The organism is Streptomyces sp. NPDC001153 (genome assembly GCF_053598315.1).
Genome location: NZ_JBSFJZ010000023.1, coordinates 112,297 through 163,731, shown reverse-complemented (window position 1 = coordinate 163,731; position 51,435 = coordinate 112,297). Strand labels below are relative to the sequence as shown.

At 71.1% G+C, this 51,435-nt stretch carries 51 protein-coding genes and 2 pseudogenes (1 of these 53 only partly in view); 27 read left to right on the top strand and 26 right to left on the bottom strand.

Annotated elements, in window-relative coordinates; genetic code table 11:
• Positions 1–535 precede the first annotated feature (535 nt).
• The gene (locus ACWDEN_RS26040) at positions 536–2,026 is read left to right on the top strand and encodes an alpha/beta hydrolase (RefSeq protein WP_351602869.1); all 1,491 of its coding nucleotides are present in this window, start codon (positions 536–538) and stop codon (positions 2,024–2,026) included.
• A gap of 186 nt (positions 2,027–2,212) precedes the next feature.
• Positions 2,213–2,623 (top strand): hypothetical protein, encoded by a 411-nt coding sequence (locus ACWDEN_RS26035; RefSeq protein ID WP_351602867.1) that lies wholly within the window; start codon positions 2,213–2,215, stop codon positions 2,621–2,623.
• Positions 2,624–3,150: 527 nt separating this feature from the next.
• On the opposite strand, the gene ACWDEN_RS26030 is transcribed toward ACWDEN_RS26035, so the two are convergent.
• The 3 genes from ACWDEN_RS26030 to ACWDEN_RS26020 form a co-directional block, all read right to left on the bottom strand.
• A complete protein-coding gene (locus ACWDEN_RS26030; protein ID WP_351602865.1) occupies positions 3,151–4,500 on the bottom strand; it encodes a SufS family cysteine desulfurase in 1,350 nt (449 codons plus the stop codon).
• A complete protein-coding gene (locus ACWDEN_RS26025; RefSeq protein WP_351602863.1) occupies positions 4,487–5,866 on the bottom strand; it encodes a family 2B encapsulin nanocompartment shell protein in 1,380 nt (459 codons plus the stop codon). The genes ACWDEN_RS26030 and ACWDEN_RS26025 overlap by 14 nt, the downstream gene beginning before the upstream one ends.
• A 332-nt stretch (positions 5,867–6,198) precedes the next feature.
• On the bottom strand, positions 6,199–6,603 hold the full coding sequence (locus ACWDEN_RS26020; RefSeq protein ID WP_351602862.1) for a nuclear transport factor 2 family protein: 405 nt from the start codon (positions 6,601–6,603) through the stop codon (positions 6,199–6,201).
• Positions 6,604–6,742: 139 nt separating this feature from the next.
• On the opposite strand from ACWDEN_RS26020, the gene ACWDEN_RS26015 reads away from it, so the two are divergent.
• Positions 6,743–7,579 carry a MerR family transcriptional regulator gene (locus ACWDEN_RS26015; protein ID WP_351602860.1) on the top strand — a complete coding sequence of 279 codons (837 nt, stop codon included), beginning with the start codon at positions 6,743–6,745 and terminating at the stop codon, positions 7,577–7,579.
• Positions 7,580–7,613: 34 nt separating this feature from the next.
• Here the strand turns inward: ACWDEN_RS26015 and ACWDEN_RS26010 are convergent, their stop codons facing one another.
• The gene (locus tag ACWDEN_RS26010; RefSeq protein WP_351602858.1) at positions 7,614–8,219 is read right to left on the bottom strand and encodes a DUF2867 domain-containing protein; all 606 of its coding nucleotides are present in this window, start codon (positions 8,217–8,219) and stop codon (positions 7,614–7,616) included.
• A gap of 93 nt (positions 8,220–8,312) precedes the next feature.
• Here ACWDEN_RS26010 and ACWDEN_RS26005 point away from each other — a divergent pair, with 93 nt between their 5' ends.
• Complete coding sequence (locus ACWDEN_RS26005) at positions 8,313–8,873, top strand: TetR/AcrR family transcriptional regulator (RefSeq protein WP_351602857.1); 561 nt, start codon at positions 8,313–8,315, stop codon at positions 8,871–8,873.
• 6 nt (positions 8,874–8,879) lie between these two features.
• Here ACWDEN_RS26005 and ACWDEN_RS26000 read toward each other — a convergent pair whose 3' ends face one another.
• From ACWDEN_RS26000 to ACWDEN_RS25960, 9 genes are all read right to left on the bottom strand, one after another.
• On the bottom strand, positions 8,880–9,023 hold the full coding sequence (locus ACWDEN_RS26000; RefSeq protein ID WP_351602856.1) for a hypothetical protein: 144 nt from the start codon (positions 9,021–9,023) through the stop codon (positions 8,880–8,882).
• A gap of 125 nt (positions 9,024–9,148) precedes the next feature.
• Entirely contained in the window at positions 9,149–9,760 is a 612-nt protein-coding gene (locus tag ACWDEN_RS25995) for a TetR/AcrR family transcriptional regulator (RefSeq protein ID WP_351602855.1), read from the bottom strand.
• Positions 9,761–9,807: 47 nt separating this feature from the next.
• Positions 9,808–10,710: a 3-hydroxybutyryl-CoA dehydrogenase gene (locus ACWDEN_RS25990; RefSeq protein ID WP_351602853.1), complete on the bottom strand. Its 903-nt coding sequence runs from the start codon at positions 10,708–10,710 to the stop codon at positions 9,808–9,810.
• Positions 10,711–10,745: 35 nt separating this feature from the next.
• Positions 10,746–11,918, bottom strand: coding sequence for an acyl-CoA dehydrogenase family protein (locus ACWDEN_RS25985; protein WP_351602852.1), 1,173 nt, complete (start codon positions 11,916–11,918; stop codon positions 10,746–10,748).
• Between the two features lie 35 nt (positions 11,919–11,953).
• Positions 11,954–13,126, bottom strand: coding sequence for an acyl-CoA dehydrogenase family protein (locus tag ACWDEN_RS25980; RefSeq protein ID WP_351602851.1), 1,173 nt, complete (start codon positions 13,124–13,126; stop codon positions 11,954–11,956).
• 19 nt (positions 13,127–13,145) lie between these two features.
• Positions 13,146–15,215: an acetate--CoA ligase family protein gene (locus ACWDEN_RS25975; protein WP_351602849.1), complete on the bottom strand. Its 2,070-nt coding sequence runs from the start codon at positions 15,213–15,215 to the stop codon at positions 13,146–13,148.
• Between the two features lies 1 nt (position 15,216).
• Positions 15,217–15,408 carry a ferredoxin gene (locus tag ACWDEN_RS25970; protein WP_351602847.1) on the bottom strand — a complete coding sequence of 64 codons (192 nt, stop codon included), beginning with the start codon at positions 15,406–15,408 and terminating at the stop codon, positions 15,217–15,219.
• Between the two features lie 76 nt (positions 15,409–15,484).
• The gene (locus ACWDEN_RS25965) at positions 15,485–16,741 is read right to left on the bottom strand and encodes an NADH-ubiquinone oxidoreductase-F iron-sulfur binding region domain-containing protein (protein ID WP_351602845.1); all 1,257 of its coding nucleotides are present in this window, start codon (positions 16,739–16,741) and stop codon (positions 15,485–15,487) included.
• Entirely contained in the window at positions 16,738–17,166 is a 429-nt protein-coding gene (locus ACWDEN_RS25960) for a hypothetical protein (RefSeq protein WP_351602843.1), read from the bottom strand. Before ACWDEN_RS25960 ends, ACWDEN_RS25965 begins: the two co-directional genes overlap by 4 nt.
• A gap of 393 nt (positions 17,167–17,559) precedes the next feature.
• Between ACWDEN_RS25960 and ACWDEN_RS25955 the strand changes: the two genes are divergently transcribed.
• The 7 genes from ACWDEN_RS25955 (at position 17,560) to ACWDEN_RS25925 (ending at position 25,647) form a co-directional block, all read left to right on the top strand.
• On the top strand, positions 17,560–18,735 hold the full coding sequence (locus ACWDEN_RS25955) for an aromatic ring-hydroxylating oxygenase subunit alpha (RefSeq protein WP_351602841.1): 1,176 nt from the start codon (positions 17,560–17,562) through the stop codon (positions 18,733–18,735).
• A 173-nt stretch (positions 18,736–18,908) separates the two neighbouring features.
• Positions 18,909–20,033, top strand: a complete 1,125-nt coding sequence (locus tag ACWDEN_RS25950; protein ID WP_351602839.1) for a polyamine ABC transporter substrate-binding protein — start codon at positions 18,909–18,911, stop codon at positions 20,031–20,033.
• 1 nt (position 20,034) lies between these two features.
• A complete protein-coding gene (locus ACWDEN_RS25945) occupies positions 20,035–20,928 on the top strand; it encodes an ABC transporter permease (RefSeq protein ID WP_351602837.1) in 894 nt (297 codons plus the stop codon).
• Positions 20,925–21,806: an ABC transporter permease gene (locus tag ACWDEN_RS25940; protein ID WP_351602835.1), complete on the top strand. Its 882-nt coding sequence runs from the start codon at positions 20,925–20,927 to the stop codon at positions 21,804–21,806. The genes ACWDEN_RS25945 and ACWDEN_RS25940 overlap by 4 nt, the downstream gene beginning before the upstream one ends.
• A gap of 3 nt (positions 21,807–21,809) precedes the next feature.
• The gene (locus ACWDEN_RS25935) at positions 21,810–22,880 is read left to right on the top strand and encodes an ABC transporter ATP-binding protein (protein WP_351602833.1); all 1,071 of its coding nucleotides are present in this window, start codon (positions 21,810–21,812) and stop codon (positions 22,878–22,880) included.
• A 27-nt stretch (positions 22,881–22,907) separates the two neighbouring features.
• Positions 22,908–24,221, top strand: a complete 1,314-nt coding sequence (locus ACWDEN_RS25930) for a flavin monoamine oxidase family protein (RefSeq protein WP_351602831.1) — start codon at positions 22,908–22,910, stop codon at positions 24,219–24,221.
• Positions 24,214–25,647: an aminobutyraldehyde dehydrogenase gene (locus tag ACWDEN_RS25925; protein ID WP_351602829.1), complete on the top strand. Its 1,434-nt coding sequence runs from the start codon at positions 24,214–24,216 to the stop codon at positions 25,645–25,647. Before ACWDEN_RS25930 ends, ACWDEN_RS25925 begins: the two co-directional genes overlap by 8 nt.
• On the opposite strand, the gene ACWDEN_RS25920 is transcribed toward ACWDEN_RS25925, so the two are convergent.
• The 5 genes from ACWDEN_RS25920 to ACWDEN_RS25900 all read right to left on the bottom strand — a co-directional run bounded on the left by ACWDEN_RS25920 (position 25,637) and on the right by ACWDEN_RS25900 (position 28,929).
• Positions 25,637–26,059 carry an SRPBCC family protein gene (locus ACWDEN_RS25920; protein WP_351602827.1) on the bottom strand — a complete coding sequence of 141 codons (423 nt, stop codon included), beginning with the start codon at positions 26,057–26,059 and terminating at the stop codon, positions 25,637–25,639. The two genes, ACWDEN_RS25925 and ACWDEN_RS25920, sit on opposite strands and share 11 nt — an antisense overlap.
• A gap of 12 nt (positions 26,060–26,071) precedes the next feature.
• Positions 26,072–26,524: a MarR family winged helix-turn-helix transcriptional regulator gene (locus tag ACWDEN_RS25915; RefSeq protein ID WP_351602825.1), complete on the bottom strand. Its 453-nt coding sequence runs from the start codon at positions 26,522–26,524 to the stop codon at positions 26,072–26,074.
• Positions 26,521–27,195, bottom strand: a complete 675-nt coding sequence (locus ACWDEN_RS25910) for a substrate-binding domain-containing protein (RefSeq protein ID WP_351602823.1) — start codon at positions 27,193–27,195, stop codon at positions 26,521–26,523. The genes ACWDEN_RS25915 and ACWDEN_RS25910 overlap by 4 nt, the downstream gene beginning before the upstream one ends.
• A 143-nt stretch (positions 27,196–27,338) precedes the next feature.
• On the bottom strand, positions 27,339–27,473 hold the full coding sequence (locus ACWDEN_RS25905; RefSeq protein WP_351602821.1) for a hypothetical protein: 135 nt from the start codon (positions 27,471–27,473) through the stop codon (positions 27,339–27,341).
• 244 nt (positions 27,474–27,717) lie between these two features.
• Positions 27,718–28,929: a PP2C family protein-serine/threonine phosphatase gene (locus tag ACWDEN_RS25900; RefSeq protein ID WP_351602819.1), complete on the bottom strand. Its 1,212-nt coding sequence runs from the start codon at positions 28,927–28,929 to the stop codon at positions 27,718–27,720.
• 144 nt (positions 28,930–29,073) lie between these two features.
• Between ACWDEN_RS25900 and ACWDEN_RS25895 the strand changes: the two genes are divergently transcribed.
• From ACWDEN_RS25895 to ACWDEN_RS25885, 3 genes are all read left to right on the top strand, one after another.
• Positions 29,074–29,277 carry a hypothetical protein gene (locus ACWDEN_RS25895; RefSeq protein WP_351602817.1) on the top strand — a complete coding sequence of 68 codons (204 nt, stop codon included), beginning with the start codon at positions 29,074–29,076 and terminating at the stop codon, positions 29,275–29,277.
• A 168-nt stretch (positions 29,278–29,445) separates the two neighbouring features.
• The gene (locus ACWDEN_RS25890) at positions 29,446–29,640 is read left to right on the top strand and encodes a hypothetical protein (RefSeq protein ID WP_351602815.1); all 195 of its coding nucleotides are present in this window, start codon (positions 29,446–29,448) and stop codon (positions 29,638–29,640) included.
• 161 nt (positions 29,641–29,801) lie between these two features.
• Positions 29,802–30,437, top strand: a complete 636-nt coding sequence (locus ACWDEN_RS25885; protein ID WP_351602813.1) for an isochorismatase family cysteine hydrolase — start codon at positions 29,802–29,804, stop codon at positions 30,435–30,437.
• Between the two features lie 290 nt (positions 30,438–30,727).
• On the opposite strand, the gene putP is transcribed toward ACWDEN_RS25885, so the two are convergent.
• Positions 30,728–34,321 carry a sodium/proline symporter PutP gene (gene putP / locus ACWDEN_RS25880; RefSeq protein WP_351602812.1) on the bottom strand — a complete coding sequence of 1,198 codons (3,594 nt, stop codon included), beginning with the start codon at positions 34,319–34,321 and terminating at the stop codon, positions 30,728–30,730.
• Between the two features lie 660 nt (positions 34,322–34,981).
• Between putP and ACWDEN_RS25875 the strand changes: the two are divergent.
• The 7 genes and pseudogenes from ACWDEN_RS25875 to ACWDEN_RS25845 form a co-directional block, all read left to right on the top strand.
• A pseudogene (locus ACWDEN_RS25875) lies at positions 34,982–35,461 on the top strand (carbohydrate ABC transporter permease); the annotation flags it as partial.
• Positions 35,461–36,264, top strand: a complete 804-nt coding sequence (locus ACWDEN_RS25870; protein WP_351602810.1) for a carbohydrate ABC transporter permease — start codon at positions 35,461–35,463, stop codon at positions 36,262–36,264. The pseudogene ACWDEN_RS25875 and the gene ACWDEN_RS25870, both read left to right, overlap by 1 nt.
• On the top strand, positions 36,261–36,416 hold the full coding sequence (locus tag ACWDEN_RS25865) for a hypothetical protein (RefSeq protein ID WP_351602808.1): 156 nt from the start codon (positions 36,261–36,263) through the stop codon (positions 36,414–36,416). The genes ACWDEN_RS25870 and ACWDEN_RS25865 overlap by 4 nt, the downstream gene beginning before the upstream one ends.
• Before the next feature lie 29 nt (positions 36,417–36,445).
• A complete protein-coding gene (locus tag ACWDEN_RS25860; protein ID WP_351602806.1) occupies positions 36,446–37,489 on the top strand; it encodes a zinc-dependent alcohol dehydrogenase in 1,044 nt (347 codons plus the stop codon).
• Between the two features lie 63 nt (positions 37,490–37,552).
• Positions 37,553–38,359: a DeoR/GlpR family DNA-binding transcription regulator gene (locus tag ACWDEN_RS25855; RefSeq protein ID WP_351602804.1), complete on the top strand. Its 807-nt coding sequence runs from the start codon at positions 37,553–37,555 to the stop codon at positions 38,357–38,359.
• A gap of 112 nt (positions 38,360–38,471) precedes the next feature.
• On the top strand, positions 38,472–39,101 hold the full coding sequence (locus ACWDEN_RS25850) for an HAD family hydrolase (protein WP_351602802.1): 630 nt from the start codon (positions 38,472–38,474) through the stop codon (positions 39,099–39,101).
• Between the two features lie 211 nt (positions 39,102–39,312).
• Positions 39,313–39,813: a hypothetical protein gene (locus ACWDEN_RS25845; RefSeq protein WP_351602800.1), complete on the top strand. Its 501-nt coding sequence runs from the start codon at positions 39,313–39,315 to the stop codon at positions 39,811–39,813.
• 86 nt (positions 39,814–39,899) lie between these two features.
• On the opposite strand, the gene ACWDEN_RS25840 is transcribed toward ACWDEN_RS25845, so the two are convergent.
• From ACWDEN_RS25840 to ACWDEN_RS25830, 3 genes and pseudogenes are all read right to left on the bottom strand, one after another.
• Positions 39,900–40,388 (bottom strand): hypothetical protein, encoded by a 489-nt coding sequence (locus tag ACWDEN_RS25840; protein ID WP_351602798.1) that lies wholly within the window; start codon positions 40,386–40,388, stop codon positions 39,900–39,902.
• Positions 40,389–40,674: 286 nt separating this feature from the next.
• Positions 40,675–41,835, bottom strand: a pseudogene (locus ACWDEN_RS25835) (aconitase family protein); the annotation flags it as partial.
• The gene (locus ACWDEN_RS25830; protein WP_351602796.1) at positions 41,828–42,721 is read right to left on the bottom strand and encodes an isocitrate lyase/PEP mutase family protein; all 894 of its coding nucleotides are present in this window, start codon (positions 42,719–42,721) and stop codon (positions 41,828–41,830) included. The pseudogene ACWDEN_RS25835 and the gene ACWDEN_RS25830, both read right to left, overlap by 8 nt.
• 243 nt (positions 42,722–42,964) lie before the next feature.
• On the opposite strand from ACWDEN_RS25830, the gene ACWDEN_RS25825 reads away from it, so the two are divergent.
• Together ACWDEN_RS25825 and ACWDEN_RS25820 are read left to right on the top strand one after the other, a co-directional pair.
• Positions 42,965–43,711: an SDR family NAD(P)-dependent oxidoreductase gene (locus ACWDEN_RS25825; protein ID WP_351602794.1), complete on the top strand. Its 747-nt coding sequence runs from the start codon at positions 42,965–42,967 to the stop codon at positions 43,709–43,711.
• Positions 43,712–43,836: 125 nt separating this feature from the next.
• Positions 43,837–44,256, top strand: a complete 420-nt coding sequence (locus ACWDEN_RS25820; RefSeq protein ID WP_351602792.1) for a CBS domain-containing protein — start codon at positions 43,837–43,839, stop codon at positions 44,254–44,256.
• A 182-nt stretch (positions 44,257–44,438) separates the two neighbouring features.
• On the opposite strand, the gene ACWDEN_RS25815 is transcribed toward ACWDEN_RS25820, so the two are convergent.
• The 3 genes from ACWDEN_RS25815 to ACWDEN_RS25805 all read right to left on the bottom strand — a co-directional run bounded on the left by ACWDEN_RS25815 (position 44,439) and on the right by ACWDEN_RS25805 (position 48,143).
• Positions 44,439–46,070, bottom strand: coding sequence for a sigma-70 family RNA polymerase sigma factor (locus ACWDEN_RS25815; RefSeq protein ID WP_351602790.1), 1,632 nt, complete (start codon positions 46,068–46,070; stop codon positions 44,439–44,441).
• 253 nt (positions 46,071–46,323) lie between these two features.
• On the bottom strand, positions 46,324–47,469 hold the full coding sequence (locus tag ACWDEN_RS25810) for a serine hydrolase domain-containing protein (protein ID WP_351602788.1): 1,146 nt from the start codon (positions 47,467–47,469) through the stop codon (positions 46,324–46,326).
• Between the two features lie 92 nt (positions 47,470–47,561).
• Positions 47,562–48,143: a hypothetical protein gene (locus ACWDEN_RS25805; RefSeq protein WP_351602786.1), complete on the bottom strand. Its 582-nt coding sequence runs from the start codon at positions 48,141–48,143 to the stop codon at positions 47,562–47,564.
• A 299-nt stretch (positions 48,144–48,442) separates the two neighbouring features.
• Between ACWDEN_RS25805 and ACWDEN_RS25800 the strand changes: the two genes are divergently transcribed.
• Positions 48,443–49,135: a DUF899 domain-containing protein gene (locus ACWDEN_RS25800; protein WP_351602784.1), complete on the top strand. Its 693-nt coding sequence runs from the start codon at positions 48,443–48,445 to the stop codon at positions 49,133–49,135.
• 444 nt (positions 49,136–49,579) lie between these two features.
• Here ACWDEN_RS25800 and ACWDEN_RS25795 read toward each other — a convergent pair whose 3' ends face one another.
• Complete coding sequence (locus tag ACWDEN_RS25795) at positions 49,580–50,104, bottom strand: hypothetical protein (protein WP_351602782.1); 525 nt, start codon at positions 50,102–50,104, stop codon at positions 49,580–49,582.
• Positions 50,105–50,518: 414 nt separating this feature from the next.
• Here ACWDEN_RS25795 and ACWDEN_RS25790 point away from each other — a divergent pair, with 414 nt between their 5' ends.
• The 3 genes in view from ACWDEN_RS25790 to ACWDEN_RS25780 are tightly spaced (at most 39 nt apart) and all read left to right on the top strand, a layout consistent with a single transcriptional unit that may run on beyond the window.
• Complete coding sequence (locus ACWDEN_RS25790) at positions 50,519–50,953, top strand: SRPBCC domain-containing protein (protein WP_351602780.1); 435 nt, start codon at positions 50,519–50,521, stop codon at positions 50,951–50,953.
• A complete protein-coding gene (locus ACWDEN_RS25785) occupies positions 50,940–51,290 on the top strand; it encodes an ArsR/SmtB family transcription factor (RefSeq protein ID WP_351602778.1) in 351 nt (116 codons plus the stop codon). Before ACWDEN_RS25790 ends, ACWDEN_RS25785 begins: the two co-directional genes overlap by 14 nt.
• Positions 51,291–51,329: 39 nt before the next feature.
• Positions 51,330–51,435 carry the start of a copper chaperone gene (locus ACWDEN_RS25780; RefSeq protein ID WP_450860232.1) on the top strand. 560 nt of this gene lie beyond the right edge of the window, so only the first 106 of its 666 coding nucleotides appear in the window; the start codon lies at positions 51,330–51,332; the stop codon falls past the right edge of the window.

Genomic DNA, 51,435 nt, shown 5'->3' with positions numbered 1-51,435 from the left:
GTCGCTTCGGCGGCCTGTGCGTTCGTCGGCATCAGCGTGAGGGCGGCGGCCGCGGCGCCCGTGGTGGTGATGCCGGTGAGGGCGAGGGTGCGCAGGCGGGCGATGCGGGTGCGGTTGGTCATGATCATGCGTCAGCAACTCTCCGGCAGGGGACATCGTCGGTGCCGGCCGCTGTTCGTTGCGGCGGCGTCGGGGTGTCCGCACGGATGCGGGCGGCCCCGGGGGGATGCGCTGGGTGCGTGTTCCGGCTCCCGGCGACGACAGCAATGTTTAGCGGCGGCCGGGGCGGAAGGCAATGATGTGACCTACTACCCCACTACCGATAAAACGCCCCAAATCGGAAATAATGCCTGCATCTGCCCTGTTCAGGGGCATCCCGTCCTACGATCCTGCTTAGGATGTGATCCCGCTCTCGTGGGCACCGTCACCCCTGGAAGCCCCGGGCCGAGGGCTGCCGGCCTCAAGGCCAACCTTTCGGCCCTCCTCGTCGTCTTGCTTTCCGGCAGCAGCCGAACTGACCTGAAAGCAGGAGCACTTGCCCCACACGACCTCTCCCCTCATGCGGCGCAGTGCGGCTCTGGCTGCCGCTCTCGGGCTCGTCGCCCTCGCCGAACCCCACGCGGCCGACGCGGCGCCGACCGCCGTCACGGCCAGTGGCCCCGCGGCCCTTCACTGGTCCACCTGCCCCGCGGGCTCCGACGCGCCGCGCGGCACCTACTGCGCCGCCCTCAAGGTGCCCCTCGACTACACCAGGGCGAACGGCCGGCAGATCAAGCTCACCCTGTCGATGGCCGGCGACCTGAACGCTCCCCGCACCCTCGTGGTCAACCCGGGTGGTCCGGGCGAACCGGGTATCGGCACGGCGAAGCTGGTGTGGAGCTCGCTGCCCCAGGATGTCGCCGCGCAGTACAACGTGGTCAGCTTCGACCCGCGCGGTGTCGGCGCCAGCGCCCCGGTGTCCTGCGGGGACACGGCCAAGCTGCTCAAGCATCCGGCCGCGCCGTACACGCCGGCCACGGATGCCCAGGAGCAGGCGCGGCTGACCGTGGCCCGCAAGGTCGCCGAACAGTGCGGTGCGAACTCCCGGGATCTGCTGCCGTACATCACGACCGAGAACGCGGCCCGTGACATGGACCGGATCCGTACCGCGTTCCACCGCGACAAACTCGACTACCTCGGGTATTCGTACGGCACGAGGCTGGGCGCCACCTACGCGACGCTGTTCCCCTCGCACACCGGCCGCATGATCCTCGACAGCGTCGTCGATCCGACCGTGACCACCTACGCCTCGCAGTACGAACAGGATCCGGCGCTCCAGCACCGGACCGGCCAGTTCTTCGCCTGGGCGGCCAAGAAGGACCGGACCTACCACCTGGGCACCAGTGCGGCGAAGGTGTCGGCCGCGTGGGACGCCGTCCGCGAGAAGCTGGGCGCTCACCCCGCCGGGGGCAGGGCGGGCAGCGCCGAGATCGACGATCTGCTCGCCTCCGCCATGTACACCGATCTGGACTGGGGAAATGTGGCCCAGGCCGTCGCGGACTACCGGCGCGGGGATGCGAGCACACTGCTCGGCGCGACCGACCAGCTCGCCCTCGGCGGCGTCGACCCGGCCCAGCTCGCCTACAACTGCGTGGACGACGCCTGGCCCCGTGACTGGGCGACGTGGCACCGGGACACCGCGGCGGCGGCCCCCAAGGCTCCGCTGTTCGCCTGGCTGAACACCTGGTACAGCGCGCCGTGCGCGTTCTGGAAGGTACCGACGGCCCGGCCCGTGAAGATCGGCTCGGCCAAGGTGCCGCCGATCCTGCTGCTCCAGGCCAAGGACGACCCGGCGACCCCGGTCGAGGGCGCGCGGCGCATGCACCAGGTGCTGGCCGGTTCCCGCCTCGTCGTCGCGGGCGGCGGCGACCACGGCCAGTATCTGTTCGACGGCAACACCTGCATGGACCAGCACGGCAGCCGCTACCTGCTCACCGGACGACTCCCGGCCGACAACTCCAAGTGCCCGGCGACACCGGCCCCGTGAGCGACGCCGCCACGACCGCCGGTCCAGCTCGTCGGCCGGCTCATCACGCAGGACGCCTTCCGCTTCTTGACGGCCGTTCCATGCCCTTGCCTCACCTTCACCGCCGTCGTAGACGCCGTTCCGGGACGAGCTAGGGTGACGACCATGCGATGGGGGGATCGTCCGGTCTGGATCCGGTGCACGGCGATGGCGTACGTGATCGGCTTTCTGGAAGGGACCGGAGCGCACGGGTACTTCCTGATGACGGGCGGGCTGAATGCCTACAGCTACGCACCGATGCTCGTCCAACTGCTCTTCCACCTGCTCTTGCTGCTCGATCCGCTGGTCGCACTGTTGATCATCCGTGCCCGCCCTGGCGGGGCATTGCTCGCTGCCGTGGTCATGCTCGCGGACGTGCTCGGCAACTGGAGCGTCGCTTGGAGCGCGGTCCTGACGCATCCCACCGCGTTTCTCCGTCCGGTAGGGCTCTTGCCGATCACGCTCTTCGGTGTCTTCGTCTCCATCACGGCACTTCCGCTCCGCCGGGCGCTGACACCGGGCGGCAACAACGAGATGCCGCCGCCTCGCGCAGGCAGCTGGCGAAGTCAGCCTGGGTGAGCGGTGTCAGGCCATAGTGCTCGCGGCCGGCCTTCGCATAGGCGTCGTTCGTACGGAATGGCGCTTCCGCTTCGCCGAGGACTTCGCGCTGCCACGCGGTCGTGGGCGGCGAGCAGACGCTGTGCGCGGATGGGGTCGCGCCGGCGGACCGGACCTGAGGAACCAGTGCGGGACGAGCGCCGCCTGGCCGTGCCACGCACCCTCCGCTCCCGAGTCCAGCGCGAGGGTCACGAGCCGGACGCAGGCCCGTTCCCGATGCCGGCTGCGGTCTTCGGGAGAGGCTTTTGGCGGCGGCACAGGCTCCGCACAGCGCTGAGCCATCCTCTCCAGCCGCCGGCGCCACTCCAACAGCGCGGCCACGACGCGGGCCGCGGTCTCATCAGGCGTCGTCACCGAGCTCGCCCCGGCCACCCGGCTGCCGAGGACGCCGCCGTAACGGCCGCGAAGACCGGGCCTGCCCGTATGCCTGTGGCGGCGTCATACGGGCAGGCCCGTCAGCCCCGTCGGGGGTCACCGAGCGTCCGGCTTCAGGCGGACTGCAGCTCCAGGAGCGACGCCACCAGCCGGTCCACCTCCTCCCTGGTGTTGTACAGCGCCAGCGACGCACGGGCCGCCGAGTCGAGGCCGTAGTGGGCCAGGGCCGGCTGGGCGCAGTGGTGGCCGGCCCGGATGGCTATGCCGTCGCCGTCCAGCCAGTCGGCGATCTCGGTCGGGGTGTGACCGGGCATGGTGAAGGTCAGTACACCGATCCGCTCGGCCGCCGGCCCCAGCAGCTCAAGGCCCGGGACCTTGACCAGGGCTTCCTGCGCGTAGGCCATCAGCTGCGTCTCGTAGTCGGCCACGGCTTTGCGGTCGAAGGCCGTCAGCCAGTTGAGGGCGGACAGCAGGCCGGCCACGCCGGAGATGTGGCCGGTGCCGGCTTCGAAGCGGTGTGGGACCGGTGCGTACGTGGTCCCGCCGAAGCTCACTGACTCGATCATGTTGCCGCCCGACTGCCACGGCGCCATGGTCTGGAGGATCTCCGGCCTGACGTACAGGGCGCCGATGCCGGTGGGGGCGTAGATCTTGTGGCCGGAGAAGGCGTAGAAGTCGGCGTCCAGGTCCTGTACGTCGACGGGGAGGTGCGCCACCGCCTGTGCCCCGTCCACCAGCACCTTCGCCTGATAGCGGTGCGCCAGCGCCGTCATCTCCCGCACCGGCGGCACGGTGCCGAGGACGTTCGAGGCGTGGCTGACGACCACGAGCCGGGTCCGCGCGGAGAGCAGATCGACGTACGCGTCCTGGTCGACGCGGCCGTCCGGCCGCAGGGGTACGGGCACGACGCGCGCTCGTGTCTCCTTGGCGACCAGCTGCCAGGGCACGATGTTCGCGTGGTGCTCGAGCACCGGCACCAGGACATCGTCTCCGGGGCCGAGGTTGGCGCGCCCCCAGCTCTGCGCGACCAGGTTGATGGCCTCGGTCGTTCCCCGGACGAAGACGATGCTTTCGGGCGAGGGCGCGCCCAGGAAGCGCGCTACCTCGGCCCGGCCCGCCTCGTACATCTCCGTGGCCTCGCGCGCCATGGTGTGCGCGCCCCGGTGGATGTTGGAGTTGGCGGAGGCGTAGAACGCCGCCAGCGCTTCGATCACCTGCCGGGGTTTCTGCGTGGTGGCGCCGTTGTCCAGCCAGATCAGCGGGTGGCCGTTGACCGTCCGGTGCAGGATCGGCACGTCCCGGCGGGCCATTTCGGGCGAGAAGCCCCGGGAGGTGCCGTACGGCTGGAGGGCGGCAGGAGCCATGGCCTGGCCGGTGGGCGCAGAAGACCCGGGAAGTCCGGTCAGGCGCGGCGCGGTCGGCGTCGTCAGGCCGGTGAACCCGGCAACGTCAGGAGTAGTCATGGTACTTGGACACCTCGACGTTCTGGAGCACCGCGAGCGCGTCCTCCACCAGCACCGCTGCGTTGAAGTACGCCGTCATCAGGTACGACGTGATGCCCTTCTGGTCCACACCCATGTTCTTCATCGCCAGGCCGGGCTCGACCTCGTCGGCGACGTTCGACGGCCGCAGGCCCACCACGCCCTGCTCGGCCTCACCCAGCCGCATCAGCAGGATCTCGGTCGTACCCCCGCCCGCGCCCCCGGAGAACCGCACTTTGTCCGACGGCAGCAGCGGCACTCCGCGCCAGGTCAGCAGCGGGCTTCCGAAGCGGTTCTCGATCACCGGGGGCACGCCCCGGCGCGTACATTCACGGCCGAACGCCGCGATCGCCTTGGGGTGGGCGAGGAAGTACGCGGGCTGCTTCCACACCCGCGTCAGCAGTTCATCCAGATCGTCGGGGGTCGGCGCGCCGGTGCGCGTCTGTACGCGCTGCCCGGGGGCGACGTTGTTGAAGAGCCCGAACTCCGGGTGGTACAGCATCGAGGCCTCCTGCCGCTCGCGCAGTGCGTGAACGGTGAGGTTGGCCTGGGCCCGCGTCTGGTCGATCGGCCCGTTGTAGAGGTCGGCGACGCGTGTGTGCACGCGCAGTACGGTCTGCGCGAGGGTCATGTGGTACTCGCGGGGCGTGTCCTCGTAGTCGACGAACGTCCCCGGCAGGTCCGGCTCGCCGACGTGTCCCGCGGTGAGGTCCACGGGGACCTCGGCGCCGGCCATGACGTCGGCGCCGGCGACGTACGCGTCCACCGCACCGCGTAAGGACTCGTCCCGCTCGCCGAGCCGGGCGAGTTCGGCGCGGTCCAGGCAGAGGGCGACGCCGGCGGTCAGCGCCTGCACCCGGTACGGCATGGCCTCGGCGCGGGTCCACGCGCCGAGGTCGAAGAACTGGCCGTCGCCGATGACGTCGAGGAGCGCGTCCGCGCCGTACTGCCCGGTCGCGCGCTTCTCCGCGCGCCCGTGCACGATCACGCACAGTCGGTCGGCCGGGGCGCCCTCCTGGGCCAGCACCTCGCCGGGCTCGAAACACACCTGCGTGAACGCGCCGGCCAGCTCCTCCAGCAGCAACTCGTCCGCCTCGCGCAGGTACGGCAGTTCACGGAGGTCGCCTTTGACGACGCGCGGCGTTTCGTCGTCGGTCGTGCTGATGCGGTCGTCGCCCAGGACGTACGTACGGCGCCGGTTGACCCGGTAGACGCCGGACTCGACGTCCACCCAGGGCAGCGCGCGCAGGAGATAGCGCGGCGTGATGCCGCGCATCTGGGGTGTCGTCTTGGTGGTGTTGGCGAGTTGCCGTGCGGCATCCGGGCCGAGGCTCATCCGCTCGCTCATGAAGAACTCCTCGCAGGTAGGGGGTGGGAACGAGGAGGGATCGTCTTCCTGTAGCCGGAATACCACAAGAGTGGATTTATCTGCGGATGGCAGGAATCACCTGCTTTGCCAAGCTTTCGGGAAGCACATGCGCAGCCGAGCGACGTTGGTCACCGCAGGTCGCCGCGCGCGAGGGTGGCAGGGATTGTCTATCCAGGCAGAGGCGGCCGTACCGCCGAATCGTCCATAGAGGGCCGAATTTCATCTCATATGCATCCTTTGCGAATCCCAAAGAGGCAATTATCGATGCCGCACGGCCCGGGGCTGGATCGGCACGAGGTCTGCTCCCGGCCCTATGACTCGGGCAGCGGCCGCACGGTCAGCTGGTAGTCCTGCAGGATCCGGCCGTCGTCGTCCAGCACGAGGAACACCCGGGCCGCCCAGGCCACTTCACCCGCCCGCGGGCCTGTCGCGTACGTCAACTGGGTGGTGAACATGGCGACGTCCTCGTGCACGGTGACGTGGTCGTCGTGCGTGACGTGGTACTCCCCGGAGGCAACGAAAAGCCCGTGCGCCTCCGTCACCCGCTCCACGAGCCGCTCGTGGCCGCGGAATTGGGTGCCTTCGACGAACTCGACGCCGTCCGGGGCCCACAGCTCGGTGACGGCGCGCTTGCGTGCGGCGGCGTCCGGCTCGCTCCAGACGGCCACGTAACGCCGCACGATCTGGTCGACGTCCGTGACGGTGGTCTGCGGCATGATCGGTCAACTCCCTCACTCGGCACGTGGACGGCCGGGATCCGGCCGTCGGCACCACGCTCCGGGCGCCCGCAGCGGGAGGGTCAAGGGGGGCCGCTCCGCCGGACTCTCCCCCTGGGGGAGGCCGCACAATCGAAGGGTGACGAGCTACCTGTCGATCGGCGACTTCTCGCGCGCCACCCACATGACCGTCAAGACCCTGCGCCACTACCACGAGATCCGCCTGCTGGAACCGGCCGACGTGGATCCGCACACCGGGTACCGGCGCTACTCGGCCGAGCAGATCCCCACGGCCCAGGTGGTGCGCCGGTTCCGGGACCTCGGCATGCCCTTGGAGGAGATCAGGACCGTCCTGGCAGCTTCGGACGTGGCAACCCGTAACCGGCACATCAGCGCGCACCTGCACCGGCTGGAGCAACAGCTCGACCGGACCCAGCGCGCGGTCGCGGCGCTGCACGACCTGCTGGCCCCGCCTGCGGCGGGCGACGCTCCCCGGATCGAACTGCGCAGCGTCGACGCGGTCCCCGCCGCGGCCATCACCGCCACGGTCGAGGCCCAAGACGTCGGGACCTGGTTCCAGGGCGCCCTCGGCGAACTGTTCGCGACCCTGGCCGGCCAGGGGCTGCGCGAGACCGGCCCTGCCGGCGGCCTGTACGCCGACGAGCTGTTCACCCTGCACCGAGGGAAGGCCACCGTGTTCGTGCCCTGCGACGGCCCCCTCCGACCGCTCGGCCGGGTCGAGCCGTTGCACGTGCCGTCTGCGGAACTCGCCGTGATCGAGCACTGCGGCCCGCCCTCCGAGGTCGACCGCGCCTACGGCGCGCTGGCCACCTACGTCTCACGGCGCGCACTCGTCATCGACGGCCCCGTCCGCGAGTACTACCTGGTCGGCCAGCGCCAGACCCCGGACAGCGCGCTCTGGCGGACCGAAGTCTGCTGGCCGGTCTTCCGCACCGGAGGGCCCGACCGCCCCTGAAACTCCCCGCCCCGCGCCCGGGGCACAGCCCGCATCACCCGAGCGCGCTTCTTTCGCCCGCGCCTGCCTCCCACTTGCGCCCCATCGCCCGGAACATGGCCGGATACACCCCCAGGTACCGAAACGGCTTGATGGCAGCCATGTAGAGGACGCCGAACAGCCCGTTCGGCTTCACCAGGACGGCCATCTGTCCGCGATAGCCGCCGGTCTCGTCCGGGACCCAGCCGATGTGCATCACCGCGTGCACGGTCCGGTTGGCCGTCTCGGCCGCCCACTCGTCGTGCAGTTGGTAGACGGAGGTGAACGGAAGCGAACGGGAGTCGGGGCCCCGGGGACTCTCTCGGAGGTCCGCCGGCAACCGGTCGCGCAGGCTCGGCACGCGGGCGCCGACGCCGGTGGCGGGCGCGTCCCAGCCGAGCAGCCTCCCGAGCTTCCAGCGGATCGCGAAGAGCCCGCGGTACACGGGGGAAGAGACCGTTGTCCTGTCGCCTCCCTCACCCGCGATCTGGCGCACGAGGTGCGGAAGATCGTCGGGGCCGCCTGGTGTCGGAAGGGCCCACACGTCCTCCAGGTGGAAGTCGCCGGTGACCTCGTGGATCCGCCAGGGGCGGGACGTGTGCGCGGTACTGGGGAGTCTCATGAGCTGGCCCCTATCTATACGATGCCGTATAGACAAGACTAGGCCCCTTTATACGGCACCGTATAGATAGGGGGGCGTGAGGGGAGCCACATCATGGTCAAGGCCCGTACGCCTCGCGGCAGATGGATCGAGGAGGGCTTGCGCGTGCTCGCCGTCGGCGGCCCGGAGGCCGTACGGATCGAGTCGCTGGCGCAGTCGCTCGGCGTCAGCAAGGGCGGCTTCTACGGCTACTTCCGCAACCGGGACGCCTTGCTCACCGAGATGCTCGACACGTGGGAGCGCGAGGTCACCGAGGCGGTGATCGAGGAGGTCGAGAGCGGAGGAGGAGACGCCCGCGCCAAGCTGGAGCGGCTCTTCACGCTCGTCACCTCGTTCGCCGACGGGCCAGTGACCGGCACCGCGACCGACCTCGCGATCCGCGACTGGGCCCGGCGTGACGAGGCCGTCGCGCACCGGCTCCGGCGCGTCGACAACCGGCGCATGGACTATCTGCGCTCGCTCTTCGGCTCCTTCTGCGACGACGAGGACGACGTCGAAGTCCGCAGCCTGATCACCTACTCGGTGCGGATCGGCAGCCACTTCATCGCCGCCGACCACGGCGGTCGCAGCCGCGCGGAAATGATGGAGCTGACCCGGAGGTGGCTCCTGAGGTAGCACCTGTCACCGGCCCTCGCCGAACTCGCCGTCGGCAGTGTCAGGGAGCCCCGCCTCGTCGTCCTGGCCGGCAACGCCGGCATGGCGGACCACACCCTCGGCGCCGACGGCGTCACCGCCAAGTCCGCGGCCGCCGTGTTCGGCACCCACGCCGTCCGCGTCGTCCGTGTCACCCAGGCCGCGACTCCGTTGCTGCGCAAGTCCGACAACCCGGTGGTGGTGAGTCACCAACCCCGAGCGCCGAGGACCGCCGCGCAGTCACGCTCGGCCGGAATTCACTCCGTCGGCAGCGTGCCCGGCAGGCCGAGCGCGGCGGAGACCTGGCGCCAGATGGCGGTGAGGGCCGTGTCCAGGGTGACCGTCGGGTCGCGCAGCATGAGCCGGATGCCGTAGCCGTCGCTCAGAGACAGGACCAGCGTGCTCAGTTCGTCCACGTCGGTCGGCGTGAACTCGCCGGACGCGATGCCGCGCCGTACCGCTCCGGCCACCCAGGCGTGCAGCTGCGCGTACAGGTCCACGGCGAAGGCCCGGGTGGTCTCGTCGCGCAGGGCCCGGGCCCACAGTTCCTGCCACAGCCGCCAGTCCTGGTGCAGTTCGGGATCACTGGGCAGCAGGCTGCGCAGGATCCTGGCCAGGACGACCGCCGCCGGCGCCGTCTCCGCGTCGCGTTCGACGTCGACCGCGGTGTGGGCGAAGGAGTGGGTCATCGCCTCGGTGAACAGCTTCTCGCGCGTGTCGAAGTGGTAGTGGAGCAGCGCGGTCGACACGCCGGCGCGCTCCGCGACCATGCGCATGCGGATCTTCTCGAAGCCGATCTCGGCGATGACCTCGCACGCGGCGGTCAGGATGCGCTCGCGCGTGTCTGCCGTGCGCACCTTGGTGGACACCCTGGCGCTCCCCTCGTCCGGTGGTCGTACGCCGTGGCCATTTTCCCTCACCGTGGTCTCCCCGGTGCCGCCGCCCCGCGCTGCGGCTCTCCGTCGTAGGTGTGGAAGCCGCGCCCGGACTTGCGGCCCAGCAGTCCGGCCTCCACCATCCGGGACAGCAGCGGGGGCGGCGAGAACTGCGGCTCGCGGAACTCGGCGTACAGCGACTCCGCGATGGCCCGCGTGGTGTCCAGGCCGATGAGGTCCGTCAGGGCCAGCGGGCCGAGCGGGTGCGCGCAGCCGAGGACCATGCCGCGGTCGATGTCCTCGACGCTCGCGCCGCCCGACTCCACCATGCGGATGGCCGCCAGCAGGTAGGGGACGAGCAGCGCGTTGACGACGAAGCCGGCCCGGTCCCGGGTCCGTACGACCTCCTTGCCGAGCCTGCCCGTCACGAAGGTCTCGGCCCGGGTCACGGTGGCGCCCGAGGTGAGCAGGGAGGGTACGACTTCGACCAGCCGCAGTACCGGTACGGGGTTGAAGAAGTGCACGCCCACGACGTGTTCGGGGCGGCCGGTCGCGGCGGCGAGCCGGATGACCGGGATGGAGGAGGTGTTCGTCGCGAGGATGGCCCCCTCGCCCGTGACCACGGCGTCGAGGCGGGTGAAGACGTCGGTCTTGAGGCGCTCGTCCTCCGCCACGGCCTCGATCACCAGGTCGCGGTCGTGCAGTGCCTCGACCTCGGCGACGACGGTGATCAGGTCGGCGGCGGCCGCACGCCGTTCCGCGGTGAGTCTGCCGTGCGCGGTGGCCCGGTCGAGCGAGCGGGTGACGCGCAGGCGGCCCGACCGGGCGGCCTGCGCGTCGCGTTCCACCACGGTCACCGGCAGGCCGGCCCGCGCACAGACCTCGGCGATGCCCGCGCCCATCAGGCCGCAGCCGACGACTCCGACGCTTTCGATGCCGGTCATGCAGGGCTCCCTCTGGTCCGTGTCGGCCATGGTCGTCAGGCGGTGGGCAGGTCCAGGACGCCCGGGCCGCGCTTGATCAGCTCGCCCGCGATGATCAGCCGCTGGATCTCGGAGGTGCCCTCCCAGATCCGGTCGACCCGCAGCTCCCGGTAGAGCCGCTCGACGGCGTAGGTGCGGTCGTAGCCCCGGCCGCCGTGGATCTGCAGGCACCGGTCGATCACCCGGCCGGCGGCCTCGCTGGCCGCGAGCTTGGCGATGGCCGCCTTGGCGTGCAGTGTCTTGCGGTCGCCGGCCGAGGCCTGGTCGACCTCCCAGGCGACCTGGTGGGTGTAGGCGCGGTTGACCGCGATGTCCACCGCGCAGTCCGCGAGCATGCCCTGGATCAGCTGGTACGAGGCGATCGGCGCCCCGAACTGCTCCCGCTCCACCGCCCAGTCACGGGCCAGTTCCAGGGCGCGTTCGGCGGCGCCGGTGGTGCGCGCGGCGATCATGAGGCGTTCCTCGGTGAACCACGAGCGCGTGATGTCGTACCCCTCGCCGACGCCGCCGAGCACGGCGTCCTCTCCCACCTGTACGTCGGTGAAGGTGAACTCGGGGTGCTCGTAGACGAAGGTGTGCATGAAGCGCGGGACGCGTGTCATCTCGATACCCGGGGTGTCCTTGTCCACGAGGAACAGCGTCGGCGCGCGTTCCGGTCCGGCGGCGGCGAGCACGATCATGAAGTCGGCGTGGTCGCCGACCGTCACGAACCACTTCTCGCCGTTGAGCACCCAGCCCCGGTCGTTCTTCGTCGCCGTGGTGGCCAGGTTCTGCGGGTCCGAGCCGGCGCCGGGCTCGGTGACGGCGTAGCAGTCGCGCCGCTCCCCCCTGATCACCGGGACGAGGAAGCGCTCGCGCTGCTCCGGGGTGCACAGGCGCAGGGCGTTGGCGGGGCGCCACACCATGTCCCACAGGGCGCCGGTCAGCCGTCCCAGCTCCTCCTGCACGGTGGCCTGCTCGGCGATGGTGAGGCCGGCTCCGCCCCACTCGGCCGGCATGTTGACGGCCTGGAGCCCGGCGTCGAGGACCGCGTCACGGATCTTGGCGTGCGCCTCGGCGGGCAGGCCGTTGTTCTCCTCGCACGTGAGCTCGTAGGCGGCGATGAAGTCGGTGAGGGCGCGCGCGTCGGCCTTGAGCTGTGCCTGGCGCGGGGTGAGGCGGAAGTCCATGGATGTCCTCGCTGTGGGGTGATGAAGGGGCGGGTTCAGTGCGTGGGCAGGGCCAGGGCGCGGGTGCCGCGCTTGATCAGTTCGTTGGCGATGATCAGCCGCTGGATCTCGGAGGTGCCCTCCCAGATCCGGTCGACGCGCAGTTCGCGATACAGGCGCTCGACGGGGTAGCTGCGGTCGTAGCCCCGGCCGCCGAAGATCTGCAGACAGCGGTCGGCGACCCGGCCGGCGGCCTCGCTTGCGGCGAGCTTGGCGGTGGAGGCCTTGGCGTGCAGCGTTTTGCGGTCGGTGTCCGGCTGGTCGGCCTCCCAGGCGACCTGGTGGGTGTAGGCGCGGTTGACCGCGATGTCCACGGCGCAGTCCGCGAGCATGCCCTGGATCAGCTGGTACGAGGCGATCGGTGCCCCGAACTGCTCCCGCTCCACCGCCCAGTCACGGGCGAGCCGCAGGGCGCGTTCGGCGGCGCCGACGGTGCGTGCCGCGATCATCAGGCGTTCGTCGGTGAACCATTCCTTGGTCAGCTCGTAGCCGTCGCCGACGCCGCCGAGTACGTCCTCGTCGGCCACGAAGACGTCGGTGAAGGTGAACTCGGGGTGCCCGTTGACCGCGGAGTGCATGAAGCGCGGGACGCGCGTCATCTCGACGCCGGGCGCGGCCTTGTCGACGAAGAAGAGGGTGGGCAGCCGCTCGGGGCCGGCGTCCGCCTGCACCAGCAGGAAGTCGGCGATGTCGCCGCAGGTGACGAACCACTTCTCGCCGTTGAGCAGCCAGCCGCCGTCGGTGCGGGTGGCGGTGGAGGTGCCGGAGGCCGGGTCGGAACCGGCGCCCGGTTCGGTGACGGCGAACGCGTCGAACCTCTCGCCCCGGATCACGGGCAGCAGGTACGTCTCGCGCTGCCGCTCGTCGCCGTACGCCAGCACGTTGGCGGGCCGCCAGGGGATGTCCCACAGGCAGTTGGTGACCTTGCCGAACTCCTCCTCCACGATGACCTGGTCGAGGAGGCCGAGGCCGGCTCCGCCCCATTCGGCGGGCATGTTGATGGCGTAGACGCCGGCGTCCATGGCGGCCCGGGTCAGTTCGCTGACGAGCTGCTGCGGCAGCGGGCCGCCGGCCTGCTCGGACTGGTCCTCGTACCGCATCAGCAGGCGTGCGTAGTCGGCGGCGCGGCGCTTGAGGTCGGCCTGCTCGGGGGTGTAGCGCATGTCCATGGGGGCCTCTTCGGTGGTGTCACACAGGGGTGGGTCGGGCGAGTACGGCGCGGGAGTCGAGGGCGAGGACTCCGTGGGGGCTCACGAGCAGGGGGTTGACCTCGATCTCGGCGATCTCCGGGTGGGCGGCGGCGAACGCCGTGACCGTCTCCACCGCCGCGGCGGCCGCGGTGATGTCCACGGCGGGCCTGCCGCGCACCCCGTCGAGCAGGGCGGCGGTGCGCAGTCCGCGCAGCAGGCGCAGGGCACGCTCGGCGGGTACCGGGGCCAGGGCGAAGGCGACGTCGCGCAGGGCCTCGGCCAGCACCCCGCCCAGCCCCACCATGGCGACCGGGCCGAATCGGGGGTCGCGATGGACGCCGACGATCAGCTCGACGCCGTCGGTCAGGTCCGCCATGGCCTCGACGGAGTAGGAGGGGGCGCCGAGCCGGGCGTGCATCTCGCGGAAGGCGGCGAGGAGTTCACCGGGTCCGGCCAGGCCCAGTGCCACACCGCCCGCATCGGACTTGTGCAGCAGGTGGAGGGCTTTGAGCACGTAGGGCCCGCAGAACTCCCCGGTGGCGGCGAGCAGTTCGCTCTCGTCGTGGATCTCCCGGGCGGCGGGGAACGGGAGACCTGCGGCTTCGAGGGCGCTGCGGGTCTGCAGGTAGCCGCTTTCGCGCAGGGGGGCCGCGGGCGGGGGAAGGGGTGCGACGCCGGTGCGCGGTGCGCCGGGTGCCGTGGTGGTGAGGGCGCGCGCGGCGTCCTCGGTGGCGGCGAAGACCGGGATGCCGGCTGCGGCGAGGGTGCGGCAGCTGGGCGACTCGGGATACATCGACTGCACCACGAGGGGTTTCGCGGTGGCCCGGTGCCGGGCCGCGATCAGGCGCGCGGCCTCCTGTTCGCCGTCCGCGAGCGCCGTACCTCCTCCCCCGAGCCCGCCGCCTGCGGCCGCGTAGCCGCCGAAGTAGCCGGTCATCAGGACGGCGTCGACCTCCTCGGCCGCCAGCAGGGCGTCGACGGTCTGCGCGTACGAACCGGGGTTCTGCTCGCCCATCCCGGCGAGGTCGACCGGGTTGGCGACGGCCGACTGTTCCCACAGGTCCGCGCGAAGGCGTGCGCGGGTGGGCGCGTGGAGTTCGGGCACGGTCAGCCCGGCCGCCTCGACGGCGTCGGCGGCGATGACGCCGTGGCCGCCGCCGTCCGTGAGTACGGCGACCCGGCGGCCGGCCGCCCTGCGTCCACTGTTCGACGCGGCCAGGGTGACGGTGAGTTCGCGCGGGGTGGCGACCAGTTCCACACCGGCGTCCCGGCACGCCGCGGTCACCACGTCCACCGGGGTGGTCAGCGCCCCGGTGTGCGACTGGGCGCTGCGTGCGGAGGCGTCGCCGCGTCCGCCGGTGAGGAGCACCACGGGTTTCCCGGCCTCCGCGGCGGTCTCGGCGAAGGCGCGTCCGTCGGTGAAGTCCTCGGCGTAGACGGCGATGGCCCGGGTGCCCTCGTGCCGGGCGCAGTCGGCGAGCAGGTCGACGAGCGTGACGTCGGCCTGGTTCCCCAGGGAGACGAAGCGGGAGAAGCCGAGGCCGTGCGGCCGGAAGCGGAGCTGGAGTTCCAGGGCCAGGTTGCCGCTCTGGCTGAGGAGGGCCACGCCGCCCGGGGTGAAGGTGTCGGAGGCCAGGAAGAGGTCCGTGGTGTTGTCGGCCAGTCCGAGGCAGTTGGGCCCGACCATCACGGCACCCGCGGCCCGTACGCGTTCGGCGACGGCGTGCTGGCGGGTGCGTCCCGCGTCGCCGGTCTCCGCGAACCCCGCGGTGATCGCGACGATCGCCCGGGCCCCGCAGTACAGGGCCTCCTCCACGGCGTCCTCGAATCCGGCGGCGGGCACGGAGACCACCGCCAGGTCCACGGGTTCGCCGATCGCGCTCAGGCTGGGGGCGGCGGTCCGGCCGAGCACCGTGCCACCGCGGCGGTTGACCAGGTGGACGGGGCGGCGGCCGTCCGCACGGAGGGCCTGGGCGGCGATGGCGTGGCCGTACTTGGCCGGGTCGTCGCTGGCTCCTACGACGGCGACGGACACGGGGTCGAAGAGTGCGGAGAGGTCGCGTCCCATCTCACCTCACCAGCCGCAGAGCCGAGTTGGGGCAGGCGGTGACTGCGGCCTGGGCGCTGTCCTCGGTGCCCGGCGGCACGTCGTGCTCCCGCACCTGCGCATAGCCCCACTCGTCGAGGCCGATCAGTTCCGGGGCGGGTTCCTGGCAGAGGCCGTAGCCCTGGCAGCGGGTGGAGTCCAGCAGGAGTTTCATGGTGCGGTCCTACCTTTCAAGTCCTTTCAGGGCGCCGGTTCGGGCGACCCGGCGGGGGTGGCGTCGGAGTTGCGGGTCAGGGCACCGGCACCGTGAACCGGCGGCCGTCCTCGGGCCGCTCGCCGTCGCACGCGGGGCAGCCGGCACCGCGATGGGTGTCGATCCGGCCGGGGAAGTGGGTGAGCAGGGTGGCGACGATGCGGGCGGCGGCATCGAGCAGCCCGCAGGCCCCGCGGCCGGGCAGTTGCCCCGACCAGCGGCGCAGTTTGTCGGTGGTGTCGTGGGCCGCCTTGCCGTGTGCGGCGGCGGTGAGGGTCCGGGCCAGCGCGCCGGTGCCGGAGACGCACACCCCGCACTGCCGGGCGCTCTGTGCCGCGAGGTAGGCGGTGGCCTCGGCGGCCACGGCGACCGGGCACTCCTCGGGGTGCAGGAAGTGCAGCGCTCCGCAGCCGAGCGCGCCGCCGGCCGCCTTCAGACGGTCGTGGTCGAGCCGGAGGTCCGTCCACCCGGCGCCGTACAGCCCGCCGAACAGGCCGCCCAGCAGGACCGCCGCGGCCCTGCCGTGTCCGACCAGGTCGGCGAGGACCTTCAGGTGTGTGCCGGCGGGCACCTCGACCAGCGCGGCCGCAGCGCCGGCCGGCCCCGCGAGCGTCACCAGATGGGCACGGGCGACGTCGGCGGCCGCGTCGGGGCAGGAGTGGATCACCGCGATCCGCGCCAGCGTCTCGACGTTGCTGACGAGGGTGGGCGCACCGCCGACTCCCGCCTCGAAGGGGCGCGGGGGTTTGGCCGTGGGCAGGGCCGGACCGCCGTCTATGCGTCGTACGACGGCGGTCTCCTCCCCCGCCACGTAGGTGTGCTCGGTGCGTACGACGTCGACGGGCAGGCCGGCGGAACGCTCGGTGAGGGCCCGGCGGACGGCCTGCTCGGCGAGGGGGTCCGAGAGGTAGACGACTCCGCGTGCCGCGCCGGTCATGGCCGCCGTCAGGCGCAGGCCGTCCAGGATCAGGTGCGGTCGGTGACGCAGCAGCCAGCGGTCCTTGACGGAGCCGGGCTCGCCCTCCTCGCCGTTCGCGACGACGACGGGCCTGCCGGGGGCTTCGCGGACGGCGTGCAGCTTCAGGGCCGCGGGGAACCCGGCGCCGCCACGGCCGCGCAGTCCGACGGCGGCGATCCGGTCGGGCAGCCGGTCGCGCGGGGTCAGCGGCGCGTACCCGCCTGCGGCGAGGTACCGGGCGTGGTCCTCGACCCCGTGGCACGGCTGGGCACCGAACACCGGCGACACGAGCAGGCCGGGCTGTCCGCCGGGGAGGAGGGAGTGGACGCCAGTCATACGGTGCTCCTGGGCTCGGAGTGGCCGGAGGGGGCGGGGCGGCGGCGGTGCCGCAGGCGCGCCAACGCCCGTTCCAGGTCACGGCGTTGCGTGGCGGTGCGCGCGTAGGCGGCGCCGGGCAGGCCGATCAGCATGCGGTGGTGGTCGAGGACGACCTCACCGGCCACCAGCGCCGGACCGGGGTCGGGGGCCGGCGAGCGCGCCGCGGCCTCGACGACCAGGCCGGTGACTTCGCTCAGGTAGCGGAGCCAGCGGCGCTGGGTGCCGCGCAGTACCAGCCGCTGGACGCGGCGTCGCTCGGCGGCGACCAGGACCGCCGGCGGGCGGCCCGCCGCCTGGGCCCGCAGGGCGGCCACCGCGGCGGGCAGTTCCTGTTCGGGCTCCGGTGTGAGGCCGAGCCATACCAGACTTCGGCGAGCGCTCATGCGTGCCTCCGGGGTCGCGCCGTTCCCGGACGGGCCCGGAAACGGGTGTGGCGCGGCGATGGCGTGGACGGGAGGGGCTCCGGCGCCGAACGAGACGGGCGGGGAGCGTGTGGGGTGCAGGCCCTGGGCCGTGCACAGGGGGACAAGCGTTGTCCGGATCGGTGCGAGGCATGTGGCCGGGCCGTATGCCCTGGCCATCCGCCTACCACGACACTAACTAACTAATTAGTCAGCCCACAAGTCTTGACTTGCTGGACGACCGGTCGCACTCTGACTAACCAATTAGTCAGCCGGAAGGGGCTGGCCGGCGCGACAGTGCGCCGCCCCGCCCGCCCCCTTGCATGGCTCAGCCTCACCGCCCATCGCCGCCGCCGCGGCGCGGAGGAGGACCCGATGAACCCCTCGACCACGCGGGAAGCCGCTCTCCCTGCCGCCCCACCGGGGCCGCCGGCCGAGCATCCCGGGGAAGCGCTGCCCGCCCGCTACTACACGGATCCGGCCGTCGCCCAGGCCGAGACCGAACGCATCTTCGCCAAGTCCTGGCAGCTCGTCTGCCACGAATTCGACCTCCCGGGCCCCGGCGCCCGTCTCACCGCGACCGCGGCCGGCCGGGAGGTACTGGTCGTCCGGACCGAGGACGGCGGCCTCGCCGCCCACCTCAACGTCTGCCGGCACCGCGGTACCCGCCTGGTCACCGCGCCCGAGGCCGCGGGGAAGGCGATCCGCTGCCCGTACCACGGCTGGACCTACAAGCTGGACGGGCGCCTCGTCGGTGCCCCCGAGGCGCGCCGGATCCCCTGCCTGGACAAGCCCCGTCTCGGCCTGCACCCGGTCAATGTGGAGTCCTTCCTCGGCTTCGTCTTCGTCAACCTCGACATGGAGGCGACCCCGCTCGCCGAGACCTGTGCCGGGCTCGCCGAGGCCGTCGGCCGCTACGCCGGGCCCGGCCTCGTACCCGTGGGCAGGCACCGCATCCACGACCTCGCGGGCGGTGAGGAGCAGAACGCCAACTGGAAGGTGATCGTCGACAACTATCTGGAGGGCTACCACGTCCCCGTCGCGCACCCCGCGCTCATGCGGCTGCTGGACTACCAGGCGTACACGGTGGACGTACAGGAGAACTACGTCCTGTTCGAGTCACCGCTGCGCGACAAGCCCTCCTCGAACTGGACCGAGCGGCTCTACCAGCGGCTGGCCACCCCCATGCCGGGACTCGCCGAGGGCGACCGGCGGGTGTGGCGGTACGCCGTGATCTACCCGAACACCCTCATCGACTTCTACCCTGACCACGTGCTGGCCTGGACCGCCCTGCCCACCGCCCAGGACCGGGCGGCGATCCCCGGCGCCTTCTACACGAAGCACGGGGAGAGCGTCCGCACCCGGCTGGCCCGCCGGCTGAACATCCACATCGGCTGGGTCACCAACGACGAGGACGCCGAGCTGGTGGAGCGGGTGCAGGCCGGGCTGAGCACGCCCGGTTTCGAGCCGGGTCCGCTCTCGCAGCGCGAGGCCGCCGTCGGCTGGTTCGCCCGCCGGGTCCGGGACGACCTGGAGGGGGATCCGCAGTGACGTCCTCCCGCGCACCCCGCACCGTACGCCTCCGCACGGGCTTACCCCTCCCCCGCTGACGCACGCTCGCACCCTCCCCAGACCGGTCTTCCCTACGGAGTCAGGGCCTCCGTGAGCCGACCCGCCGGTCCAGCCCTGGAGTTGTGCCGTTCCTCGACGAAAGAGGACGTCCCGTGTCCCCCGAGGTAATTCCACCGACCCGGCGCGCCGTGCTGCGGGCAGGCGCCTGCGGCCTGCTCGGCGCCGCGGCCGGCGGCTGCGGGTTCATGCCCGCCCACACGCCCAGCGCCCAGCAGCTCGCCCCGGTCAAGGCGCGCGTCGACGGCGATCTCGTCTACTTCAACTGGGCCGACTATGTCGACCCGTCCGTGTTCAGGGGCTTCGAGAAGGAGTACGGCGTCAAGGTCGTCCAGTCGAACTTCGACTCGATGGAAGGCATGGTCGCCAAGCTCAACGCGGGCAACCGCTACGACATCATCTTCCCGAGCGCCAAATGGGCCCAGCGCCTGGTGCGCGGAGGCCGGCTGCGCCGCATCGACCACGCCCAGCTCCCCAACGCACACGCGATCTTCGGCACGTACACCTACTTCGCCAGCCCCTGGTACGACCCCGGCTCCGCGCACACCGTGCCCTTCACCGCGTACAAGACCGGCATCGGCTGGCGCCGCGACAGGATCGGCGAACTCACCGGCTCCTGGCGGGACCTGTGGAGCGACAAGGTCGCGGGCAAGGTGTTCCTGCTGGACGACCGCGACGAGGTCCTCGGCATGGGCGCCCTCGAACTGGGTCTGGGCGTGAGCACCGGCGAGCGCCACGACCTCGACCGCATCACCTCCCTGCTGAGCACCCTGCGCCCCCGGCTGCGCGGCTTCTCAAGCGACAGCTACAACAACCTCCTCAACGGCAACGCGGTCATGACCCAGGCCTGGAGCGGCGACATGGCCGCCATGCTCAACCAGGCCAAGGATCCCTCCGTGTTCGGCTTCGAGGCCCCGAAAGAGGGCACGCCGATCAACTCCGACTGCTACGCCATTCCCTGGAACGCCCCGCACCCCGGCACCGCGATGCTGTTCATCGACTACATGCTGCGGCCCGAGAACGTGAAGAAGAACATCGAGTACATCGGCTACCCGATGCCGGTGGCCGGCACCGAGAAGACATACGCCGAGCTGGTCAAACCCTTCCCCGAGTGCCTCGTCACCGAGGACGACCTGAAGGCGGGCCTGTTCTTCCGCAACGGCAGCCGCGCGGCGGAGGACGCCCGGGACACCGCCTGGACCCATGTGAAGGCGGGCTGACATGGCACTGCTCCGCTCCTCCTCCCGCACCCGCCGGCGCGGCGCCGGCGAGGGCCGCATCTGGGCCTGGCTCATGCTGCCCGGCACCCTGTGGATGACCGGCTTCATGATCGCCTCGCTGGTCCTGGTCGCCGTCCTCGCCGTGGGCACCACCGACGACCTCGGCAACCCGCGCTTCGGCTTCGACCTGTCCGCCGTACGCGCCCTCGCCGACCCCGCCTACACCGAGGTCCTCACCCGCTCCCTCGGCTACGCCGTGCTGACCTGCCTGATCTGCCTGGTGATCGCCTACCCGGTGGCGTACACCATCGCCCTGCACGGCGGGCGCTACAAGCACGCGCTGATCGCCGCGATCGTGGTGCCGTTCTTCGCCAACTACCTGGTCCGCATGTACGGCTGGTCGGTGGTCCTGTCCGACGACGGCCCCGTGCTGCGCGTCCTGCGCGCGGTGGGACTCGCCGACGGCAGCACGAAGATCCTCAACACCGGTGCCGGAGTGGTCGCGGGACTCGTCTACGGCTTCGTCGTCTTCATGATCATCCCGCTGTACGCGGCCCTGGAACGGCTCGACGTCTCCCTCATCGAGGCCGGCCGCGACCTGTACGGCGGCCCCGTCCGCACCTTCTTCTTCGTCACCCTGCCCGCCACCCGGCAGGGCGCGGCGGCCGGGCTCGTCCTGGTGTTCCTGCCCGCCATGGGCGACTTCGTCAGCGCACAGCTCATGGGAGGACCGGACCAGATCATGATCGGCAACCTCATCCAGGACAAGTTCTTCCAGGGCCAGAACTGGCCGCTGGGCTCCGCACTCACGATGCTGCTGATGCTGGTCCTGCTGATCGGGATGTTCGGCTATCTGCGCCGCACCCGCAAGGACGAGGCGGAGGCCCACCGATGACCCTGCTGCGCCTGCCCTCCGCCACCGCACCCGCCCGGCCGGCCGCCCGCAGCCGCGCGCGACGCGGCCGCGCCGACCGCAAGCCCCGGTTGCTCATCGCCGTCACCGCGCTCTTCTTCGCGCTCCTCTACCTGCCCATCGCGGTCGTGGCCCTGTTCTCCTTCAACGCCAAGAAGTCCCTGACCGTGTTCGGCGGGTTCAGCCTGCGCTGGTACCGCGCCTTCGTCCAGGACGACGTCCTGATCTCCTCACTCGGCACCAGCCTGCGCATCTCCCTGGTGGCGATGGCCGGTTCGGTCGTACTCGGCGTGGCGCTCGCGCTCGGTCTGGTCCGCTGCCGCACCCGGCTCGGCTCGCTGGCCGGTCTGATCATGCTGGTGCCGCTGATCACACCGGAGATCGTCACCGGCGTCGCCTCGATGCTGCTCTTCAAGGGCCTGGGCGTGGCGCTGTCCACCGGCACGGTGATGCTCGCCGAGATCACCTTCTCCATCTCCTACGTCACCGTCATCCTCCGCTCCCGGGTCGCCGCACTGAACCCGGAGGTGGAGGAGGCCGCCATGGACCTCGGCGCCAGCCGCTGGCAGGCGGTGCGCCTGGTGACCCTGCCCGCCCTGCTGCCCGCCGTACTGGCCAGCGCGGTACTGATCTTCGCGCTCGTCTTCGACGACTTCGTCCTCGCCTACTTCACCACCGGCGTGGACCCCCAGCCGCTGTCGGTGCGGATCTACTCGGCGATCCGCTTCGGGGTGAAGCCCACCATCAACGCCGTCGGCACCCTGATGCTCGCGGGCTCCATCGTCCTGATCGCCCTGGCCCTGTTCATCCCGCGCCTCTTCGGCCGCCGCGGCGGCCTCGACATCCTCTCCGGAGAGTGACCCATGGACGCGATCCCGGCCGTCCGGCTCGACGGCGTCTCCAAGCAGTTCGCGGACTCCTACGCCGTCCACCGTCTCGACCTCGACATCGAGGCCGGCCACTTCTTCTCCTTGCTGGGCCCCTCCGGCTGCGGCAAGACCACCACGCTGCGCATGATCGGCGGGTTCAGCGACCCGACCGAGGGTTCGGTGCTGCTCTCCGGCGAGGACGTGACCGCGCTGCCGCCGAACCGGCGCAACGTCAACACGGTCTTCCAGAGCTACGCGCTCTTCGACCATCTGAGCGTCGCCGACAACGTGGCCTTCGGCCTCAAGCGCAAGGGCGTCGGCAAGAGCGAGATGCGGCAGCGCGTCGGCGAGATGCTGGAGCTGGTCCAGCTCGCCGGCCTCGCCGACCGCAGGCCCCGCACCCTCTCGGGCGGTCAGCGCCAGCGCGTCGCCCTGGCCCGTGCGCTGGTCAACCGTCCGGCCGTGCTGCTCCTCGACGAGCCGCTGGCCGCCCTCGACCTGAAGCTGCGCCGGCAGATGCAGGTGGAGCTGAAGCAGATCCAGCGCGAGGTCGGCATCACCTTCGTCTTCGTCACCCACGACCAGGACGAGGCGCTGACCATGTCCGACCGGATCGCCGTGATGAACGAGGGCCGCATCGAGCAGTGCGGCACCCCCGAGGACGTCTACGAGCATCCCACGAGCCGGTTCGTGGCCTCCTTCATGGGCACGTCCAACCTGATGACCGGCACCTACCGGGGCGGTGAGGTCGCCCTGGACCAGGGCCCCGCCCTGGCGGTGGGCCCCCGCGGCGGCCTCGCGGACGGCACCGCCGTCAGCGTGTCCGTGCGCCCCGAGAAGATCTGGCTGTCCGACTTCGAACCGGGCATGTCCGTGCTCTCCGGAGTGATCCGCGAGACGGTCTACAGCGGCCCGACGACCACCTACCTGATCGAACTCGCCCCGGGCGTCACGCTGTCCGTGCTGGAGCAGAACACGGCCCGCGCCCGCATGGAGGACCGCTGGAGCGGCGGCGAGACGGTGGAGTTCGGCTGGCGGCCCGAACACTGCCTGGTCCTGGCCTGACCCGATCCCCTGACGAAAGCGACTGCGATGCATCACGACGTGATCGTGCTGGGCGCGGGCCTTGCCGGACTCGCCGCCGCCCGTGACCTGGCCACCGCCGGCACCGACGTGCTCGTCCTGGAGGCCCGGGACCGCGTCGGCGGCCGGGTCGAGCAGACCCGCACACCCGACGGCCGCACCGTCCAGCTGGGCGGCGAGGTGGTCGGCCGTGCCCACACCGCGTACCTGCAACTCGCCAAGGAACTCGGCCTGGAGCTGGTTCCCAGCTACGTGGCCGAACCCGGCCGCATGACCCGTTCCACGCCCGAGGGCCTCTCGGCCGGCGATCCACCGCACTGGTTCGGCCCCGGAGACACGGCCCGACACGAGCACCTCGGCAGGGAGTTCAGCAAGCTCGCCGCCACGGTCGATCCCGACGCCCCCTGGTCGCACCCGGAGGCGGCCGCTCTGGACCGGCTGTCCGTGGCCGACTGGCTGCGTTCCCGCCACGCCACGCCCGCCGTGGTACGGCTGTGGGACATCGGCCAACTGGCCCTGGCGGGCGGGTCGTACGAGCGGATCTCGCTGCTCGCCGCGTTGCGCAAGAGCGCGGCGGTGCCCGGTACGGGCGACTACGACTACGACGACTGGGAGGGACTGCGCCTGGCGGAGGGCTCGGCGACCCTGGCCGAGGTCATGGGCCGCGAGCTGGGCCCGCGCATCCGCCTCGGCGCACCCGTCGCCGCGCTGGACGTACGCCCCGGCCACTGCACCGTCCGCCTGCTCACCGGCGAGGTCCTCACCGCGGCGGCCGTGGTGAGCGCCCTGCCGGTGGGACCCCTGCGGTCCGTCCACGTCACCGGGGTGAGCGACGCCCGCCTGGCCTCGCTGCACCGCCAGCGCCAGGCAATCGCGGCGAAGTTCGCCGCCGTCCACGACCGTCCCTTCTGGCGCGCCGACGGCCTCAGCGGCCTGTCCGAGGCGGAGGGGGTCCTGGGCAGCACGTGGCCGCAGAACGAGGGTGTGCTGTCGGCGCTGGTTCCCCCCGAGCGCTACGGCGTCCTGCTGGGCATCCCGCCGCACCTGCGCATACCGGAGCTGCTCGCCGAGACGGCCGCCATGTTCGGCGACCAGGCGCTGCGGCCGACCGCCTGTCACCTGCGGCTGTGGGGCACCGACCCGTGGACGCAGGGCTACGTCACCCAGTGGCCACCGGGTGAGGTGATGGCGGTCGGTCCGCTGCACGGCACCCATGAACCGCCCTTCTACGTCTGCGGCTCGGACCAGTGGGTCGCCGGATACATGGAGGGCGCCGTCCGCACCGGCCGCGCCGCCGCCGAGGAGGCACTGCGCCGTGGCTGACACAGCTCCCCTCACGGCCGTCCTGAACCACGTGGGCGGCACGGACGTACCGGCCGCCTCCGGAGCCACGCTGCGACTGATCGACCCCGCGACCGCACTCCCCCACGGACTGGCCCCGCTGTCCGGCCCCGAGGACGTGGACCGGGCCTGCCGGGCGGCGCAGGACGCCTTCGACGGCTGGTCGGCCACCACACCGGCGTACCGGCAGGCCGCGCTGCTGCGCATCGCCGACGCCCTGGAACGGGAGGCCGACGCCCTGGCGAGCGCCGAGGTGGCCGACACGGGCAAGCCGCGCGCCCTCTTCCTGGCGGACGAGCTGCCCGCGATCGTGGACGTGCTGCGGTACTTCGCCGGGGCCGCCCGGAACCTGCCGGGCGCCGCGGCCGCCGAGTACACACCGGGGCGCACCTCCGTCCTGCGCCGCGAGCCGGTGGGCGTCTGCGCCCAGATCACGCCGTGGAACTACCCGCTGATGATGGCCGTGTGGAAGATCGCTCCGGCGCTGGCCGCCGGCAACACCGTCGTGCTGAAACCTTCGGACTCCACGCCCTCCACGGCCACGCTCCTCGCCCGGCTGGCCGCCGAGCACCTGCCGCCCGGCGTGCTGAACGTCGTGTGCGGCGACCGGGACACCGGGCGCCTGCTCGTCGCCCATCCCCACGTCCGGATGGTCGCCGTCACCGGGAGCGTCCGCGCCGGACAGGAGATCGCGGCCGCGGCGGCGGCCGACCTGAAGCGGCTCCATCTCGAACTCGGTGGCAACGCACCGGTGTTGATCCACGAGGACGCCGATCTCGACGAGGCGGTCGAGCAGCTGTCGTACCTGTCCTTCTACAACGCGGGGCAGGACTGCACGGCCGCCGGCCGGATCCTGGTCCACCGGCGCGTCCACGACAGCTTCCTGGAGGCCTTCGCCCAGTGGGCCGCGCAGCGCGTGCCCGGCGCGTCCGCCGACGCCCGCGCCGACTTCGGTCCGCTCGCCAACGCCGCCCAACTCACCTCTGTGTGCGGGCTGCTGGAGCGCCTGCCGCCGCACGCCGAGGTCGTCACCGGGGGCACCCGCGTGCCCCGCCCCGGCTACTTCCACGAGGCCACGGTGGTGGCCGGGGCCCGGCAGGAGGACGAGATCGTACGCAACGAGGTGTTCGGGCCGGTCGTCACCGTCCAGCCCTTCGCCGACGAGGCCGAGGCCCTGCGCATGGCGAACGACGTGCCGCAGGGGCTGGCCGCGAGTGTCTGGACCCGCGACCACGACCGCGCGATGCGCGCGAGCCGGGCACTGCACACCGGCATCGTCTGGGTCAACACCCACGGCACGACCGTCTCGGAGATGCCGCACGGCGGTGTACGGCACTCCGGTTACGGCAGTGACCTCTCCCTCGCGGGCCTGCTCGACTACACCCAGGTCAAGCACGTCATGCTGTGACGCCTGCCCGCCGGGTCTCCAGAACCTTCTTCAGGGTGGCCAGTTCGGTGTCGACCAGGTCGGTCTGCTCCTTGAAGAAGGAGTCGGTGAAGCCCGGCGGCCGATAGAAGGTGATCATGAACTCGGCCCCGTCGCCGTTGGGGACCACGCGGGCCGGTACACACCAGGCGGCGGTGTCGTCGACGTAGTCGTGGTCGAGGATCCCGAACTCGGCGTTGGCGCGCAGGCGCAGCCTGGCCGGGCCCAGCGGGGTCGACATGCGCCACCAGTCGGGGTCGTCGGTGGGCTCGATCGACCGGACGTTGACCACGGCCCAGGTGGGCCAGTTCGCGGGGTCGGCGAGGAAGGCGTAGACCTGCTCGTACGGGCAGTCGATGCCGACGGTCTTGGTGACGGAGGTTTGGACGCTCATCGCGCGCTTCTTTCAAGGGTTGCCGGGAGGCTGGGCGGGGTGGGCCGCGCCCACCAGACGCCGGATCCATTCCTCCAGCTGCCGCCGCTGACCGGCGTCGAGCGAGCCGAAGTAGTGGGCGTCGTTGTGGTCGGCGATCTCGGCCAGTTCGGGGACGAGAGCCTGTCCCCGGTCGGTCAGGACGAGCCGGACCGAGCGCCGGGAGGCGGGGTCGGGCTCGCGCCGGATCAGGCCCTTGGCCGCCAGCCGGTCGACCAGGCGGGAGACGGCTCCCGGATCGATGTCCATGTGGGCCGCCACCGCCTTGGTGGTGTCGTGGCCGTGGAAGACACTGACCATCACGCCCCACTGGGAGACGGTGACGTCGTGCCTGCCGAGCTCGGCCTCGAACCGGCCGTGGACCTCGTCGGACAGACGGCGAAGCCAGTAGCCGAGGTGGTCGTGGAGTCCACTGGTGTTGCTCACGCGTCCATCATTGTTGTCATGACAATTCTTGTCAAGGCAATAAAGGGCTCGCAGACTGCCCGACCCACCGGAGGGGTCAGGCTCAGCGGGGCGGGGCGGGGCCGTGGTGCCGATGACGAGGCGGGGGGCCATGACGTCCGACTGTCGTCGACGGCCGACCACGGACATGTCGCCGGGACCGCGATGCCGGAGCGCAGGAAGACATCGAGAACGCCGGTCGCGCAGCGGTCGTTGAAGGCCAGTACGGCGGTGGGGCGTCGCCGGTCGGCCGACAGGGCGCGGGCGGCCCCGGCACCTTCTTCCTCGGTCAGCCCGCCGGGGAGGATGCGGATGTGTCCGGCCAGGCCGTGGCGGTTCATGGCGGTGCGACAGCCCCGGCGCCGGTCGGCCGCGCCCGGCGCCCGACCCGCGTCGATATGGGCGATGGCGCGGTGACCGAGGGCGACGAGGTGATCCACCGCCTGGCGTGCGCCCGCGTCATCGGCGGTCCGTACGACCTCCAGGCCAGGGACCGGTGGCCGTAGCCGGCGGGCCACGGAGACGACCGGCAGCTGCGCGGCGAGTTCCGCCAGCCGTGCGGCAGGGGCCTGCGGGCCGAGGAGGATCAGTGCCTCACAGCGGTCGGCGAGCAGCGCGTCCACGGCGCGCCGCTCGCCGCGCCCGGCGGTCACGGCGCTCAGCGCGATCTGGTAGCCGCCGGTTCGGCCGCGGCGTAGACACCCTCCACCAGGTCCGCGTGGAAGGGATGCTGGAGGCCGAACGCCACCCGGAGCAGCCGGGATCGCCGGCTGCGCAGCAGTCGCGCTCGGCTCGGTCACGTGGACCTGACCGGGCGGTAGCGCACACTGACCGCGGCCGAGGGATCGTTGCCGTCCAGCAGTTCGAGCCGGACCGGGGTGCCACCAGGGCTGGTGAACAAGCGGATCCCGTCGCCGGGCAGTACGGGCACAACAGCGGTCCTCGCCACGCACCGCCGTGATCATGCCCGGGTCGGGGCAGGCGTCCCAGCCGTCCCGGCCTCCCAGAGCGGCACCGGTCGTCCGCGTGTACTCCTCGATGAGTCCGGGTCGGACCGAGAACCCCGTCATTTTTGTAGCGCCCGGGTGAGTTCCAGCCCTCGCGCGGGACGAACCGGAACCACACCTTGAGGGGTCGGAAGGGGGCCGCGCAGCCAGACTCGGGGCAATGCCGCCTCACCGGCACTGCGGACTCCACTCGAAGAGGAGGATGGTCACGTCGTCCCGGAGTTGGTTGCGCTGATGGTCGAGGAGGTCGTGGATGAGCAGCCGCAGCACCTCGGCCGGGCGCTGCCCGGCGGCTGAGGAACGGATGATGAAGTCGGTGAACCGGTCGAGGCCGAACTCCGCTCCGTTCGCGTCGCGTGCCTCCACGACCCCGTCGGTGTAGAGCAGGACGTGGTCGCCCGGTACCAGTGTCGTCTCGTGGACCTGCCGGGCCGCCGGGACGAATTCGCCGACCAGGCCGATCGGGGGCTGCGGGGAGCTGTCCAGCGCCCCGTCGACCACCCGCTCGGAACGGATCAACAGCGGCGGAGGGTGACCGCAGTTGACCCAGCGCAGCACTCCCGTCTCCGCATCGAGCCGGCACAGCACGCCGGTGCAGAAATGGTCGGGGAGCCAATGGGAGAGCGCCTCGTCGACGGAGGCGACCACGTCAGCCAGGTCGCCACCGCCACGGCGGGTGTTCCGCGCCGCCGCCATGGCGACCGACGTGGTCAGGCCGGAGACAAGATCGTGACCCATGGAGTCGAGGATCATGGTGTGCAGCATGTTCTTGACCACCGAGTGGTCGAAGGCGTCCCCGGCGACGTCGTAGGCCGGTTCCAGGACCGCGGTCGAGATGCATCTCCTGCTGCCGACGGTGTGGGGCGGCAGGAACGCCCGCAGCATCTCGGCCGGCAAGCCCATGGCCGTGGTGCGGGTGCGGGCGGCGAGCCAGTCGCTGTAGGTGCGCTTGGAGGTGATCAGCATGGCGAACAGATGGGCCAGCATCCTGGTGCGGCGCATCCGTACCGCGTCGGGCGTGGCGGTCCGCACCGCCAGCACGCCCAGCCGCTCCGCTCCGTCGACAAGAGGCATCCAGATGATCACGCCGTCGTCGGCGTCGACCACCTGTGTCGTGATGGTGCGGTACGCCCAGCCGGCCGACGAGTCGACCACCGACAGCGGCTCCAGGGTCTCGTCGAGTGGGATGAGCAGCCGTTGTTGCAGGTCGACGAGGTAGATCAGCGCGGTGTCCAGGCCGAGAGCCGAAGCGCACCGGTTCGCCAGGTCGGACAGTTCGAACGGCAGGGCCGTCTGTGCCTCGACGAGCAGCTCCTCCATCCGGCTCTCGTCGACGGCGGCTGCGTCGGAGCCGGCGGGCGCGCGCGGTGGGTCCGACACGGGATCACCCCTTCTGCGCCCAGTCTCACACCGATCCCGCCCCCTCTCACGTCAGGCCCGGTCGCACCACTGGATGACGTTCGCCGGCAACGATCACTCTTCACTGACTGGCCCATAAAATCGAACACATGATTGAATCCGGCCATGAGGCCGATTCCCGACGACCTGGCTCGCGCACAAGCGGAGTGGCACGCCACCTACCGGCAACTCGCCGCCCGCCCGCGCACGGCGCTCCGGCGGCGACTGATCCACCTGTCGTCGGAGGTGCTCTTCCACCCGTACTGGCACGGCCGGCGGTCGGCGGGCTGGGCAGCGCTGCACGCCGGGGAGCGGACCGGAAGGAACTGACGGCGCGCGGCCTGTCCAGTGCGCACTCCCCCGCCGACCGTGACACTCCGCCTCCGGCAAGCCCCTCACCATCCACGTCACCGTCTTGACAGGTGACGCCTGTTGGGGGAATCTGGTATCCACCGAGCCACATGGCTCGACCCGCCACCGATTCAGCGGAGGCTGACTATGGAGAGCCAGAGCACCCCGGACAGCACCGCGGCCGCACGCCGCGCGCGCTTTGGCACGCTGCCCGGGCGCATCCGGTACGAGGACATGGTCGAGGAGAAGGCGGCCGCGCCCCGCGACGCGGCGAGGGACGCCTACGACCCGGAAGGATCATGGATGTCCTTCTCCTGCCTGGCCGCCGACCTGGGCCTGTAAAACAAGCGGGACCGGTTCGTCACCTATTTGACAAGTGACGAACAGGAGTGAGGCCCGTCATTCTTTCGGCGCCCCCTTCGAGCGTGGTGAGGGAGGTCGCGCGAGGATGGAGACAATCCATGATCCGCACGACGTCTGGCATCAGGATCGGAGGAGTACCCATGGCCGACACCAAGACCTACGACCCTCGCCATACTGCGGTTCTGCTGGTCGACCCGTACAACGACTTCCTTTCCGAGGGCGGCAAGATCTGGCCGCGCCTGGAGCCCGTGGCGCAGGAGGTCGGCCTGCTGGACAACCTGCGTTCCGTGGTCGGCTCCGCCCGCGACGCCGGCATCCAAGTGGTGTTCGTCCCGCACCGCCGCTGGGAGCCGGGCGACTACGAGACCTGGGCGCACCCGAACCCCACCCAGCGGAGCATCCAGGAGCGGCACTCGTTCGCCCGTGGTACCTGGGGCGGGGAGTTCCACCCCGACTTCCAGCCGCAGGAGGGCGACATCATCGCCCGGGAGCACTGGGCGCAGAGCGGGTTCGCCAACACCGACCTGGACTTGCAGCTCAAGCAGCACGGAATCACCCACGTGGTGGTCGTCGGCCTCCTGGCGAACACCTGCATCGAATCCACCAGCCGCTTCGCCATGGAGCTCGGCTACCACGTGACGCTGGTCCGCGACGCCACCGCGGCCTTTCATCCCGAGATGATGCACGCCGCACATGAGCTGAACGGCCCCACCTTCGCCCATGCCATCGTCGCCACGGAAGAGCTCGTCACCGCGCTCAAGGTAGCCCGGTCCTGATCCCGACATCCGTCGCACGCCGGGACCACCTCACCGCTTGCTCGCCACCGAACTGCCCGTGTTCGCCGCCCGGGTGGATGCCTTCCGCTCGCACGCTGCCCCCGGCGTTGACGGATCTCACGGCCCGCAGAAAGCAGACCTCGTATCAAGGACCATCGACGCCGTGGCGTGCGGTCCCGCCTCGTCGCCGAGCGCGGCTCGGAGGTCGCATCCGAGCAGCGTGCAGCGTGCAGCGGTCGGCACCCGGGTGCCGGACGAGCACGGCGTCGTACACGGCACGGTCGGGGCCGTCACCCGCGACCGCGGGTCGGGGGGTCCGTCGGAACGGGCTGTTCCGTCCAGATGATCTTCCCGGTCGTCGTGTAGCGGGTGCCCCATCGGCCGGCGAGCTGGGCGACGATCAGCAGGCCCCGTCCGCCTTCGTCGGTGGTCCGGGCATGGCGCAGCCGTGGCGAGGTGCTGCTGGTGTCGGAGACCTCGCAGATCAGGCCGCGGTCTCTGATCAGGCGTAGACAGACCGGCCCGGTCGCATGACGGATGGCGTTCGTGACCAGTTCGCTGACGATGAGCTCCGTGGTGAACGTCAGATCGGGCAGGCCCCACTCCGTCAGCTGCTGGGCGGCGACGGTACGGGCGTGCGCGACGACGGCTGGATCGCTGGGCAGGTTCCAGGAGACGACGCGGTCCTGTGCCAGGACGTGAGTCCGCGCGAGGAGCAGGGCCGCGTCGTCGGACGCCGGACCGGCCAGCAGTTCGTCGATCACCCTGCGGCCGGTCTCCTCCAGTGTCGGCCGGGGCTCAGCGAGGATGTCGCTCAGCCGGGTGAGCCCGACGTCGAGGTCCCGGTCGTAGGACTCGATGAGGCCGTCGGTGTAGAGCGCGATGAGGCTGCCCTCGGCCAGCTCCAGGTCGACGGACTGGAAGGGCAGGTACCCGAGGCCCAGCGGCGGGCCGGCGGGCAGGTCCAGGATCTCGGCGCTGTCGTCGGGACCGACGATCACCGGCGGGAGGTGACCGGCACGGGCCAGTGTGCAGCGCCTGCTGACCGGGTCGTAGACGGCGTACAGGCAGGTGGCTCCCATGAACGCGGTACCCGGGGCCTCGTTCTCGGCCGCCGTCGCGGCTTCGTCGCCGTGTGCCCCCATCAGACCGATGACCAGGTCGTCCAGATGGGCCAGCAGTTCGTCCGGGGAGAGATCGAGGTTGGCGAGCGTGCGTACCGCGGTGCGCAGGCGCCCCATGGTCGCCGCCGCGTTGATGCCGTGCCCGACCACGTCCCCGATGACCAGCGCGACCCGGGCCCCGGAGAGCGGGATCACGTCGAACCAGTCACCGCCCACGCCGCTCGGGGCATCGGCCGGGAGATACCACGAGGCGACGTCCAGAGCGGATCCTCCCGTCAGTTCCTGCGGCAGCAGGAAACGCTGCATGGAACGGGCCGCGGTGCGCTCGCGGGTGAACCGGCGCGCGTTGTCGATGCACACCGCCGCGCGAGAGACGAGTTCCTCGGCGAGGCGGACGTCGTCGTCCTCGAAGGGGCCGAGCCGCCGGGACCGGGCGAACGTCGCCGCGCCCAGGGTGACGCCGCGTGCGCGCACCGGGATCACCATCACCGAGCGGAAGTCGTAGTCGAGGAGGGAGGCGCCCAGCGTCTCGTCCTCGGTGACCCACGGGCTATTGGCGCGGTCCAGGATCCGTTCCACGAGCGTCCTGCTCTCCAGCAGGCAGCGGGTCACGGGGGACGCGGGGGCACGCCGTACCGTTTCCCCCACGGCCAGCGCCGCCTCGGGGCAGCCCTCACGCACCGACTGCTGCCCCGCGCGCCGGATGACGGGCGAGATGCCGACCGGCCCGGGTGCCGGTTCCTCGCCCCGCATGACCGAGTCCAGCAGGTCCACGGCGACGAAGTCGGCGACGGACGGTACGGCGTCGTCGGCGAGTTCCTGCGCGGTCCGCGTCACGTCCAGGGTGCTGCCGATGCGGGCAGCGGCGTTGTTGAGCAGGGCCAGGCGCTCCTGGGCCCGCCAGCGCTCGGTGACGTCGATGACCATGTACCAGACGCCCACGTTCTGACCGTGCCGGTCCTTCATGGCGAAGAAGGAGGCGGAGATCGCCCGGCTGCGGTCGGGGTCGGGGTAGTTGGAGCCTCGGTACTCGTAGTCCATCACCGGAGCGCCGGTCTCCAGGACCTGGCGCATCTTCTCCTCGAAGGCATCGGCCTCCGCCTTCGGCAGCACGTCCGCCATCCGTCGTCCCAGCCGTCGTTCGTGCGGGATGCGGCGGGCCAAGGGCTCGTTCACCCAGACGTACCGCAGATCCGTGTCGAGCACGGCGATGCCGACCGGCGCGTGCGTGAGGAAGGGAGTGAGCATCAGCTGGCTCACCCCGCCGCCCGGCATCCGCCAGAAGGCCCGTTTCGGGGGCCGGCCGACGAATCTGCCGAAGACCAGTGCGGCGACCGTGGCCACCAGGACGCCCGGGACCATCGCGTAGATGCCCGACTGGAAGGGACCGAGCAGCGGATCGATCTTCTTCCACAGCAGCACTGTGGCCGCACCCGAGACGATTCCGGCCATGGCCCCGGCCCAGGTCATGCGTGGCCAGTACAACGAGAGGACGACGACCGGCCCGAAGGCGGCTCCGAAGCCCGCCCAGGCGTAGGCGACGATGCCCAGCAGTCCCCCGCCCCTGAGCGCGATCACGAAGGCCACCAGGGTCACGACGACGACGGCCGCGCGCCCGACCCACACCAGTGCCCTGTCCGGGGCGCGCCGGTTGAGGAAGGCGCGGTAGAAGTCCTCCGTGAGAGCGACGGACGACACCAGCAGCTGGCTGTCCGCGGTGGAGATGATCGCGGCGAGTACGGCGATCAGCATCACCCCGGCGCTCCAGGGATTGAGCAGGGCCCGGCACAGGCTGATGTACACCGACTGCGGGTCGTGCAGCGGCGCTCCGGGCTGCGCGATGCCCACCAGGCCGACGAGCGTGGCGCCCGCGAGCACGACCACGACCCAGCCCGTTTCGATACGGCGGGCCGTGGGGACGGCGGCGGTGCTGCAGATGCCCATGAAGCGGGCCAGGATGTGCGGCTGACCGAAATAGCCGAGGCCCCAGGCGAGCAGCGAGATGATGGCGACGGCGCCGAGCGACCCCTCTGCCGACCAATGTCCGTTCGTGAAGCCGACCCTGGCGCCCATGTCCAGCAGGGTGGGGGTCTTGCTGTTGAGGGTGTTGCGCAGTTCCCCCAAGCCGCCCAGCACGCCGATCCCGACGACCGGGACCACGAGCAGGGCCAGGAACATCAGCGTGGCCTGCATCACGTGCGTCAGGCTCACGGCCAGGAAGCCGCCCAGGCACGAGTAGATGACGATCACCAGGGCGGTCAGGGTCACCCCGAGACCGAACCTGAGACCGAACACGTCTTCGAACAGCAGACCCCCGGCCACGAGCCCGCTGGCCACGTAGACCGTGAAGAACACAAGCGTGACCGCCGCCGAGACCATCCGGAGCATCCGGGTGCGGTCCTCGAAGCGCTCCTCCAGATAGGCCGCCAGGCTTACGGCATTGCCCGCGCGCTCGGTGTAGGTGCGCAGCCTCGGCGCGACGAACAGCCAGTTGAGATAAGTGCCGACCACCAGACCGGCCGCGATCCAGCTGGCGCCGACGCCGGCCGCGTACACCGCTCCGGGAAACGCGAGGAACAGCCAGCCGGACATGTCGCTCGCCCCTGCGGACAGGGCGGCCACGAATGCGCTGAGCCTGCGGCCCCCCAGGGCGAAGTCGGCCAACGTACGAGTGCGGCCGTAGGCCCAGACTCCTGTTCCGATCATCACGGCCACGTACACGAGGAACGTGGCCACGATCGGCGCGCTCAAGTGGAACATGTTGTCCTCGCCTGCGAGGTTCGCGAGCGTGGGTGCGACCGTCGCACAGCTGACAGTCAAGGCGCTGTCAGGTAAATGTACAGATTTCAGTCACCATCGGTCGACAGCAACGCGCACGCCGCTGCCGGGCGCGGCGGCGGGCCACGGGGGGCGCCGCATACCCGCTCCCCTGCGCCTCGGTGGATCCGACCCAGTTCCCGTCCTCCCCAGGTGCCGCGGCCGCCGTTCGACGTCATGCAGTGATGACTATTGATGTACACAGTTTTTCTCGCAATATGTGTTAACAACTGGCCCACTCCTGATAATAATTCCGCGAGCCACGCTGAGCGGCTGCCCCCGGCAGGTGGAGCCGCCGCGGGGGTCCCCTACGCCGTTCCACGAACCACCCGCACGAGAGGTCCCCGTCATGCGGCACGACCAGATACGCCCGCATCCGCACGGCCAGATCGGCCCTCATCGTCGGCGCCGCCGCGACCGCCCTGCTCGCCACCGCCTGTTCCGGGGCCGGAGCCGGATCGTCGTCGGGCGGCGGCAGGAGCATCAACGTCCTGATGGTCGGCAATCCGCAGATGGAGGACATCGCGCAGCTGACGAAGAGCACCTTCACCAACGGCCTTCGCGGCGATGCCGGCGGTCTGCTGCCAGGTCGGGTGCTCAGCCGTGTACCGGCTCTTCGGAGCCGCCAACGGCCCCACCGTCGACTGGGTGTCCGCCTACCCCATGCCGGCTGTCGTGGTCTCGTTGGTCTGGCAGTGGACGCCGTTCATGATGCTGATCCTGCTGGCCGGTCTGCAGGCCCAGCCCGGGGACGTCCTGGAGGCGGCGAAGGTCGACGGCGCGTCGGCCCTGGCGACCTTCCGCCACATCACCCTGCCGCACCTGCGCCAGTACATCGAACTGGGCGTCCTGCTCGGCACGATCTACGTCGTGCAGACCTTCGACGCGGTCTACTCCATCACCGAGGGCGGGCCCGGCTCCCAGACGACCAACCTGCCCTACGGGATCTACCTGACCATGTTCCACAAGTACGAGTACGGCCAGGCGGCCGCCGCCGGTGTGGTCGTCGTCCTCGGCTCGATCCTGATCGCGACCCTCGCGCTGCGCACCATCGCGTCGCTGTTCCGCGAGGAGGTGCCCTGATGACCGCTCACGCGCCGGTCGCCGCGCCCGGCGCGAAGCTGAAGAAGCTCGTCCGCCGCCACGACGACCACAGTGGTACGCCGAAGCTGTCGCCCTTGTGGACCTGCCTCGCCTGGCTCACCACCCTGGCGTTCTTCGCGCCGGTGGCGTGGATGGTGCTCACCTCCTTCCACCAGGAGGCGGACGCTGCGACCAACCCGCCGAGCCTCATCGCCCCGCTCACCCTCCACCAGTACTCCCTGCTGGTCGGCCGGGACATCACCCCCTATCTGCTCAACTCGGCCATGGCCGACGTGACTTCCACGGTGCTGGTGCGCGCCCTGGCCGTGCCGGCGGCCTACGCGCTGTCCATCAAGCCGGTCGAGAAATGGACCGACGTGATGTTCTTCTTCCTGTCCACGAAGTTCCTGCCGACCATCGCGGCCCTGCTGCCGGTCTACCTGATCGTCAAGGACATCGGCATGCTGGACAACGTATGGACGCTGATCGTCCTCTACACCGCCATGAACCTGCCGATCGCGGTGTGGATGATGCGCTCGTTCCTCGCCGAGGTGCCCAAGGAGATCCTGGAGGCCTCGGAGGTCGACGGGGCCAATCTGTTCACCGTGCTGTGGCGGATCGTCGCGCCGGTCGCCATGCCCGGACTCGCCGCCACCTCGCTGATCTGCTTCATCACCAACGAGGGCTTGTTCCTGGCCCGGCTCTGCGCCGCGGCCACCCTGGTGTCACTCCCCGTCCTGATCGCCGGTTTCGCCGCGCAGGACAAGCTCGTGCGCGGCCTGTCCCTGGGAGCCGTCAAGTGAGTGCCGCCGCAACGGCACGGCAGTCGGCTTACCCGGCCGGCGCCATGTCCTCCGACGAACTCCAGCGGCCACGGCATGGCCGTACGATCGCCCGCTTCCAGGCGGGCACCGGCCGCAAGATCCAGATCCGCCCCGGCCTCACCACCGCGTGAACGCCCGACCCGAACGGAACCCCGTCACCATGCCCCGGCACAACCACCAGATCCGTCGCGTCCTCGTCCGTTCCCTCCACGACATCACCATCGAGCAGGTACCCGCCCCCGTACCCGGGGACGACGAACTCCTGGTGCGCACTGCGGTCGTCGGCGTGTGCGGCTCCGACACACACGCTGCGGCCGGTCACCATCCCTTCATCGACCTGCCCTACCGCGCCGGTCATGAGGCGGTGGGCGTCGTCGCCCAGGCGGGGCAGGGGGCCGGGGGCTTCACGCCCGGTGACCGGGTGGTCATCGAGCCCAACCTCTGCTGCGGCCGGTGCCCCCAGTGCCGCTCGGGCCGCTACAACATCTGCCAGGAGCTGAAGGTCTTCGGCTGCCAGACGCCCGGCGCCATGACCGACCAGTTCACCATCCCGGCCGACCGCGTGCACCGCGTCCCCGACGGCATGACCGACATCGAGGCCGCGCTCATCGAACCCCTGGCCACCCCGGTGCACGCCGTGGCGAAGGCCGGTGACCTCACCGGCCGCACGGTCGCCGTGCTCGGCGCCGGCCCCATCGGCCTGCTCACCCTCCTCGCCGCCCGGCACGCCGGCGCCGCCCGGATCGCCGTCACCGACCTCCTCGACGGCAAGCGGGCGAGGGCGCTGCGCCTCGGCGCCGACGCGGCCCTGCCCGCCGACTCCCCCGACCTCGTCGGACAGGTCCACGCGGCGCTCGGCGGCCCGGTCGACGTCGTCTTCGACTGCGTCTCCCGCGCGCGGTCCATGGCCCAGGCCACCGACCTGGTGACCAAGGGCGGCCAGATCGTCGTGGTGGGCGTGGGCACCCCCGGCACGACCCCGGTCCGGCTGGACCTGATCCAGGACCGGGAGATCCGCGTCGAAGGCACCCTGATGTACACCGGCGAGGACTACCGCACCGCGATGTCCCTGATCGCCTCGGGCGCCGTGGACACCACCGAGCTCGTCACCGCCACCTATCCGCTGGCGGATGCCGCCAAGGCCTTCGCCGCGTCCGCCGACCCTGAGCAGGTCAAGGTGCTGGTCACGGTGGAGGGTCCGTAACAGGCCGCCACCTGCCCGTGTGGGAAACTGCGAGACCGGAAGCGAACGGGAAGGAGGGACGCTGTGACCGCCCGTACGCGACTGTCACAGGCGGCTGTCGAGGAGCGGCGCCAGGCCGTGCTGCAGTACGTCGCCGAGCACGGCGAGACCCGGATCGACGACCTTGCCGGGCACTTCGGCGTCAGCCTGATGACGATGCACCGGGACCTGGACGACCTGGCCGGGCGGCATCTGCTGCACAAGGAGCGGGGCCGGGCCGTCGCCTTCCCCGCCCTCACCATGGAGACGGCCACCCGCTTCCGGGAGAACAGCGCCCTGGCGGCCAAGATCGCGCTGTGCGCGGCCGTCGCCGGCCGGATCCGACCGGGCAGCACCCTGCTCATGGACGACTCGACCACTCTCTTCCCGCTGGCTCCCGCACTGGCCCGGCTGGACCAGCTCCACGTCGTCACCAACTCGGTCGGCCTCGCCCAGCGTCTCGAGCCCGCCCCCGGCGTGAAGGTCACCCTCCTGGGTGGCGACTACCGCAGCGACTTCAACTCCTGCACCGGGCCCGCCGTCACCCGTACCCTGTCCGCGATCCGGGCCGACCTGGCTCTGATGTCGGCCACCGCCGTCCTCGAAGGCCGCCTCTTCCACCCGTTGAGCGACTACGTCGAGGTGAAGCTGGCCATGCTCGCCTCCGCCGACCAGGCGCTGCTTCTGGCGGACCACTCGAAGTTCGGCAAGACCGCCACATACGCGTACGGCACCGTGGCCGACTATCACGCCGTCATCACCGACACCGGCACCCCCGAGGCGGAACTCGCGGCCATACGCGGCCTCGGAGTCCCCGTCGAGACGATCGAACCCGAAGAACCCTCCCCGTGATACACACCCTGTTCGAGACACCCAGCCTCTACCGCCCGAGCGAGGCCGAGACGGCCGCGCCCGTCCCCACGGTTCAGGGTGCGCTGTTCGACTTCAGCAACACCTCTTCCAGATGATCGATCTGGAGACATGGCTGCGCCGGATCGGCGCCGCCTCCGGTCGTCTTGCCATGCTGGACGAGCCGAGTGCGGTGGCCGAGATCGCCGGCCAGTTGCGCGCCGCCTTCCGGCTGCCGTACGTCGTCGCCCTCCAGGAAGGCCGGGACCTGTCCTCGGAACTGCACCGCCGGGCCATGTGGGGATGGTGGGAGCGGGTGGAGTTCCTGCGCGGCGTGGAGGAGGCGGCCTACCGCGAACTCACCGCACCGGACGCCTGGGTCCCCTATCCCGACACCGGACCGGTCCTGCATGCCCTGCGCGCACGCGGGCTGCCCATCGCCATCGTCAGCGACTTCGCCGGGGACCTGCGCACCCACCTCGCCCACCACGGCCTGGACGCCCTGATCGACAGCTGCGTCATCTCCTACGAGCAGGGCCGCGAAAAGCCCGACCCGCAGCTCTTCCTCAAGGCCTGCGCCGACCTCGGCACCGCTCCCCGCGCCACCCTCATGGTCGGCGACAACCCGGGCCGCGACGGCGGCGCGACCGCCTGCGGCCTGCGCACCCTCATCCTGCCGGCGGAGCACCGCACCGCAGAGCGCGGCCTGACCGACGTCCTGCGGCTCGTGAACCGACACGGCTGACGCCGTACGCGCCGAGCGCCTCGGGAACCGGCTGGAAGAACGCCGGCGTTGTCCGAAACGCGCGCCAGGCGGGCGCGTCCCCGGGCTCGAGGAGGTTCCCTGGACCGTTCGGGGTCCTGTGACACCCGTGCCACTCACTCGATGTGCGAGCCACCGCCATGCACTCTTCACTGAGAGGAACAGATCGTTCCGAGGGCACGGGAGCCGCGCTATGAATGGGCACGGGAAAGGGGGCGCGGCGGTCGCAGCGCTGGCCGTGGTGACGGTCGCGGTCGCGGTGACCGGGTGCTCCAACCACTCCGGGAACCCGTCCGGCGGCGCCGGCAAGGCGGCTTCGGCAGCCTCCTCCGCCGCCGCCTCCCTTGCCTCCCGGGGAGCCGACGCGCTGGCCTCGGCCTCGGCGGAGGCCAGGCACAAGCTCGAAGAGGCCAAGGGCGGGGTGAACGCCAAGAACGAGGTGACACTCGGTGCTGTCACTATCGGCAGCGACGGCCGCGCCACGGCCAAGGTGACCGCCAAGAACACAGCCGGCTCGGCCAAGTCCTTCGCCGTCCAGGTCAACTTCACCGACAAGAGCGGCAATCTGCTGGACGTCGTCGTGGTGACGCTCAAGGACGTGGCGGCCGGTGCCTCGGGCGAGGGCACGGCCCGCAGCAACCGCAAGCTGAACGGCGAAGTGCACACGGTCGTTGGCACGGCACTGCGTTACTGAGCATGGGCTGCAGTCCTCGTCCTCGGCGTTGAACACCGATGTGAGCACCCCATCGGATGTGCCTGGCGCAGCCCGGGCGCCGGAGGTCAGTCGCCGCCGCTCAGCCGGCGTCGCATCCAGGGAATCGCGCCCCCGGCCATCAGCACGTCCACCTGGCGCGGCGACAGGTCGTGGCGGGCGGTGAAGGAGTCGCCGTCGCATTCCACGGTGACCTCGGCGGAGCCGTCGCGCAGCGACTCGTACAGGCCTGACAGGTGCAGTACGGAGTCCTGGTGGACGCGGTCGTGGTCGGCGGGGTCGGCGAAGGTCAGGGGCAGGACGCCGTAGTTGACGAGGTTGGCGCGGTGGATGCGGGCGATGGACTGGGCCAGGAGCAGGCGCAGGCCGAGGTGGCGGGCGGCCAGGGCGGCCTGTTCGCGGCTGGAGCCCTGGCCGTAGTTGCGGCCGCCAACCACCGCGTGGGGGCCGGTGTCGCGGGCCCGGTCGGGATAGGTGTCGTCCAGGGGGCGGAACGTGTGCGCGCTCATGCCGTCGAGGCTGCTCCACAGGGACAGGGCCTCGGCGCCGGCGGGCATGATCTCGTCGATGGAGACGTCGTCGCCGGCCGTGATGAGGACGGGCAGGTCCAGGTCGTCCTCGATGGGCTCGAAGTCCGGCAGCGGAGTGTGGGCGGGGGCCCTTGACGAGGGCGACCGGCTCGCCGTCCGGCGGACTGTGCAGCAGGCCGTCGTAGACGGCGGGGGCGGCGGGCTCGGTGATCCGGGGGCAGGGCATGTCGAGGGTGCGCGGGTCGGTGATCACACCGGTGAGGGCGGAGGCGGCGGCCGTCTCGGGGCTGCACAGGTACACCTGGTCCTCGCCGCCGCCGGAGCGGCCGGGGAAGTTGCGCGGCACGGTGCGCAGGCTGCGGCGGCCGGTCGCGGGGGCCTGGCCCATGCCGATGCAGCCGTTGCAGCCGGGCGGATGGAGGCGGGCCCCGGCCTCCACCAGGGCGGTCAGGCTGCCGTCACCGATGAGCTGGGCCAGTGCCTGCCGGGAGGCCGGGTTGATGTCGAGGGATACGCCGTCGGCGACCTGCCGGCCCTTGACGATGTCAGCGGCCACGGCGAGGTCGCGGTAGCCGGGATTGGCGGAGGAGCCGAGGTAGCACTGGTGGATCTCCGCGCCTGCCGCCTCGGCGACCGGGACGACGTTGCCGGGGCTGGTGGGCAGGGCGATCAGGGGCTCCAGCGCCGACAGGTCGAGCTCGTCCGCGATGTCGTACGACGCCCCCTCCTCGGCCGCGAGCGGTCGCCAGTCCTGCTCGCGGCCCTGCGCGGCCAGATAGCGGCGGGTCTGCTCGTCGGAGGGGAAGACCGTGGTGACGGCGCCCAGTTCGGTCCCCATGTTGGCGATGACGTGCCGGTCCATCGGCGTCAACTCGGCGAGGCCGGGGCCGTGGTACTCCACGATGCGGCCGGCGCCGCCGTCGACGCCGTAGCGGCGCAGCAGTTCCAGGACGACGTCCTTGGCGCTGCCCCAGTCGGGGAGGGTGCCGGTCAGGCGGATACCCCAGATCTCCGGCATGGCGATCGCGTACGGCTGTCCGGCCAGCGCCATCGAGATCTCCAGGCCACCCGCGCCGACCGCGAGCATGCCCAGCGCACCGGCCGCCGGCGTGTGCGAGTCGGTGCCGAGCAGGGACAGGCCCGGGCGGCCGAAGCGCTGCTGGTGGACGGCGTGGCTGATGCCGTTGCCGGCCAGGGAGTACCACATGCCGAAGCGGCGGGCCGCGCTCTCCAGGAGCAGCCGGTCGTCGGCGTTGCGGCTGTCGCCCTCCAGCATGAGGTGGTCGACATAGGCGACGGCGCTCCCGGCCCGCACGTCGTCCAGGCCCATGGCCTCCAACTGCAGTGGGCACAAAGGGCCGTTGGCGTCGTGCAGGAGGATCTGGTCGATGGACAGGGCGATCTCGGTGCCGGGCCGCAGCTCGCCGTCCTCGAGGTGGGCGGCGATCAGCTTCCGGGCGAGGTTGTCAGCCATGGTCGTAGCGCTTTCCCAGGTCGAGTGCGTCCGGCAGGCCCACGGTCGCGAAGAAGTCGTCCAGGGCGGGCAGATGCCGTACGGCGTCGACGGGAGTGCCCGCACCGGCGAGCTCGGCGAGTACGTCCCGCACGGCGGCGGTGGCGGCGAGGAGGGTGGAGAGGGGGCAGATCACCAGGCGGTGGCCGAGCTCGGTGAGGCGGGCCAGGCCGGTGGGCGGGGTCTTGCCGCCCTCGGCCCAGTTGAACAGCAGCGGGGTGTCCGGGAAGGCCGCCGCGGCCGCCTCGATCTCGGTGTCGCTGGTCAGCGCCTCGATGAACAGCATGTCGGCGCCGGCGTCGCGGTAACGGCGGCCGCGTTCCACGGCGGCGTCGAAGCCCTCGACCGCGCGGGCGTCGGTGCGCGCGATGATCAGGAAGTCGGGGTCGTCGCGCGCCTGGACGGCGGCCTCGATCTTGCCGGCCATGGTGCCCGCCGGGATGACCTCCTTGCCCTCCATATGACCGCAGCGCTTGGGGGCGGGCTGGTCCTCCAGGTGGATCGCGGCGACGCCCGCGGCCTCGTACTCGCGGACGGTGCGGATGACATTGATCGCGTTGCCGTAGCCGTTGTCGGCGTCGGCGATCACCGGGACGCCGACGGCCGAGACGATGCGACGGGCGGCGTCCGTCATCTCGCTCATGGTGAGCAGGCCGATGTCGGGGCGGCCCAGCAGGGAGGCGGTGGCCCCGAACCCGGTCATGTAGACGGCGGGAAAGCCCGCCCGCTCGACGAGGAGCGCGCTCATCGCGTCGTCTGCCCCCGGCGCGACCACCGGCCGCGGCCCGCGCAGCAACTGCCGCAGCCGCCGCGGCCCGGACCGGTCCGTGTCCAGCAGCCCGGCCATGCCCGCTCCTCCTCGCAGCCGACTCGTCGCAGCCGACTGCCCGTGCCGACTCCTTGATGCCGATCGAGCGGCCGCGTACCCATGGAGAACGATCCTGCACACATCGGCTCCGCGAGAGGCCGCCCCGGTCCGAGCGGAGTGCGGCGCTCGGCCTCTCGGGAACCCGTGCACCACCGGGGTCCGCCGCTCTGCCTGTCCTCGGCCGGAGAGGACAACCCGCCGGAAACAGGGAAGGTAGCGAACATGGCTCCTGTCTCGTCCCACCGGATCGCCCTGATCACCGGCGGCAACCGTGGCCTCGGCCGCGAGACCGCCTCCCGGCTCGCCGCCCTGGGCATGCATGTGCTGGTCGGCAGCCGCAGCGCCGAAGCCGGTGAAGCCACGGCCCGGCAGCTCACGGGCCGAGGGCTGTCGGCCCTGGGGGTGCAGCTGGACGTGACCGACCCGGAGAATGTCCGCTCGGTGGCCGCCGACATCGGCAGGACGTACGGGCGCCTGGACGTGCTGGTCAACAACGCCGGAGTGATCGTGGAGGCGTCCGCCACCCGGTTGACCGCCGCCGAGATCCGCTCCGTCTGTGAGGTCAACCTGCTCGGAGCGGCGACCATGGTGCACGAGATGCTGCCGCTCCTGCGCGACTCCGCGCACCCGCGGATCGTCAACGTCTCCAGCACCACGGCATCGCTGTCGCTCACCGCGGCGGGCACGGACTTCGGCGGCGACGCCGCCCACCGCATCGCCTACTCGGTCTCCAAGGCAGCCCCGAACATGCTCACACTCCAGTACGCGCGCGCGTTCGCAGCGGATCCGGAGCTCGCGCACATCAAGATCAACGCGGTGGCACCCGGCTATGTCGCGACCGACATGAACCGGGGACAGGGCACCCGGACCGTCGGCGAAGGCGCCGCGGTCGTCGTCGAGTTCGCGAACCTCGACGGCGACGGTCCCACCGGCGAGTTCCACAATGACCGCGGCCCGGTGCCGTGGTGACGCCGACGCCGTGCGGCTCACACCCCCTCCTCGTGGCGAGCATGGCAGAGGTGGCGGTCGGGTACTCGGCCGCCGTCACGGGCACAGGCCGGTGCCCGTCCCGGAAGCCAGGCGGAGGTGGTCCCATGGCTCAGAAAGTGCGGGAGATCATGACGTCGGAGCCGGTGACGGTGCCCGAGCGGACACCGCTCACCGAGGTGGCACGGCTCATGCGGGAGCGGGACGTCGGCGACATCATCGTCGGGGACGCCGACCATGTCCGCGGCCTGGTGACCGACCGCGACCTGGTGATCCGAGCCATCGCCGAGCACCGCGATCCCGACGCCACCACCGTCGGGGACGTGTGCAGCACCGACCTGATCACCTGCTCGTCCCAGGATGCGGTGGACGAAGCGGTGCGGCTGATGCGCGAGCACGCCCTGCGGCGGCTGCCGGTCGTCGACGACGGCCACCTCGTCGGCGCCCTCAGCCTCGGCGACCTGGCCATCGAGAAGGAGCCACGCTCGGCCCTGGCCGACATCAGCGCCGCGCAACCGAATCGCTGAGGCAGCCGCCCCGCTCACGGCGGATGTTCCCATTCCCCCGCCATGATCGAACCCATCAGCTACGGCTGGTGACCCCCTGCGGCACCGGAGGCGTACTCACCCTGGCCTGTGACCGGATCGCCGGACAGCCCGACGGGAACGGCCTCGCCCACGTCCTCGTGGCGGACCGTACTCGGGGATGCTCACAGTCTGGCGCCGAAGTCCTGTGTCCACCACGGGCCGCCCGCGCCCTTGTGCACACCCACACCGATGTCCTTGAACGAGCAGTTGAGGATGTTCGCCCGGTGACCGGGACTGTTCATCCACGAATCCATGACAGCTGCGGCGGTCTGCTGGCCTTGGGCGATGTTCTCGCCGTAGGTGGACCAGCGATAGCCGGCGGCCGTGATGCGCTGTCCGGGGTCTGCGCCGTCCGGGTTGGTGTGGTCGAAGAAGTGGCGAGCGGCCATGTCGTCGGAGTGGCCCTGGGCCGCTTTCTGCAGTTGCGGGTCCTCGGTGAGGGGGCCGCAACCGACGCCTGCCCGCTGCTTGTTCACCAGTGCAACCACCTGGCCCACGGTGTCGGTCGGGTCCGGGGAAGACGGCGCTGTGCTCGCCGGGGCCGCAGCCGGCGGGGCGGTCTGCCGGCCGGTGGGTGCGCTCTTCCTGCCGCGGTTCCCTGCCTTCGCGGCCCGCGGCTTCTTCGGCTTCGACGGTGACGGGGACGGGGAGGGCGACGGCGACACACCGCTTGCACTGGGCGTGGCGTGGTCCAGGACGGGGGCGGCCGCTCTTCGCTCCAGGCTCGCGTTCTCCGAGCCGGTTCCGGAATCCGTACCGAGGTACCACAGACCACCTCCGGCGACACAGGCCGCAACGACGGCCCCGCCGACGGCCCGGCGCCGCATGCGCCGACGCCGACGGGACTGGCTGCGCGAGCCGGTGCCGCCCCGTATGCCGTCTCGCGCGGTGCCCGTGCCCGGTCCGGTGTGTCCGTTGCCCACGCCCAGCGGTGTGGCAGACCCCGCCGGGACAGCACTCCCGGCGGAGGCTGAGATCCTGGCCGGCAGCGCGGGTGAGGCCGCGACCAGCGCCAGTCCGGCCAGCAGTCCTTCCGCGGGCATCAGACCGCTCCACAGTCCGCTGCAGCGGCTGCAGCCGCGCGCGTGCCGGGCTATTCGTTTACGCCACAGGGCCGAGGGCCTGCCGTCCCAGGAAGCCAGCACGATGCGGAGTTCCTCGCACCGTGGCCGTGCGTCGAGTGCTCGTACGACCACGCGGGCCGCCTCGAGCTGCGCCTTCATCCGCTGTACCCGGACCGCTGTGTGCTGGGGCGACAGGTCGAGAGCCGCGGCCACCTCGGCCCGGGTGAGTTCGCCGGCACACTCCAGCCACCACAGTGACAGCAGTCCCCGGTCGTCGGGCTCCAGCCAGCGCGTCGCCTGCGCTGTCTCCTGGCGCTGTCCGGAGAGCTGGAGCTGGACCACCGTCAGATCGACGAAGTCAGCACCCGGGTCGGCCAGATCCTCGGCTTCCTCCATCGTGCCCGGGGCGGATTGCCGGGTGTGCCAGTGCGCCCGGACCTGGTTCATCGCGATCGCGACCAGCCAGGAGCGAAAGCGCTCAGGAGTACGCAGTTCGCCCAGCCCGTCCAGGGCGCGCAACATGGTCTCCTGCACCACGTCGTCGACGTCCACCGAGCCGTTCAGGGCCCGGCCCACAATGTTGTAGACCAGCGGGAGGTAGGCGTTGACCAGCGCGTCCTGAGCTTGCGTGTCGCCCTCGCGGGCGGCCGTGACCAGTATCGCTGTCTCCACCGCGTCGTGCGTGCTCATACCCATGCTTCCCGTCATCGAGGCCGAACGATTGTGTCCGATGCCTGGGAGATCACTCGACGCGCCCCGGATAACAGTTCTTCGGGAGTGAGTTTCGGTCGGTGCGCCTGAAGGGCGGCTGCAGGGCTGGGAGAACAACGGGGTCGGCTCCGGCCTGCGGTGGCGACTGCAGGTTTCCGGCGGGGATCACACGCACGCCCTGAGCACGGAGCACCTCCGGCGCAGGGCGCGCGTCGGCAGGGAGATCGCTCCTTCAGCCGCGCGCCACGCTCGTCCAGAAGTCCCGCATCAGCGGCGTGGGGGTGGGGTTCGTCATCGCCACCTGGGTGAGGAGGATCGCCACCGTTGCGGTGGACGGAATGACGTGGGCCGTCGTCCCCGTGCCGCCCACCCAGCCGTAACGGCCGGGGACGTTCCACGGGTCGGCCTGGGTGACGTCGACCTGGCCGCCGTAGCCCCAGCCCTGGCCCTCCAGGAAGAGGGTGGCGACCGCACGCTGTTCGGCCGTGAGGTGGTTGGTGGTCATGCGGCTGACCGAGGTGGCGGTGAGGAGGCGGTGGCCGTTGCCCTCGCCTCCGTTCAGGAGCATGCGGGCGAAGGCCAGCCAGTCGTCGGCCGTGGAGACGAGGCCCCCGCCGCCCGAGTGGAAGCGCGGCAGGCGGCTCCACTGACCGTCGGGGGTGTCCGTCAGTTCCAGGGTTCCGTCGGGGGTCGGGCCGTAGGAGGAGGTGAAGCGGTGGCGCTTCGACTCGGGGACCTCGAAGGCCGTGTCCTTCATGCCCAGCGGCTCGAAGACCCGTTCCGCGAGGAAGTCGGGCAGCGTGCGGCCCGACGCCCGGGCGACGAGGATTCCCTGGAGGTCGGAGGAGGTGCCGTACAGCCAGGCGTCTCCCGGCTGGTGCAGCATCGGTACCTGCGCGAGGAGGCCCACCCAGGTGTCCGGGTCCGGCCAGTCCTGCAGGGCGCGGCCGTCCTTCTGCACGGTGAACAGGGACTGCACCGCGGGGAGGGAGAAGTCGGCGGGGAAGCCCCAGCCGGTGCGGGAGCTGAGCAGGTCCTCGACCGTGATCGGGCGGTCCGCCGGGACGACGTCCGCGACCGGGGCGTCGGGGGTGCGCACCACGCTCGGCTTGGCCAGTTCCGGCAGCCACTCCTCGACGGGAGTGTCCAGGGCGAGTCGCCCCTCGTCCACCAGCATCAGGACTGCCGCCGCTGCGATGGGCTTGGTGATGGACGCGATACGGAAGATCGTGTCCCTGGCCATCGGGGCGGTGCCGCCGGTGTCCACCGAGCCGGCGGTCACCACCTCGACGTCGTCGCCACGGGCGATCAGGCCGACGGCGCCGGGCACCCTCCCGTCGTCGACGTACCGGTGCAGGGTGTCGTACAGCGCGTTCATCGGTGGCCTTCCGGTAGGGGTTGTCCAGCGTGTACGACTCCCGGGACGGCGGAAAGTCATCGGCTGCGCCTGCGTGCGTCCACCCGAGCAGCTCAGGTGCCGTCGGTCTCTGCCGAGGCAGTCCTGTCGCCGGGTGCCGATGCGAAGTCGAAGTCGACGAACAGCGGCATTCTGTGCAGCGCTGGGGGTTCTCCCGGCAGGCCGAGCCGCTGCCAGGCCAGCCGAGCCGACACCTTCAGCACCCGTCGCGCCCGCACTATGAGCAGGACGGCGAGGGGCAGCTCGACCAGTACGGCCGTGCCGGCACTCGCCCACACATCCGCTCTACCCCAGTCCAAGGAGACGTCGAACCAGGCATCGCAGATCAGGAGTGTGGCCGCCACGTACGACAGCGGGACCATCGCCTGCCGTCTCAGCCACACCGCCGCTCCCGCGCCGGCCAACGACACCAGCAGCATCACGTCGAAGCCCACCCACACCATGGGCCAGTACCGAGCCTCAAAGCGATCCGGCAGCGACACCGCCAGGTACACGGTCCACGGCACGAGCACGAGCACGCACAGACCGAGCTGCCGTAGCACCCGCCGGTAGCGGCGGTGCAGTGCGGCACCGTCCGGTACGAAGGCGCCGGCCTTCATACCGGCGGGGACCGTGGGGTCTCTCTGCTCGCTCATCCTCGCCCGTTCCTTCCGGCAGCTGATGGCCCGGCGAACCGCCGTTGTGCCGTTTTGGGTGCACCGCCCTCAATGGTTGCACCTCACAGGGGAAAGCATGTACATGCCAGGCACCTGCCGGCGTGCGTCCGATCCCCGGCCCCACGTGAGGTGGCCGGGGCGCGCTCATGGTGGCAATGCCGGGAGGGCCCTATCCCCACCGTGCTGCGGGAGCCGGCCGTGACCGATGAATTCGGCGGCCGGTCGGGGTCCACACCTGAACACCGCAAGCCGCGCACCCGACAGTGAGGGAAGGGACCATGAGCATCAACGCACTACCGCCCGTCGTCGACGCCGAAACCTGGCAACGAGAGCTGGATGCCCTGCGCGTCCGGGAGAAGGACGCGACCCGAGAACTGGACGCGATCGCCGCCCAGCGTCGCCGCCTGCCCATGGTCCGCATGCCGGAGTACACCCTTGAGGGCGAGAAGGGACCGGTCCGGCTGGTGGATGTCTTCGAAGGCAGGAGGCAGCTGATCGTCTACAACCACATGTGGTTCCCCGGCAAGCAGTGGCAGTGCCCGGGCTGCACCGGCTTCACGTCGCAGTTCACCCGCCTGGAGTTCCTGGACGCCTATGACGCCCGGTTCGTCATCGTCACCCAGGGGCCGATCGACGAAGCACTCGCCTACCGGCAGCGAGTCGGAAACCGGATGCCCTGGTACTCCACGGCGAACAGCCCGTTCGGCAGCGACGTCGGCGCACCGCCCGGCGGGGGATTCGCGGTCAACGTGTTCCTGCGTGACGGCGACACCGTCTACCGGACCTGGCACACCAACGGTCGTGGCGTCGAGCAGCTCAGTCACACCTTCGCGCTGATCGACGTGTTGCCATACGGGCGACAGGAGGAATGGCAGGACTCGCCCGACGGCTGGCCACAAGATCCGACCTACAGCCGGTGGAGCTCCTCCGAAGACATCGCGGTTCTCTATGGCCCGGGACAGCACACCTAGGACTGCCGTCCGGCCATGGGCCGATCCCGGCGATTGCCGGGCCGTGCGGGAATCGCGAGGTCGATGGGCGCGGTCTTCTCCGGGTGATCGCGCTTCCGTGCCGCTGCGGGCAGTCGGGGCGAGGACGGCGTCCAGGGCCACGACCATGCGTACGGTGGCCTTCGTCTCGTGCCTCGCTCACCCGTTCGGCGGAGGGAAACTCCGGGAAGGAAGCCGGCGGGCACGGCGTCGGCACAGGTACCGACGGGAGGCGCTCGGCGAGGAATCACCGGGCGGTTCGGCCGGTGAACGAAAGGAAGGCCGCCCGGACAGTGGGCGAGCAGCGCCCGGTGTCCGGCTCCGGCAGGGTGCGACCGGTGCCCGTGTTGTCGGACAATGGTCAGTGCTGGGGCCCCGGCCCGATTCCGGCAGGCCGGGGCTCCATGTCATGCAGCGGGCTCGGGACTACCTTCCGCCTTCCTCTCCGTTGCGGCCCCAGCCCCAGCCGTCGTGGCCGACCACGCGGAAGCTGCCGACCACGCCGTCCTTGACGTGGATGTCGTCGGTACGGTGGACGCGGACGCCGTCGCTCTGGCTGTGGGGGCCCACGATGGCGACGGGGGCGCCGTTGTCGCAGACCGCCCCGCGGAAGACCTCGACCACCTTGTGGCTGTCGTTGCGGATGTTCAGGGTCTTCGCGCCCAGGCCGCTGATCACGGTGATGCAGTCGCCGGGGCGTGCGGAGTAGGATCGCTCGTTGATCTGGATCCGACCCCAATCCCAGCCTCCGCGGCCGCCCTCGCGGCCCTCGCGGCCCTCGTTGCCCTTGCCCTGCCCAGCCTCGCCGCCGAGAGGCGCCGCGGCGGCAGCGGCCGGAGCCGACTCCGGCGCCGGGGCGGAGGCCGCCGACGCGTAGGTGATGCCGGTGGCGGCCAGAGCAGCGGCGGCCGCGACACCAGCGGTGACCACGGTGGAACGGGGGACCTTCATATCGCTTCTCCTGTCTGCTGTCTCAGAGATACCGGCCCGTCAGCCGGCCGTGATCAAAAAGTACCTATAACAGTCATACCGGTCATATCGAATGACCGGTTCCAGGCGCCGATCGGGGTATTTCTGGCGCCACGCGCCACCTCTCCCCGGGCGTTAAGCGGTGTCAAGTCGCTGGAGCGAAAAGCGGGTTGATGTGGCATTAGCCCTTTTGGTTGATCTCCTGATGCCTGCTCACCTCTCAGGACACGGCGTGTCGCTGCATCAGGAAGGGTCGGGCCGTGTTAGCGCCCGGATGCGACAGGGTCGATCACAGCAAGTCAAAGCACCTGCAGGACTCGCGCCGATGCAGTTGACGCAACCAATCGGTTGCCATATGGTGGCAACCAGATGGTTGCTATATACGTGGAGGCAGACATGGCATTCCCCGATCGAATCGAGCGGACCGTCGAGATCGCGCACCCGCCGGCCAAGGTGTGGGCGGCACTCACCACGGCCGAGGGACTGAGCGCCTGGTTCGGCAACGAGGCCGGGATCGATCTGCGCCCGGGCGGCGCGGCCTGGATGAAATGGGAGGGTGGCCACTCCGCCGACATGCGGGTGGAACGGGTGGAGGAGCCGACGGTGTTCGGTTTCACCTGGCGCATGGCCGAACTGCCCGAGGACGATCCGCGCCGCACCTACGTCGAGTTCACGCTCGAACCGGTCGGCACCGGCACCCGGCTGACGGTGGTCGAGACCGGCTTCGCCCAGCTCCCGGACGAGACCTACCGCAAGGAGTACGACGGCCACACCGAGGGTTGGGCGCGCGAACTGGGCGAACTGGTCGACTACCTCGATGCCGCAGCCTGACATCGAGGCGATCGCCGAACAGGTCTTCGCCGCTCTGGCCGACCCGAGCCGGCGTGCCATCCTGGCCGCGCTGGCCTCGGGGGGGCCGGCCACGGCCACGGACCTGGCCGGCCGGTTGCCGATCACTCGGCAGGCGATCGCCAAACACCTGGCCCTGCTGGCGGAAGCCGGCCTGGTGAGGGCCGAACCGGGTGAGCGGCGCCGGGTGCGATACCGGCTGCGGTCCGCGCCGATGCAGGTGGCGCAGCAGTTCCTGGCCGCGCTGGCTCGCGACTGGGACAGCCCGCTCGGTGCACTGAAAGATCACCTCGATGAGCAGGCGCGCGGATCCTCGTGACGGGGATCGCCGCCTGACACACCGGAGGGAGAACCGACGGTGAAGCTGGAAATCCGGCGCCCGGCCGCGCCTTCCATGGTGCTGGGGGTGACGCTCGGGCTCGCCGCGGTGTGCTGGGTGGCGGCGGTCCGGCGGATGCAGGGCA

Excerpts from the sequence above, each read along its gene's own strand:
- ACWDEN_RS25970 (WP_351602847.1), bottom strand. The coding sequence starts at position 15,408 with ATGAAACTCCTGCTGGACTCCACCCGCTGCCAGGGCTACGGCCTCTGC.
- ACWDEN_RS25920 (WP_351602827.1), bottom strand. The coding sequence starts at position 26,059 with ATGAGCGTCCAAACCTCCGTCACCAAGACCGTCGGCATCGACTGCCCG.
- ACWDEN_RS25985 (WP_351602852.1), bottom strand. The coding sequence starts at position 11,918 with ATGGACTTCCGCCTCACCCCGCGCCAGGCACAGCTCAAGGCCGACGCG.
- ACWDEN_RS25990 (WP_351602853.1), bottom strand. The coding sequence starts at position 10,710 with ATGACCGGCATCGAAAGCGTCGGAGTCGTCGGCTGCGGCCTGATGGGC.
- ACWDEN_RS25945 (WP_351602837.1), top strand. The coding sequence starts at position 20,035 with ATGGCACTGCTCCGCTCCTCCTCCCGCACCCGCCGGCGCGGCGCCGGC.
- ACWDEN_RS26020 (WP_351602862.1), bottom strand. The coding sequence starts at position 6,603 with ATGCCGCAGACCACCGTCACGGACGTCGACCAGATCGTGCGGCGTTAC.
- ACWDEN_RS26025 (WP_351602863.1), bottom strand. The coding sequence starts at position 5,866 with ATGAGCGAGCGGATGAGCCTCGGCCCGGATGCCGCACGGCAACTCGCC.
- ACWDEN_RS25980 (WP_351602851.1), bottom strand. The coding sequence starts at position 13,126 with ATGGACATGCGCTACACCCCCGAGCAGGCCGACCTCAAGCGCCGCGCC.
- ACWDEN_RS26035 (WP_351602867.1), top strand. The coding sequence starts at position 2,213 with ATGGCGTACGTGATCGGCTTTCTGGAAGGGACCGGAGCGCACGGGTAC.
- ACWDEN_RS25845 (WP_351602800.1), top strand. The coding sequence starts at position 39,313 with ATGAATGGGCACGGGAAAGGGGGCGCGGCGGTCGCAGCGCTGGCCGTG.
- ACWDEN_RS25805 (WP_351602786.1), bottom strand. The coding sequence starts at position 48,143 with ATGAGCGAGCAGAGAGACCCCACGGTCCCCGCCGGTATGAAGGCCGGC.
- ACWDEN_RS25850 (WP_351602802.1), top strand. The coding sequence starts at position 38,472 with ATGATCGATCTGGAGACATGGCTGCGCCGGATCGGCGCCGCCTCCGGT.
- ACWDEN_RS25975 (WP_351602849.1), bottom strand. The coding sequence starts at position 15,215 with ATGGGACGCGACCTCTCCGCACTCTTCGACCCCGTGTCCGTCGCCGTC.
- ACWDEN_RS25965 (WP_351602845.1), bottom strand. The coding sequence starts at position 16,741 with ATGACTGGCGTCCACTCCCTCCTCCCCGGCGGACAGCCCGGCCTGCTC.
- ACWDEN_RS25785 (WP_351602778.1), top strand. The coding sequence starts at position 50,940 with ATGCCGCAGCCTGACATCGAGGCGATCGCCGAACAGGTCTTCGCCGCT.
- ACWDEN_RS25940 (WP_351602835.1), top strand. The coding sequence starts at position 20,925 with ATGACCCTGCTGCGCCTGCCCTCCGCCACCGCACCCGCCCGGCCGGCC.
- ACWDEN_RS25930 (WP_351602831.1), top strand. The coding sequence starts at position 22,908 with ATGCATCACGACGTGATCGTGCTGGGCGCGGGCCTTGCCGGACTCGCC.
- ACWDEN_RS25955 (WP_351602841.1), top strand. The coding sequence starts at position 17,560 with ATGAACCCCTCGACCACGCGGGAAGCCGCTCTCCCTGCCGCCCCACCG.
- putP (WP_351602812.1), bottom strand. The coding sequence starts at position 34,321 with ATGTTCCACTTGAGCGCGCCGATCGTGGCCACGTTCCTCGTGTACGTG.
- ACWDEN_RS25790 (WP_351602780.1), top strand. The coding sequence starts at position 50,519 with ATGGCATTCCCCGATCGAATCGAGCGGACCGTCGAGATCGCGCACCCG.
- ACWDEN_RS25815 (WP_351602790.1), bottom strand. The coding sequence starts at position 46,070 with ATGAGCACGCACGACGCGGTGGAGACAGCGATACTGGTCACGGCCGCC.
- ACWDEN_RS25960 (WP_351602843.1), bottom strand. The coding sequence starts at position 17,166 with ATGAGCGCTCGCCGAAGTCTGGTATGGCTCGGCCTCACACCGGAGCCC.
- ACWDEN_RS25820 (WP_351602792.1), top strand. The coding sequence starts at position 43,837 with ATGGCTCAGAAAGTGCGGGAGATCATGACGTCGGAGCCGGTGACGGTG.
- ACWDEN_RS25860 (WP_351602806.1), top strand. The coding sequence starts at position 36,446 with ATGCCCCGGCACAACCACCAGATCCGTCGCGTCCTCGTCCGTTCCCTC.
- ACWDEN_RS25840 (WP_351602798.1), bottom strand. The coding sequence starts at position 40,388 with ATGCCCGCCGGCGCCGAGGCCCTGTCCCTGTGGAGCAGCCTCGACGGC.
- ACWDEN_RS26010 (WP_351602858.1), bottom strand. The coding sequence starts at position 8,219 with ATGAGACTCCCCAGTACCGCGCACACGTCCCGCCCCTGGCGGATCCAC.
- ACWDEN_RS26030 (WP_351602865.1), bottom strand. The coding sequence starts at position 4,500 with ATGACTACTCCTGACGTTGCCGGGTTCACCGGCCTGACGACGCCGACC.
- ACWDEN_RS25895 (WP_351602817.1), top strand. The coding sequence starts at position 29,074 with ATGAGGCCGATTCCCGACGACCTGGCTCGCGCACAAGCGGAGTGGCAC.
- ACWDEN_RS25825 (WP_351602794.1), top strand. The coding sequence starts at position 42,965 with ATGGCTCCTGTCTCGTCCCACCGGATCGCCCTGATCACCGGCGGCAAC.
- ACWDEN_RS25935 (WP_351602833.1), top strand. The coding sequence starts at position 21,810 with ATGGACGCGATCCCGGCCGTCCGGCTCGACGGCGTCTCCAAGCAGTTC.
- ACWDEN_RS25795 (WP_351602782.1), bottom strand. The coding sequence starts at position 50,104 with ATGAAGGTCCCCCGTTCCACCGTGGTCACCGCTGGTGTCGCGGCCGCC.
- ACWDEN_RS25800 (WP_351602784.1), top strand. The coding sequence starts at position 48,443 with ATGAGCATCAACGCACTACCGCCCGTCGTCGACGCCGAAACCTGGCAA.
- ACWDEN_RS25890 (WP_351602815.1), top strand. The coding sequence starts at position 29,446 with ATGGAGAGCCAGAGCACCCCGGACAGCACCGCGGCCGCACGCCGCGCG.
- ACWDEN_RS25830 (WP_351602796.1), bottom strand. The coding sequence starts at position 42,721 with ATGGCCGGGCTGCTGGACACGGACCGGTCCGGGCCGCGGCGGCTGCGG.
- ACWDEN_RS25885 (WP_351602813.1), top strand. The coding sequence starts at position 29,802 with ATGGCCGACACCAAGACCTACGACCCTCGCCATACTGCGGTTCTGCTG.
- ACWDEN_RS25810 (WP_351602788.1), bottom strand. The coding sequence starts at position 47,469 with ATGAACGCGCTGTACGACACCCTGCACCGGTACGTCGACGACGGGAGG.
- ACWDEN_RS25870 (WP_351602810.1), top strand. The coding sequence starts at position 35,461 with ATGACCGCTCACGCGCCGGTCGCCGCGCCCGGCGCGAAGCTGAAGAAG.
- ACWDEN_RS26005 (WP_351602857.1), top strand. The coding sequence starts at position 8,313 with ATGGTCAAGGCCCGTACGCCTCGCGGCAGATGGATCGAGGAGGGCTTG.